This window comes from Pseudomonas sp. BF-RE-22, from assembly GCF_019956155.1.
GTDB classification, from domain to species: Bacteria; Pseudomonadota; Gammaproteobacteria; order Pseudomonadales; family Pseudomonadaceae; genus Aquipseudomonas; species Aquipseudomonas migulae.
In genome coordinates this window covers 170,118-227,788 of the sequence record NZ_JAHBDD010000066.1, presented here as the reverse complement: position 1 = coordinate 227,788, position 57,671 = coordinate 170,118, and the positions used below count along the sequence as shown (strand labels likewise).

Below are 57,671 nucleotides of genomic sequence, written 5' to 3'. Positions count from 1 at the left end.
TTTCTGCTGGCGCTGCGCTACGCCTTGCCGTGGCGCTGGTTCCCGCGCAAGCCGCTGGACCTGAGCCGTGGCGCACGATTGCGCCTGGCGCTGCAGGACCTGGGGCCGATCTTCATCAAGTTCGGGCAGATCCTGTCCACCCGCCGCGACCTGCTGCCGGAAGACATCGCCGATGAGCTGATGAAGCTGCAGGACCGCGTGCCGCCGTTCGATTCGCAAGTGTCGGTCAAGCTGATCGAAGAACAGCTCGGCAAAAAGATCAGTGAAGTGTTCAGCCGCTTCGACGTCGAACCGCTGGCCTCGGCTTCGGTGGCGCAGGTGCACGCCGCGCAGTTGAAAACCGGTGAAGAAGTCGTCGTCAAAGTCATCCGCCCCGGCCTGAAACCGATCATCGCGCAAGACCTGGCGTGGTTGTTCATCCTCGCCCGCGCAGCGGAAAAACTCTCCGCCGACGCGCGTCTGCTGCACCCGGTGGACGTGGTCAGCGACTACGAAAAAACCATCTACGACGAACTCGACCTGTTGCGCGAGGCGGCCAACGCCAGCCAGTTGAAACGTAATTTCGACGGTTCGCCGCTGCTGTACGTGCCACAAGTCTATTGGGACTGGTGCCGGCCGAAAGTGCTGGTGATGGAGCGTATCTACGGCATTCAGGTCACCGACCTCGCGACCCTGGCCGACCAGCGCACCGACATGAAAATGCTCGCCGAGCGCGGCGTCGAGATCTTTTTCACCCAGGTGTTCCGCGACAGTTTCTTCCACGCCGACATGCACCCGGGCAACATCTTCGTCAGCACCGTCAACCCGTGGAGCCCGCAGTACATTGCGATCGACTGCGGCATCGTCGGCAGCCTGACCCCCGAAGACCAGGATTATCTGGCGCGCAACCTGTTCGCGTTCTTCAAACGCGATTACCGGCGTGTGGCGCAACTGCACATCGACTCGGGCTGGGTACCGGCGGAAACCAAACTCAACGAATTCGAAGCGGCGATCCGTACCGTTTGCGAGCCGATCTTCGAAAAACCGTTAAAAGATATTTCCTTCGGTCAGGTGCTGATGCGCCTGTTCCAGACCGCTCGACGCTTCAACATGGAAGTGCAGCCACAACTCGTTTTGCTGCAAAAAACCCTGTTGAACATCGAAGGCCTGGGCCGTCAGCTGTACCCGGACCTCGATCTGTGGAACACCGCCCAGCCGTTCCTCGAACGCTGGATGCGCGAGCGCGTCAGCCCCAAAGCCTTGCTCGGCAACGTGCAGAGCCAGTTCGAACAACTGCCGCACCTGGCCAACATGGCGCGCGATCTGCTCGAACGCATGTCGCAGCCCCACGCTTACGACCCGCCGCCACCATGGCATCGACGCCGGGACGACTGGTTCCTGCGCCTGCTCGGCACCGCGAACCTGGCCGGCGGCGCAATACTGGCCATGGGCGGGCCGTTGAACGAACTGGCCTACTGGCCGGCAGGAATCATGATGGCCGTCGGCTTGTATCTGGTCGTTCGCCGATAGCCAGTTGTGTGATCCACTGGCACACTGTTTGAACGTTGGACTCTGCTCATGTAGTGCGGAGCCCGCTGTCGGAGTCGAAGATGAAAAACTGGCTGGACGAGATCAAGTGGGACGCCGACGGCCTGGTGCCGGCAATCGCCCAGGATCACAAGACCGGGCGCGTCCTGATGATGGCCTGGATGAACCGCGAAGCGCTGGAACTGACCGCTGCCGAAAACCGCGCCATCTACTGGTCACGTTCCCGTGGCAAGTTGTGGCGCAAGGGCGAAGAGTCCGGCCACGTGCAAACCCTGCATGAGATGCGCCTGGACTGTGACGCCGACGTGATCATCCTGATGGTCGAGCAGATCGGCGACATCGCCTGCCATACCGGTCGGCAGAGCTGCTTCTATCGCGTCTTCGAGAACGGCGACTGGAAAACCGTCGACCCGGTTCTCAAAGACCCGCACGCCATCTATTCCGCAGGACACACACATGAGTGACACTCTGACCCGACTGGCCGAGGTACTGGAAGCGCGCAAAGGCGCCGCCGCCGACAGCTCGTACGTCGCCAGCCTGTACCACAAGGGCTTGAACAAGATTCTGGAAAAGGTCGGCGAAGAGTCGGTCGAAACCATCATTGCCGCCAAGGATGCCGCCATCAGCGGCGACTGCAGCGACGTGATCTACGAGACCGCCGATTTGTGGTTCCACAGCATGGTCATGCTCGCCCAACTGGGGCAGCATCCACAGGCTGTACTCGATGAACTGGACCGTCGTTTCGGTCTGTCCGGACACGCAGAGAAAGCCTCGCGCCCGTCCGCCTGAACAACTATTAGAGAGGAGCAGCAACATGGGCATTTTTGACTGGAAACACTGGATCGTCATCCTGGTTGTTGTCGTGCTGGTGTTCGGCACCAAGAAACTGAAAAACCTCGGCACTGACGTCGGCGAATCGATCAAGGGCTTCAAGAAAGCCATGAACGACGACGAAAAACCGGCCGATCCGGCAGCGGCCCAACCGGTTCCGCCTGTTCAGCCACAGACCACCCAGTCCGTGAACCAGCCGCACACCATCGACGTGCAGGCGCAAAAAGTCGAAGAGCCGATCCGCAAAGACGTGTGAGCACTGACTAATGTTTGGTATCAGCTTCTCTGAACTGCTGCTCGTCGGCCTCGTGGCCCTGCTGGTGCTGGGCCCCGAGCGTCTGCCGGGTGCTGCGCGCACCGCCGGCCTGTGGGTCGGTCGCCTGAAGCGCAGCTTCAATGCGATCAAACAGGAAGTTGAGCGTGAAATCGGTGCCGACGAGATTCGTCGGCAACTGCACAACGAGCACATTCTGTCGCTGGAACAGGAGGCGCGGAAGATTTTCACGCCGACCCAGCAGGAAGCCACTCCGGTTCAGCCGGTGGCGGAGCAGACGATCCATGCATCGACGACAGAATCCGCGCCTGCTGCTGCGCCGACGGAAACCGTGAAAGCGGTGGAAGCGGTTGAAGCGGCGCCGGTCGTGGCGCATGCAGAACCCGTTGCTCCTGCCGCCGTGCCGACAACGCCGGCTCCTCACGACACCACTTTGCCGCCGCGAGCCTCATGAGCGATCTCCCAGAAAACGACCAGCACATGCCGCTGGTTTCGCACCTCACCGAGTTGCGTACCCGTCTGCTGCGCTGCGTAGCGGCGATCTTCATCATCTTCGCCGGGCTGTTTGCGTTCACCCAGCAGATCTACACCTTCGTCTCCACGCCGCTGCGCCAGTATCTGCCAGTGGGCGCGACGATGATCGCCACCGACGTGTCGTCGCCGTTCCTGACGCCACTGAAGCTGACCATGATGGTGTCGCTGTTCCTGGCGATCCCGGTGATCCTGCATCAGATCTGGGGCTTCATTGCGCCGGGCCTGTACAAGCATGAAAAACGCATCGCGGTGCCGTTGCTGGTATCGAGCATCATGCTGTTTTATGCCGGCATGGCATTCGCCTATTACCTGGTATTCCCGCTAATCTTCAAATTCTTCGCCGCCGCCACCCCGGCCGGCGTGGAGATGATGACCGACATCAGCAGCTACCTCGACTTCGTCATGACGCTGTTCTTCGCCTTCGGCGTGGCGTTCGAGATTCCGGTGGCCGTGGTGCTGCTGGTGTGGATCGGCGTAGTCGACGTCAAATACCTGAAGAAAATCCGCCCGTACGTGATCATCGGCTGCTTCGTGGTCGGCATGATCCTGACGCCACCGGACATCTTCTCGCAGACGCTGCTGGCCGTACCGATGTGGCTGCTGTTTGAAATCGGCATCCTGTTCGGCGGCTTGATCAGCAAGCGCGGCGACCATCCGGACGACCAACCGGTTGACGATCACAACGACCAGCCGCCAGCGACCCAAGCGTGAACCTGCTGCTCCTCGAAGAGGCCGATTTCATTGCGGCCGACCGGGTGATCCTGCGTGATCGCCGGTTGACGCACATGCAGGAAGTCCACCGCTGTGAAGTGGGTGACAGCATGCGCGTCGGGCGTATCGGCGGCCTGATGGGTTCGGCCGAAGTGCTGCGCCTGGACGCCGATGAAGCCGAACTGCGCGTCACCCTCGACCAACCGCCACCGGCCAAGCTGCCGCTGACCCTGGTGCTGGCCCTGCCACGTCCCAAAATGCTGCGCCGGGTGTTTCAGACCGTGGCGGCCATGGGTGTGCCACGGATCGTGTTGGTGAACAGCTATCGCGTCGAGAAAAGCTTCTGGCAAACCCCGTTCCTGGAACCGGAAGCAATTCGCGAGCAACTGATCCTCGGCCTCGAGCAGGCTCGGGACAGCGTGTTGCCTGAAATTGTCATCGAGAAACGCTTCAAGCCGTTTGTCGAAGATCGACTGCCAGCGATTGCCGAAGGCACCCTTGGCCTGGTCGGCCATCCGGGCAACTACCCGCCCTGCCCCCGAGGCCTCGACGAACCAGTCACGTTGGCCATCGGCCCGGAAGGCGGCTGGATCCCCTACGAAATCGACCTGCTGGCCAAGTCCGGCCTGCAACCGGTACAGCTCGGCGAGCGTATCCTGCGCGTCGAAACCGCCGTCACCGCGCTGCTCGCCCGCCTCTTCTAGCCATTACGCTCCTACAGAATCCTGACCGCCTGCCGATACAGTTCCCATAAAACCAACTTGTGGTCCGTGGGAGTTGCAGCATGTACCGATGGCTAGCCGAGAAACTGGGGAACGTCAGCGTCAATCGCAAACTGGGTGTCGGCTTCGGTCTGGTGCTGCTGCTGACATTGTTGATCACCGTCACGGGCTGGACCGGCCTGAGTGACGTGGTGAATCGCGGCGACAAGCTTGGGTTTATTGCCAGCCTCAATGAACTGACCAAAGACCTGCGCCTGGCCCGCCTGGACTACGAAATGCGCCGTGGCGAACAAGGCCCTGGCGCCGTCAACGACCTGCTCGGCCAACTCGACACCGGGTTGAAAACCGCCCGCACACTGATCGAGCAACCTGCCGACGCAGCCATGGTCGATCAGCAACTGGCCGCCGTCAGCGAGTACAAACAAGCCTTCGCCGCCATGACCCAGGCCGGCGCAAACCGCGAAGATGCTCGCAGCAAACTCGGCGCCACGGCCGATAACGCCGTGGCACGCGTGGGTGAAGTCGAGAAATCCCTGCTGCAAGGCGACAGCGTCGCCGACTTCAACAGCGTTATCGACCTGAGCAAACTGATCCAGCAAGCTCGCTTCCAGGTGCGCGGCTATACCTACAGCGGCAAGACCGAAGCCGAACAACCGGCGCTGGACGCCATCGACAATGCGCTGAAAAACCTCGAAAGCCTGCCGCCCAGATTGCCGGAACAGCACATCGCCAACCTGCAACAGGCCAGCGATTCACTCAAAGCCTACCGCGCCGCCGTCAGCCAGTTCCGTGACTCCCAGGTCGCCAGCGCCGCCGCGCTGAAACGCATGGCCGCTCAGGGCAACATCCTGTTAGACGTCAGCAAAAAGCTCACCGCCTCGCAAACCGTCATCCGTGACACTGACGCCGCGCACGCCAAGAACATGCTGTTGCTGGCCACCGCCCTGGCGCTGGTCTTCGGCCTGTTCGCGGCATGGGCCATTACCCGGCAGATCGTCGTTCCGCTGGGCCAGACACTGAAAGTGGCCGAGCGCATCGCCGCCGGCGACCTGACCCAGAACCTCGTTTCCGAGCGTCAGGACGAACTCGGTCAGCTCCAGCGGGCGATGCAAAGCATGACCCTGGGCCTGCGCGAATTGATCGGCGGCATCAGCGACGGCGTCACGCAAATCGCCAGTGCTGCAGAAGAATTGTCCGCAGTCACCGAGCAGACCAGCGCCGGCGTCAACAGCCAGAAGGTCGAGACCGACCAGGTGGCGACCGCGATGAACGAAATGACCGCCACGGTGCAGGAAGTCGCACGTAACGCCGAAGAAGCCTCCGAAGCCGCGCTCGCCGCCGATCAGCAGGCCCGCGAAGGCGACAAGGTGGTAGGCGAAGCGATCGCTCAAATCGAACGCCTGGCCAAGGAAGTCGGCAACTCCACCGACGCCATGGGGCATCTCAAACGCGAAAGCGACAAGATCGGCAGTGTGCTCGACGTGATCAAATCCGTGGCTCAGCAAACCAACCTGCTGGCGCTCAACGCGGCCATTGAAGCCGCTCGCGCCGGTGAAGCCGGACGTGGTTTTGCGGTGGTCGCCGACGAAGTCCGCAGCCTGGCGCAGCGTACCCAGAAGTCCACCGAAGAAATCGAAGAGCTGATCGTCGGCCTGCAGAGCGGCACCCAGCAAGTCGCGACCATCATGGACAACAGCCGCACCCTGACCGACAGCAGCGTCGAACTGACCCGCCGCGCCGGTGGCTCGCTGGAAAGCATCACCCGCACCGTGTCGGCGATTCAGTCGATGAACCAGCAGATTGCCGCCGCTGCCGAACAGCAAAGCGCGGTGGCGGAAGAGATCAACCGCAGCGTGCTGAACGTGCGCGATGTGTCCGAGCAGACCTCGGCAGCCAGTGAAGAAACCGCGGCGTCCAGCGTTGAGCTGGCACGGCTGGGGACGCATTTGCAGATGCTGGTGGGGCGGTTCAAGGTTTGAGGTGATTCATTTGCCTCGGTTCACTATGGACCGAGGTGATGCAATCGCCAGCAGGCTGGCTCCCACAGGGTTTGGTGTGAACACCACAAATCCACTGTGGGAGCTAGCCTGCTAGCGATTAGCGGCCCCAAGGCCGCTGCTTTTAAAGGACCTGACGAAGGAAGGCCTGCGCCCGCGGATCCTTCGGCGCATCGAAGAACTCGGCTGGCGAGGCGTCTTCCAGCAATTTGCCGTGATCGAAAAACAGCACCCGATCCGCCACTTCCCGCGCAAAGCCCATTTCGTGGGTTACGCAGACCATGGTCATGCCTTCCACGGCCAGGGTTTTCATCACATCCAGCACTTCACCGACCATTTCCGGATCGAGCGCCGAAGTCGGCTCATCAAACAGCATGACCTTGGGCTCCATGGCCAGCGCCCGTGCAATCGCCACGCGCTGCTGCTGACCGCCGGACAGGCGTGACGGAAACTCGTTGGCCTTCTGCGCAATGCCAACCTTTTCCAGCAATGCCAAGGCCTTGGCTTCACGCTCCTTCTTGCCGCGTTTGCGCACGACTTTCTGGGCGAGGCAGAGGTTTTCCAGCACGGTCATGTGCGGGAACAGGTTGAAATGCTGGAACACCATGCCGACTTCGCGGCGGTAGGCATTCACGTCGGTTTTCGGATCGGCCAGTTGCAGGCCGTCGATACTCACCGAGCCCGAATCGAACTCTTCCAGGCCATTGAGGCAGCGCAGGAAGGTCGATTTGCCGGAGCCGGACGGACCGATCACCACCAATACTTCGCCCTTCGCCACTTGGGTGGAGACGTTGTCCACCGCGCGCACCACGTGGCCACGGGTGTCGAAGACTTTTACCAGATCGCGGACTTCAATCACTTTGCGCGAGCCTCCGCTCAAGCCGGCTGGCGATTTTCGACAGCGGCAGGTTGATCAACAAGTACAGGCCAGCCACGCAGAACAGGATTTCGAATGGCGAAAACGAAGTAGTGATAACTTCGCGACCGCTTTTCAACAGCTCGGTAATCGCAATCACCGACACCAGCGAGGTGTCTTTGACCAGGCTGATGAACTGCCCGGCGAGCGGCGGCAGCACGCGCTTGAACGCTTGCGGCAGCACCACGTGGCGCATCGACTGACCCGCGCTCAAGCCCAGGGAACGCGCAGCTTCGTTCTGGCCACGGGCGATGGATTGCACGCCGGAGCGGATGATTTCCGCCACGTAGGCGCCGGTGAACAGCGACAGCGCAGCGATCCCGGCGAACTCCCGGGACAGGTTCATCACGGTGCCGATGAAGAAGTAGAAAATGAAAATCTGCACCAGCAGCGGCGTACCGCGCACCAGTTCGACGTAAATCGTCGAGAGGTCGCGCAGGGTCGGATTATTCGAGAGACGGCACAAGCCCGTGGCGAGGCCGATCAGCAGACCGAGCACGCCAGACACCACGGACAACCACAGGGTGGTCCAGAGCCCCCACATCAGCGGTCCGGCGGCCCAATGGCGAGTCACGCCGATCACGTCGCCTTCGGCCACATCATCGCCTTGGGCGACTTGCAGGCTGTTGTCGTCGACGGTCACGCGTTGCTCGTCACCCGCGTCGTTGCGCAACGTGACTTCAGCCTTGTCGCCTTTGCGCACCAGCTCGCTGACGGTGGAGATGTCGGCGGCGCGCTGGGATTCTTCGGCGTGGTAGGCGAAATACTGCGGGACGCGGTTCCAGCGCCATTCGTAGGACATCAGCGAGGTGGCGTAGTACAACGCGCCGGCCAGGCCGATCAGCACCAGCACGGTCAACACGTGCCAGGGCCATTGGGCTTTTTTCTGTTTCATTGCAGGTTCCGGATTCTGTGTCGCCAGGGAGGCCGCCTTCGCGGGCAAGCCTCGCTCCTACAAAGTCATATCCTGTAGGAGCGAGGCTTGCCCGCGAATGGGAGCGACGCGGTCTATCTGACCGGGCCTTATTCCATATCCTTCAACCAAGCGGTGTCTTTGAACCACTTGTCATGGATGCGATCGTAGGTGCCGTCTTCGTGGATCTGGTGCAGGAAGTTGTTGATGAAGTTGATGCTGTCGTAGTCACCCTTCTTCAGACCAAAGGCCAGCGGCTCGTAGGTGAACGGCTTGTCGAGGAACACCAGTTTGCCGTTGCCGACCTTGTTCACCGCCACGACGTTGTAAGGCGCATCGTAGATGAAGGCGTCGGCCTTGCCGTTGACCACGTCGAGCACTGCTTCCTGCTCGTTGTCGTAGCCGTGGTACTTGGCTTTGGAGATCAGCTTCTTGGCGACCATCTCGCCGGTGGTGCCGAGCTTGGAGGTGATGCGGTAGTCGGCGGTGTTCAGGTCTTTGTAGGACTTGATGGTGCCTTCCAGCTCTTTGCGAATCAGCAGCGTCTGGCCGACCACGATGAACGGTTCGCTGAAGTTCAGGCGCAGGTTGCGTTCCTGGGTCAGGGTCATGCCGCTGCCGATCATGTCGAACTTGTCAGTGAGCAGGGCCGGGATAATGCCGTCGTAGCCGGTGGACACCAGCTCCAGCTTGACGCCCATGGCCTTGGTCATGGCTTTGAGGATGTCGACTTCGAAGCCGATGATCTCGCCGCGCTTGTTGGTCATTTCGAAAGGCATGTAGGTCGGGTCCATGCCGACTTTCAGCGTGCCGCGCTTGACCGCGTCATCGATGGCACCGGCCTGCGCCGCGCTGACTGCAACCAATGCCGTGACGCCGACCAGCAGCATCGAGAGATACTTCTTCATCTTCATGTCCCCAAAACCAGTGCGTTATGAGGCGCGCAAACGGCGGCTCCCCTCAGGAAACGCATCGATACGGACAAAAATTATCCGGGCGCACCAATTCGGGGACGGATGCTAACGTACTCGCTCGTTTGCACAAGTGTTTGGGAACGATGAGGCAAAAAAAACCCCGCTTTCGCGGGGTTCTCTTTGTTATGCCAACTGCGGTTGCGCACTCAGCGGCTTGAGCGGCAGCAACGGCGCATGGGGATCGGATTTCACCGATTTGCGCCAGGCTTCCAGCCACTCGGGATGACCTTCGCTCCAGACCTGCTCATGCAAACGAGCCAGTGCTACCGGGTCGCTCAGTAGTTGTACACGCTCATTGTTGTTCAGACCGTCAGGCCCGACTTTCAATGCATGGCGAACCCGCTCGATCCGCAGCCACTCAATTGGCTCGGCCTGACCGTGGCGCGATGTCGCCAGCGAGCACGCCAAGGCGTTCTGCTGTGGATCAACCACCGACCGGATGAAGCCGTCTTTCAGCGCATGCCAACGGTTTTCATGGGTGTACTGGTCAGTTGCCAGCAACGCCTGTGGCGGATTGTATTCCTCAGGGATCAGGAACAGGCTCTCGTCACGGGACTTCAGGCCCAGGCCGACACGGCTGGAGATCACGGAAACCGGGATCGACAGCATCAACGAACCGACGATCGGCACCAGCCACCAGAGGAAGCTTGGGTTCAGCCAGATCACCAACAGGGCCCAGAAGAAGCCCAGCAGGGTTTGCGGACCGTGGCGCTTGACCGCTTCGCTCCATGGCGTGGAGTCGTCGTCACGTTGCGGCGAGTTCCAGGTCGCGGCCCAGCCGAGGAACGCGGCGAGTACGAAACGGGTGTGGAAAATCATCCGCACCGGCGCCAGCAACATGGAGAACAACATCTCCAGCAGCATCGACAGAGTCACCTTGAACTTGCCACCGAACTCTTTCGCACCCTTGGCCCAGATCAGGATGATGCTCAACAGCTTCGGCAGGAACAGCAGCACGATAGTGGTCGAGAACAGCGCGATGGCCTTGTCCGGGTGCCATTGTGGCCACAGCGGGTAGAGCTGACGCGGTTCAAGGAAGTACTGCGGCTCCATCAGCGTGTTGACCGCCAGCAGCGCCGTCGACAGCACGAGGAAGAAGAACCACAACGGCGCCGACAGGTAAGACATCACGCCGGTGAGGAACACCGCACGGTGAACCGGGTGCATGCCCTTGACCAGGAACAGGCGGAAGTTCATCAGGTTACCGTGGCACCAGCGACGGTCACGCTTGAGTTCGTCCAGCAGGTTCGGCGGCAACTCTTCGTAGCTGCCCGGCAAGTCGTAGGCAATCCACACGCCCCAACCGGCACGGCGCATCAGCGCGGCTTCAACGAAGTCGTGGGACAGAATCGCGCCGGCGAACGCGCCTTTACCGGGCAATGGCGCCAGGGCGCAGTGCTCGATGAACGGCTTCATGCGGATGATCGCGTTGTGGCCCCAATAGTGCGATTCGCCCAACTGCCAGAAGTGCAGACCGGCGGTGAACAGCGGACCGTACACGCGAGTCGCAAACTGCTGCATGCGCGCATAAAGAGTGTCCATGCCCGACGCACGCGGCGCGGTCTGGATGATCCCGGCGTCCGGCGTGGCTTCCATCAGGCGCACAAGACTGGTCAGGCATTCGCCGCTCATCACGGAGTCAGCGTCGAGCACGACCATGTACTTGTAGTCACCGCCCCAGCGACGGCAGAAGTCGTCGAGGTTGCCGCTTTTGCGTTTTACGCGACGGCGACGGCGGCGATAGAAGATCTTGCCGAAACCCTTGGCTTCGCGGCAGACGTCCAGCCAGGCCTGCTGTTCGGCGACGCAGATGTCGGCATCGTTACTGTCGCTGAGGACGAAGAAGTCGAAGCGGTCCAGGTCACCTGTGGCAGCGACCGACTCGAACGTCGCGCGCAGACCGGCAAACACCCGTGGCACGTCTTCGTTGCAGATCGGCATCACCAGTGCGGTGCGCGCGTCTTTGGGGATCGGCTCGTTGCCGGCACTTTTACCGGAGATGCGGTATTTATCGTGACCGGTGAGCAACTCGAGGAAGCCCATCAGTGCGGTCCAGAAACCGGCCGAGACCCAGCAGAACAGAATCCCGAACATGATCAGGATGGTGGTCTGCAGCGCGTACGGCAGTACTTGCGTGACGGTTTGCAGGAGCGGCTGATGCAGGACTTCGTTGAGGTCGACGAACGACCAGCCCTGGTACGGCATGATGCCTTTCATGTACCAGCCGGCAACGATGGTTTGACCGAGCATCAGTACCAGCAAGATGTAACGGCGGATCGAACCCACGGTGCGCCAGCGGGCTGCCGGCAGCACGTTCTCGTCTTTCGGCGGAGCCGGCGGATTGGTGCGACCGGTCAGACGCCGCCAGCCACGCACCAGAATGTTGGTGCGCCACGGCTCCGGCACGACTTTGGTCCGGCGGATCGGCGGGGTTGCCTTGAGGCAAACACGACCGCTGGCGTCGAGCACCAGCATTTCCGCTTCTTCCAGCTCTTCAGCGGTGCTCAGGGTCAAGCGACGGCCGACCGAGGCTTGAGCAGCCTCGACCGGTGCATCGAACGTCGAGGACGACAGACGCTCGTGAAGTTCGCTGAACGACTTGCAGCCCGCGAGTTCCGCGCGCTGCTCGTCGGTCATCGGCAGATGCGCCAGATACTCGGCAAGAGTTTCTGGCTGAACTTGAGAATTACTCATCGGCAGGCAACTGATAGCTCCAGGTCTCGGTCAGGACTTCTTCAGTCGGTGCCGATTCCGGTGTGGCTGGGGCCGCGTCGGCAGCGACAGGCTGCTTGGCGTCTTTGTTGTTCGCCTTGTCCTTGGCATCTGCAACTGGCTTGGCTTCGGCCTGCTTGGCCTCGGCGGCCTTCGCGTCCTTGTCCGCTTTCTCCGCTTGCTTGGCGGCCACTTTGTCGGCCTTGGCAACAGAAGAGGTGGACGATGGGATCGAAGTCTTGGCCAGATCGGCAGGCACGATGTTCTGCACCAGTGCGGCACGCATCTCGGTGGACTTGCCCGGATCCTTGATCTTCATGCGCAGGGTCAGGCGCCAGCCCTTGGTTTCAGGGTTGTAGCGCACGCTGTTCTCGACCAGCTCGGCATTATCACCCACGCTGACCTGGCTGCGAACGTCTGAATCGGCCGGCAACGCTGCCAGGGACGGGCCTTCGAAATCCACCAGATAGGCAACGCTGCCGTCCGGCTGACGAATCAGGTTGGACTGCTTGACGTCGCCGGTGGAGCGCAAGGTCTGTTTGACCCAGGCGCTGTCCGGAGCGTGAATCGCCGCTTCGTCCATGGTCCAGTGCAGGCGGTAGCCGAATTCCAGCGGCTGGCCAGGCTCAGGCAGTTTTTCCGGGCTCCAGAAGGCAACGATATTGTCGTTGGTTTCATCGGCAGTCGGAATTTCGACCAGGTCGACAGAACCCTTGCCCCAATCGCCTTTTGGCTCGATCCAGGCACTTGGGCGCTTGTCGTAGCGGTCGTCGAGGTCTTCGTAGTGGCTGAAGTCACGGCCACGTTGCAGCAAGCCGAAACCGCGCGGGTTCTCGATCGAGAAGTTGCTCACCGCCAGGTGTTTCGGGTTGTTCAGCGGACGCCAGATCCACTCGCCGTTGCCGGCATGGATCGACAGGCCGCTGGAATCGTGCAGTTCGCGGCGGTAGTTCAGCACTTTCGACGGCTGGTTGGCGCCGAACAGGAACATGCTGGTCAGCGGCGCAACGCCAAGCTTGGTGACCTTGTCACGCAGGAACATCTGCGCCTTGACGTCGACAATGGTGTCGCTGCCCGGACGCAGGGTCAGGCGATAGGCACCGGTGGCGCGTGGCGAATCCAGCAGCGCGAAGATCACCAGGTGCTTGTCGCCCGGCTTCGGCTGTTGAATCCAGAACTCACGGAAACGCGGGAATTCTTCGCCGGACGGCAACGCGGTATCGATTGCCAGGCCCCGAGCGGACAAGCCATACGTGTGACCCTTGCCGACAACGCGGAAGTAACTCGCGCCGAGCATGGTCATGATTTCGTCTTGCTTGTCGGCCTTGTTGATCGGGTACAGCACACGGAAACCGGCATAACCCAGTTGTTCGGTGGCTTTAGGATCGAATTTCAGGTCGCCGAAATCGAAACGAGACGGGTCGTATTTGATCTCTTCGACGGTGTTGGCCGTGATTTCGTTGATTTTCACCGGCGTATCGAAATGCATACCCTGGTGATAGAACGAAAGCTTGAACGGGGTTTTCTGATCGGCCCATTCGGCTTTTTCGGTCAGGAAACGAATTTTCTGATAGTCCGCGAATTTCATCTCACGGAATTCGTTCGGCAGGTTACTGCGCGGGGCTTCGAATTTCTGCCCGGCCAGCTCTTTTGCCTTGACCGATACATCATCCAGATTGAATGCCCAAAGCTGGCCGGCGCTGAACAGGCAGAGCAGTGCAGAGCCCGCTACCAGTGCGCTTCGTAGCCGTTTGGCTGACAATCTTGGTGCATTACAGGGACTAACAATCACGAGCAACCCTCGCCGAAAACAGATCAAAAAACCAACGGCCAGTTAAAGGGCCTGTGAGGTAAACGGGATGAAAAACCCGTCCCTACAAACCACTCTTGCCAAGTTGGCGAGCATTGTTCCGACTCCTATGGGGCTAAATGATTCCCCAACAGGCCCAGGACAAGTCTCTACCTAAGTCAAAACGGACCAACGAACGCTGATCCCCGTAGCGCGCGATTATCTAGTAGGCCGCGTTACAACGCATCAGGCGCAACAAAGTATTTCTCGCGAAAAACCCCTGTTTTCAGTGAAAAAGCGCTTAAAAACTTGTTTCAAGCGCTTTCAGGTCTGTAACAGGAAGGTTACCGGGCCATCATTGACCAGGTGCACCTGCATATCCGCGCCGAATCTACCTGATGCCACTGTGCCATGCACCTGTTTCGCTTTCTCTAATAGATAGTCGAAAAGCTCCTCGCCCAGCGCCGGAGGGGCAGCGGTTGAAAAACTCGGGCGCAACCCGTTTTTGGTGTCGGCGGCCAGGGTGAACTGAGAGACCAGCAGCAACCCGCCCCCGACATCCGCCAGGGACAGATTCATCTTGCCCTCGGCGTCACTGAACACACGATAGTTAAGCAGCTTATGCAGAAGTTTGTCGGCACTGGCCCGAGTGTCCTCGGGCTCGACCGCCACCAGTACCAGCAAACCCTGATCGACGGCACCGACCACCTCCCCCGCTACCTCGACGCGCGCGCCACGCACGCGCTGCAACAGGCCCTTCATGCTTCTGCTGGGGACAGGTCGAGCAGGCGCCGGGCCATCTGATCGGCGGCGCGCACCAAGGCATCGGTAATGCCGGGTTCGGAGGCGGCATGCCCGGCATCACGGATGACCTGCAGTTCACTGTTCGGCCAGTTCTGATGCAGTTCCCAGGCGTTATCCAGCGGGCAAATCACGTCGTAGCGACCGTGAACGATCACACCCGGCAGATGGGCGATCTTGCCCATGTCGCGGATCAACTGATTCGGCTCAAGGAACGCATTGTTGGTGAAGTAGTGACATTCGATGCGCGCGATGGACAACGCCCGTTGCGGCTCGGAGAAACGATCGACCACCAGCGGGTTCGGACGCAAGGTCGCGGTCCGCCCTTCCCAGGTGGACCAGGCTTTGGCCGCGTGCATCTGGGCGATCTGATCGTTGCCGGTCAGGCGCTTGTGGAAAGCGCCGAGCAAGTCTTCGCGCTCATCCAGCGGGATCGGCGCAATGTAGTCTTGCCAGTAATCAGGGAACAGACGACTGGCGCCCGCCTGATAGAACCACTCGATTTCCTGCGGACGGCAGAGAAAAATCCCGCGCAGGATCAGACCGTGCACACGCTCCGGATGGGTTTGCGCGTAGGCCAGCGCCAGGGTCGAGCCCCATGAGCCGCCGAACAGCACCCATTTATCGATGCCCAGATGCTGGCGAATCCGCTCAAGGTCGGCGACCAGATCCCAGGTGGTGTTGTTTTCCAGGCTGGCGTGGGGCGTGGATCGACCACAACCGCGCTGGTCGAAGGTGACAATGCGATACAGGTTCGGATCAAAAAAGCAGCGACTCTGTGCATCACACCCGGCACCGGGGCCGCCGTGGATGAACACCACCGGCAAACCTTCCGGTGAACCGCTTTCGTCTACATACAGGGTGTGGGTTTCATCGACAGCCAGATCGTGCCGGGCGTGGGGTTTGATCTGCGGGTACAAAGTCTGCATTGCGCGCTCCGTAAGGGGTCGAGGTCATCCCTGGGGGGACTTCTATTATTCTGCCGTTGGGCATCATAAACCCGATTTACGTCAATGAGCATGTCCATGCAGAGTCAGAGTTTTGCCACCCGTTTTTTTGCCAAATAGCCGAGCAGCGTTTCGTAGAGCGCATCGACCTCCGCGACCTGACCCCGCGCCCGCAGACAGCCATGAACCAGCCCTTCCCCGTAATAAAGCGTCGCGGCCACGCCCGCAGCGTTCAGGCGCTCGGCGTACAGCACGCCATCATCGCGGAGCGGGTCGAACTGCGCCACCGCGATCAATGCCGGCGGCAATCCGCGCAGATCCCCGGCGAGCAACGGCATGGCATAGGTGCCAGGCGTTTGAGTACCGCACAAATACAAGGCGTGATAACAATCCACGTCACTGCTGCTGAGCAGAGGCGCGTCACTGCATTCACTGCGTGAAGGCAAACGGTGATCGCCACCGAGGCCGGGATAGATCAGGACTTGCGCCGCCGGCAGTGGTTCACCCGCATCGCGCAGTGCCAGGCACAGCGCGGCGGCGAGATTGCCACCGGCGCTGTCGCCGGCCACCAGCGTACGTGCGGGGTCCAGCTGAAACGGCCCGGAGCGCAGCGCTCGCCAGACCTTCAGGCAGTCATCGAACGCCGCTGGAAATGGATGTTCCGGCGCCAGACGATAATCGACCGCGATCACCAACACGCCGAGCGTCGACGCCAGCTCGGCGCAGATGAAGTCGTGGGAATCCAGATCCCCCACCACCCAACCGCCGCCGTGCAGATACACAATGCACGGGCTACCGTCGGTCGAAGGCAAAGCTGCGGGCTGATAGGACCGAATCGGTACACCGGCCAATACAAAATCCACTACGTATAGCCCGGCGGGACGCGGCGGGGTGAACGCCCGGCACATCTCGCTGTAGGCCTGGCGCAGTCCGGCGAGGCTGGTGTCGGTGGCGTTGAAGCTGACGGTTTTCTCGACGAATGCCGTCATTTGGTCAGAAAGGGGATAAGTTTCCATGGACCTGCCGCCGAGGATTTGTGACGAGTGGATAACCCTGTGGGAGCGAGCCTGCTCGCGATGGCAGTGGGTCAATCAGCATTAATTTTGACTGACCCACCGCCATCGCGAGCAGGCTCGCTCCCACAGGGGTTTTGCGTTACGGTCAGTTTTTCAGGCTGGCCTGAACGGTGGCAACACCATCCTTGCCATCAAAACTGCTGACACCGGCCAACCAGCGCTGCAGGTCTTGCGGATGATCACGCAGCCACTGCTTGGCCACGTCCTGTGGCGTCTTGCGCTCCATGATCGGCACCATCAGCTGACTTTCCTGAGCAGCGGTGAAGGTCAGGTTCTCCAGCAAGCGGTTCACGTTCGGGCAACGCTCGGCGTAGTCCGGGGACGTCACGGTGGAGACCGTCGCCGCGCCTTCGTTCGGCCCGTAAACATCTTCGCTGCCGGTCAGGTAGGCGATTTTCATATTGATGTTCATCGGGTGCGGAGTCCAGCCGACGAACACCACGAACTCCTTGCGATTCACCGCCCGTTGCACAGCGGCAAGCATGCCAGCCTCACCGGACTCGATCAGTTTGAAATCCTTCAAGCCGAACTGATTGGACTCGATCATGGTTTTGATCGTGGTGTTGGCGCCACTGCCCGGCTCGATGCCGTAGATTTTGCCACCGAGCTTGTCTTTGAATTTGGCGATATCGGAAAAGGTTTTCAGCCCCGCCTCGGCCACGTATTCCGGCACGGCGAGGGTTGCCTGGGCGTCGGCCAGGCTCGGTTTTTCCAGGACCTTCACTTGATTGGCGGCCAGGAACGGCGCGATGTTCTTGTCCATCGCCGGTTTCCAGTAACCGAGGAAGATGTCCAGGCGCTTGTCGCGGATGCCGGCGAAGATGATTTGCTGCACGGCGCTGGTTTGCTTGCTTTCGTAACCAAGGCCGTTGAGCAGCACGTCGGCCATGCCGCTGGTGGCGATGACGTCGGTCCAGTTGACCACGCCCATGCGCACGGCTTTGCAGGAAGCGTCGTCACTGGCCAGGACAGAGGTGCTCAGAAGAGCGGTACCGCAGAGGATTGAGAGACAGCAGGTCAACAGTCTTTTCATTGGGAATGATCTCGTGCGGCAGAATTATTATGGGTCCGGTGTCTTGATGCACCGTGTCCAGAACATTACGCAGCGTCGAGAGGGCAAAAGCGAACTGTGGCGACTGTGTTTTGCACGGTGGCGACAGCCCGAAAAGATCGCAGCCTGCGGCAGCTCCTACAAAATCGGGTTTTCACGCGATCAACGTAGGAGCTGCCGCAGGCTGCGATCTTTTGATATTAGGCTTTATAGCGCTGCTGCCCCCACGTCAGCAGCCCTTGCAGCAACTCCTTGAGCACCACTTGCGTCGGCTCTGCCAGGTCCGGGCGATATCGGAACGGCTCGAACTCTTCCATGTACGTGCACTGGCCCAACTCCAGTTGCACGGCGTGGATGTTTTGCGCCGGATTGCCATAGTGCCGGGTGATGTGGCCGCCCTTGAAGCGCCCGTTCAGCACATGGCTGTAATCGGTGTGCCTGGCGCAGATCGCTTCCAGTTGAGTCGCCAACTGTGGATCGCAACTGGCGCCGTTGAACGTGCCGAGGTTGAAGTCCGGCAGCTTTCCGTCGAACAGGTGCGGGATGATCGAGCGGATCGAGTGCGCATCAAACAGCAATGCATAGCCGAATTCGGCTTTCATACGAGCCAGCTCGTTCTGCAACGTGCTGTGATACGGCGTCCAGACCTGCTCCAGATACGTCGCACGCTCAGCCGCCGACGGTTCCATGCCTTCACGAAACAACGGAATGCCATCGAACAGCGTCGCCGGGTACAGACCGGTGGTGGCGCCGACGTACAACGGTTTGTCGTCAGACGGTCGGTTCAGGTCGATGACGAAGCGCGAGTACTCGGCAGCCAGGGTGCTGGCGCCCAGCTCGGCAGCGAATTCGTAGAGTTTCGGGATGTGCCAGTCAGTGTCCGGCAAGCTTTTCGCGTCGGGGATCAACCCGGCTTCAACCGCCGGGGTCAGGCGCACGCCGGCGTGGGGCATGCTGATCAGCAGCGGCACGCGGCCTTGTTTGAAGTTCAGAACCTTATCCACAACTGCTCTCCTAAACGCTTGTTTCGACGCCGTGACGCACGACGCGTTTTTCCAGGTCACCGCCCAGCCAGTACGACAGGTCGGCGGGACGATCGATTTGCCAGGCAACGAAATCCGCAACCTTGCCGACTTCCAGCGAGCCGTGCGTCTCGGCCATGCCCAGCGCGGTGGCGGCATGGATCGTCGCACCGGCCAGGGCTTCTTCCGGGGTCATGCGGAAACAGGTGCAAGCCATGTTCAGCATCAAGCGCAGCGACAGCGCCGGCGAAGTGCCGGGGTTAAGGTCGCTGGCGATGGCGATTTTCACCCCGTGTTTACGCAACGCATCCATTGGCGGCAGTTGGGTTTCGCGCAGGAAGTAGAACGCGCCGGGCAACAACACGGCGACCGTGCCGGACGCGGCCATGGCGATGGCGTCTTCTTCGGTCATGAATTCCAGGTGATCGGCGGACAGAGCGTGATAACGCGCCGCCAGGCTCGAACCGTGCAACGACGACAGTTGCTCGGCATGCAGCTTCACCGGCAAGCCCAGTTTTTGCGCTGTGACGAACACGCGCTCGACCTGTGCCGGCGAAAACGCCAGGTATTCGCAAAACGCGTCCACCGCATCCACCAGCCCTTCGGCGGCCAGGGCCGGGAGCATCTCGGCGCAGATGTGATCGATGTAGTCGTCGGCGCGATCCTTGTATTCCGGCGGCAAGGCGTGGGCTGCCAGGCAGGTGCTGCGCACGCTGATCGGCAGTTCCGCCCCGAGACGGCGGGCCACGCGCAGCATCTTGCGTTCGTTGGCCAGGTCGAGACCGTAGCCGGATTTGATTTCGATGCTGGTCACGCCATCGCGCATCAAACTCTTCAACCGCTTGGCGGCGCTGGCGAACAACTCGTCTTCACTGGCCGCCCGCGTGGCGCGCACGGTGCTGGCGATGCCGCCGCCGGCCGCGGCGATTTCCGCATAGCTGACGCCTTGCAGACGCTGTTCGAATTCACCGCTGCGGTTACCGCCAAACACCGTGTGGGTGTGGCAGTCGATCAGGCCCGGCGTAACCCAGGCCCCGTTCAAATCGTTGACGGCCGGGTATTCACCCGCCGGCAGTTCAGCACGTGGGCCGATCCACTCAATGTGCGCACCGGACGTCACGATGGCCGCGTCCTCGATGATCGAGTAGACGCCTTGCGCCATGGTTGCGACGTGGCAGTGTTGCCAGAGAGTTTTCATCCCGTAATCTCCACAATGTTCAAAATCGGTTCGCGGGCAAGCCTCGCTCCTACAATGTAGGAGCGAGGCTTGCCCGCGAAGAGGCCATCACAGACTAGGCAACAACTTCGCCGATACCAGTTCATTCAGGCAACGCGTCGCCAACAACTCGCTAGCCGCATTGATGTCCGGCGCAAAGAAACGGTCCTTCTCATAGAACGGCACTTCTTTACGCAGAATCGCCCGAGCCTTTTCCAGTTTCGGCGAGGTCTTCAGACCGTCGCGCAGGTCCAGGCCTTGAGCGGCGGCCAGCCATTCCACCGCAAGGATGCCACGGGTGTTCTCGGCCATTTCCCACAGACGCTTGCCGGCAGCCGGAGCCATCGACACGTGGTCTTCCTGGTTGGCGGAGGTCGGCAGGCTGTCCACCGAATGCGGATGGGACAACGCCTTGTTCTCGCTGGCGAGTGCCGCAGCGGTCACCTGGGCGATCATGAAACCGGAGTTCACGCCGCCATTGGCCACCAGGAACGGCGGCAGTTGCGACATGTGCTTGTCCATCATCAGCGAGATGCGGCGTTCGCTCAGCGAGCCGATTTCAGCGATGGCCAGGGCCATGTTGTCGGCGGCCATCGCGACAGGTTCGGCGTGGAAGTTACCGCCAGAGATCACGTCACCTTCAGCAGCGAACACCAGCGGGTTATCCGAAACGGCGTTGGCTTCGACGGCGAGCACTTCGGCAGCCTGACGGAACTGGGTCAGGCAGGCGCCCATGACTTGCGGCTGGCAGCGCAGGGAGTACGGGTCCTGGACCTTTTCGCAGTTCTCGTGCGAATCGGACACTTCACTGCGCTCGCCCAGCAGGTCGCGGTAAGCGGCAGCGGCGTCGATCTGGCCTTTCTGGCCACGGGCAGCGTGGATACGGGCGTCGAACGGCGAGCGCGAACCCAGCACCGCTTCGACGGTCAGGCCGCCCAGCGCCAGGGCGCCCGCGAACAGATCCTCACCTTCGAACAGACCGCGCAATGCGTAAGCGGTGGACACCTGAGTACCGTTGAGCAGCGCCAGGCCTTCTTTCGCGGCCAGGGTCAGCGGGGTCAGACCGGCGACTTTCAGCGCTTCGGTCGCTTCCATCCACTCGCCTTTGTAACGAGCCTTGCCTTCACCCAGCAGCACCAGCGACATGTGGGCCAATGGCGCCAGGTCGCCGGAGGCACCGACCGAACCTTTCAATGGAATGTGCGGGTAAACCTCGGCGTTGATCAGGGCGATCAGCGCGTCGATGACCACACGACGAATACCCGAGAAACCACGGCTCAGGCTGTTGACCTTGAGCACCATGACCAGACGCACCAACGCGTCGCTGATCGGCTCGCCGACGCCGGCAGCGTGGGACAGCACCAGCGAGCGCTGCAGGTTTTCGAGGTCTTCGCTGGCGATGCGGGTCGAGGCCAGCAGGCCGAAACCGGTGTTGATGCCGTAAGCGGTACGGTTCTCGGCGAGGATCTGTTCCACGCAGGCAACGCTGGCTTCGATCTGGGCAGCAGCGCTGTTATCGAGGGTGATTTTGACCGGTTGCTGATAGACATCACGCAGTTGGGCAAGGCTCAGTTGGCCGGGGATCAGGTTTAGTGCAGTCATTTTGTGCTCCTTTTGAGAGTTTTTATTCTTCATAAACGAAGAAGACTCACCAGACGCTCCGGAGATATCCGTTGTCCGTCGCGACTCGCTTTTTGGGAGCCGCGCCTTGGCACGTTGGTGTTGTGTGGAAATCAGTTCAGATTCGGTAAAGCCTTGTGCAGCAAATTCGAGTCTTTCAATACGCCGGCAGCGGCGGCGATGTCCGGCGCCAGCCAGCGATCCTGGTCGTAGGCCGGAACACGCTCACGCAGCAGACGCCACGCCGCATCGGTGCCGGCGCCGAAGCGTTGCTCTTTGAGGAATTCAAAAGCCTGGGCCGCCAGCAGGTACTCGATGGCGAGGATCTGCGTACAGTTTTCCAGCGCGCGATGCAGCTTCAGCGCGGCGTTGGTGCCCATGCTCAGGTGGTCTTCCTGCAAGCCGGAAGTGACGTAGTTGTCGAGCACCGCCGGTTGCGCCAACTGGCGGTTTTCCGCACACAGCGAAGCGGCGACGTATTGCACGATCATCATCCCGGAGTTCACCCCCGGATTGGCCACCAGGAACGCCGGCAGACCGCTGACGTGCGGGTTGATCAAACGGTCCAGACGTCGTTCGGCGATGGAGCCGATTTCGGCCATGGCGATGGCCAGCAAATCAGCTGCCAACGCGACCGACTGGCCATGCGGGTTTGCTTGGGACATGACGCGGAAGTTGTCCGGTGTGCCCAGCAGCAACGGGTTGTCGGTGCAGCCGTTAAGCTCGGTTTCGATCTGTTGAATCGCGTGGGCCAGTTGATCCCGTGCGGCGCCGTGGACTTGCGGGATCGACCGGATGCTCAGCGCATCCTGCGTACGAATGCCTTTGCTGCTGGCAATCACTTCACTGCCATCGAGCAGCGCCCGCAGGTTGATCCCTACCTGTTGCATGCCCGGATGCGGTTTGAGTGCGATGATCTCGGCGTCGAACGCAGCGATCTGACCACGCTGGGCTTCGAAGCTCATGGCACTGATCACGTCGGCCCACTGCAGCAGGCGCGTCGCATCGGCAATCGCCAGGCAGCTGAGGCCGCTCATGCACGGCGTACCGTTGACCAGGCACAGACCGTCCTTGGCACCGAGTTGAACCGGTTGCAGGCCTTCTTCAGCCAGCGCCTGTTGTGCGGAAACAATCTGCCCGCGATAGCTGACATTGCCGACACCCAGCAGTGCGATGCCGATGTGCGCCATGTGGGTCAGGTAACCGACCGAACCCTGGGACGGCACTTGCGGGGTGATGCCCCGATTGAGCAGCGCCAGCAAGGCTTCGACCACTTGCCGGTGAATGCCGGATTTGCCCTGGGAGTAGTTGCGGATCGCTGCACACATGATCGCGCGGGTCTGCTCGTCGGCCAGTGGTGCGCCGACGCCACAGGCGTGGCTGAGCAAGGTGTTGCGTGACAGTTGGCTGAGCTGTTCGTCTTTGAGCGAAACGTTGCACAGCGCGCCCAGGCCGGTGTTGACGCCATAGGCGCGTTCGCCGCTGGTGACGATGCGCTGGACGATCGCCTGGGCATTGTCGATGCGTGCCCAGGTCTGGGCCGACAGCTCGAGTTGTGCGCCGTGACGGGCTACCGCGACCACATCCTGCCAACGCAGCGGGGCATCGGCGATAACGATTTTTTCAGCCTGGGACATCATTAACCTCAACCGTACATCCTGAATATTGATGCAGCTTCACCGGCGCCTTCGCGGGCAAGCCTCGCTCCTACAGGTGTGGGAGCGAGCCTGCTCGCGATGGGGCCGGCACAAACGCCGCAAACCTTTAAACCACCGCCGCCCGCCGCTGTACGAACCGGTCGACATACTCATCCGCCGGCGAATGCAGGATCTCTCGCGGGGTGCCGACCTGAATCAGGCGGCCATCCTTGAGGATCGCGATGCGGTTGCCGATGCGTACGGCCTCGTCGAGGTCGTGGGTAATGAAGACGATGGTCTTGTGCAGGGTCTTTTGCAGCTCCAGCAACTGGTCCTGCATCTCGGCGCGAATCAGCGGATCGAGCGCACTGAAGGCTTCGTCCATCAGGATGATGTCGGTGTCCGCCGCCAACGCACGCGCCAGGCCCACACGCTGACGCATGCCGCCCGAGAGCTGATGCGGGTATTTGTTTTCGTAGCCCTTGAGGCCCACGGTGTTGATCCAGTGCAGCGCGCGTTCGGTGCACATCTGCTTGCTCTCGCCGCGCACTTTCAGGCCATAGGCGACGTTGTCCACCACGGTCTTGTGCGGCAACAGGCCGAAGCTCTGGAACACCATGCTGATCTTGCGACGACGAAATTCGCGCAGGGCTTCCATGTCGTATTGCAGGATGTCCACGCCATCCACCAGGATCGCGCCGCTGGTCGGGTCGATCAGGCGGTTGAAGTGGCGCACCAGGGTCGATTTGCCGGAACCGGACAGACCCATGATCACGAAGATCTCGCCGCTGCCGATGCTCAACGACAGGTCGTTCACACCGACCACGCAGCCGGTTTCGGCCAGCACCTGATCCTTGGTTTTGCCCTGGCCGATCATGCCCAGCGCTTCCTTGGAACGGTTGCCGAAAATCTTGAAGACGTTTTTGACTTCGATCTTGCTGATGGCTGCGTTGCTCATTTGCTCACCTCATGCCGTGCACGACCGTACGCCTGTGTAATGCGGTCGATCACCACTGCCAGAATCACGATCGCCAGACCGGCTTCAAGGCCGCGTCCGACGTTGAGGGTCTGAATCCCCACCAACACATCTTCACCCAGGCCACGGGCACCGATCATCGAGGCAATCACCACCATCGACAGGGCCATCATGGTGGTCTGGTTGATCCCGGCCATGATGCTCGGCAGGGCCAGCGGCAATTGCACGCCAAACAGTTGCTGCCAGCGGTTGGCACCGAAGGCGTTGATCGCTTCCATCACTTCACCGTCGACCTGGCGGATGCCCAGATCAGTCAGGCGGATCAGCGGCGGCGCGGCGTAGATCACGGTGGCGAAAATCGCCGGGACCTTGCCCAGGCCAAACAGCATCAGCACCGGGATCAGGTACACGAAGCTCGGCATGGTCTGCATGATGTCCAGCAACGGCATCAGCACCGAACGCAGGCGATTGCTGCGTGCCGAGAGAATGCCCAGCGGAATGCCGATCAACACCGAAATGACCGTCGCGACCATCATCAGCGCGAGGGTCTGCATCAGCTTGTCCCAGAGGCCGACCGCGCCCACCAGGAACAGCAAACCGACGATCACGGAGGTGGTCACGACCTTGCGGGTCGCGTGCCAGGCAACGCCCGCCACGATCGCCAGCATCAGCCACCAGGGCGCCGCACGCAGCAGCCCTTCAAGATTGACGATGGCCCACAACAGGGTGTCGGAGATGCTGCGGAACACATCGCCGTAGTTGGTGACCAGCGAATCGACCCAACCGTTGACCCAGTCGGCGATGGAAAAGGTAAAGCTTTCGGGAAACATAAGAGACTCTCAATCAAGGGGTTGCGATCAAGCATCCGACTGCCGCTGACGGCAGTCGGAGAAGCTCAACCTACAAGGCCGCGTCGATCTTTTTGGCTGCGTCTTCGCTCACCCATGCGTGCCAGACTTCAGGATGTTCCTTCAAGAAGATCTTGGCCAGTTTTGGCGACTCGATCCGCTCTTTGGCCATACGCCCGAGGTTCTGGTTCAGCAGGTCGATCGGCAGGTTGACCTTTTCCAGCACGGCCACCAGTTCCGGCGCTTGCTCGTGGAAGGTCTTGGACAGGCCAACCTTGATGGTCACGCGCTTGTCCACGCCCGGCTTCTCTTCGAGTTTCACCAGGTCAACCTGGCCCATCAGCGGCGTTGGCGACCAGTAGTAGAACAGGATCGGCTCGCCACGCTTGTAGCTCGACAGCACTGCGGCATCCAGTGCCGGGCCGGTGCCCGGACGGAAGTTGGTGTAGCTGCTTTCCAGGCCGTAGCTTTTCAGCATTTCGCTGTTGTCCAGCTCACAGGTCCAGCCCGCCGGGCAGTTGTAGAAACGGCCCTTGGCGGGTTCTTCGGCGTCCTTGAACACGGCGGCATACTTACCCAGGTCAGCAATGTTTTTCAGGTCCGGCGCCTTGGCTTCCAGTTTGCGCTTGGCGTCGCCCTCGATCACGTAGCGCGGCACGTACCAGCCTTCGACTGCGCCCACGACTGGCGCACCGACACCGACGACTTTGCCGGCCTTCTCGGCCTTGTTCCAGACTTCGCTGCGGCCGACCCACTCTTCGGCAAACACTTGAATGTCGTTGCTGCTCAGGGCGTTTTCCATGGTGATGGAGTTGCCCGGCAGGCTGTCGGTCTTGCAGTCGTAGCCCTTCTCCAGCACGACTTGCAGCACGTCGGTCAGGAGCATGGCGCTTTCCCAGTTCAGGCCGGCGAATTTCACCGGTTTGCCCGATTCGCACCAACCGGCTGCCTGAGTGGCGCCGGCGCTGGCCAGCAGGCCCATGGAAAGCAATGTGGTCAGCAGGGTCTTGTTCGATTTCATTGTTGTGACGCTCCTAATCATGAATTGGCTTACGGCAGTCAAGAGGCATCCAGCCCTGTCCACGTCCAATCAGGCCTGCGCCGCAGCGCGACCGACATTCAGCTTTTGTTCGGTAATAACGTCCCGCTCGACCGGCAGGATCAGTTGATCGGGCACTGTGCCGTGCCATTTTTTTGCACACACGTAATACAGGGCGGCGGGAACCACCAGGCCGATGATCCAGGAGATATCCACATCACCCAGAGCGGCCACCAGCGGACCTGTATAGAACTTGCTGGAGATGAACGGCAGCTGCACCAGCACACCGAAAACATAGACGCTGATACCCAGAACGTTCCAACGACCGTAACGACCGTTCGGATCGGACAGCGCCGGCACGTCATAGCGCTCGCGGGTGATGCAGTAGTAGTCCACCAGGTTGATCGCGCTCCATGGGGTAAAGAACGCCAGCAAGAACAGGATGAAGGACTTGAACGCACCGAGGAACGAGTGCTGGCCGAGCAACGCCATCAGGGTCGCCGCACCCACGATGACCAGCACAAACAGCAGACGCTGCAAGCGCGTTACTTTCAGGTCACCACGGAAACCGCTGATGATGGTCGCGATGCACATGAAGCTGCCGTAGGAGTTCAGCGTGGAGATGGTGACCTTGCCGAACGCGATGCTGAAGTACAGCAGCGCAGCGGTGGCACCGGTACCACCCAGACCCACGATGTAGGCCACTTCGTGACCGGCGAATTGCCCATTGGCCGAAGCGGCGGCAAACACGCCGAGGATCATCGCCACCTGCGCGCCAATGACCGAACCTGCACCCGCGGCGAAAAAGGTTTTCACCGAGGAAGTCTTGCTCGGCAAGTAGCGTGAATAGTCAGCCACGTAAGGACCAAAGGCGATCTGCCAGGACGCCGCGAGCGACACCGCCAGCAGGAAGCTGCTCCAGCTGAAGTGGCGGATTTGCAGGAGTGCGCCAACGTCAGTCTGGCTCATCAAACGGCTGAACAGGTAAACGAAGGCAATCACACCAATGACGCTGGCAATACGGCCAATCCAGTGGATCACCCGATACCCCAGCACCGTGACCAGCACGATGACACTGGCGAAGATGAGGATACCGACGGTGTCACTGACGCCAAACAACTGGCCCAGCGCCTGGCCGGACAGCACGGTACCCGTTGCGGTGAAGCCCAGGTACATCAGGCACACCAGCACGATCGGGATCGCCGCGCCATAAACGCCGAACTGCACACGGCTGGAGATCATCTGCGGCAGGCCAAGCTTGGGCCCTTGCGCAGCGTGCAGCGCCATCACCCCGCCGCCGAGCAGTTGACCGATCAACAGACCGATCAACGACCAGAACACGTCACCGCCCAGCACCACGGCCAGGGCCCCGGTGACAATCGCGGTGATTTGCAGGTTGGCACCCATCCACAGCGTGAACTGGCTGAACAGACGACCGTGTCTTTCCGCTTCCGGGATGTAGTCGATCGAACGTTTCTCGATCAACGGTTTGCTGCCTGCACGATCGTTGTTAACAGCCATGATTCAACCTCTGTGGATTGTTCTTCCGGGTTGGTGATCTCCTGTAGGAGCGAGCGGTGCGGCGATCCGACTTGCCCGCGAACCGCGGCGTGTCAGAAATGACGCCTTCGCGGGCAAGCCTCGCTCCTACAGGTATTGCGTTAGGCCACGCCTGTTTTACTTACCGGTAATCATCGGCAGGTTCAGCCCTTGTTCCTTGGCGCAGTCGATCGCGATCTGGTAACCCGCATCGGCGTGACGCATAACGCCGGTGGCCGGGTCGTTGTGCAGAACGCGGGCAATACGCTCGGCCGCTTCGTCAGTACCGTCGCAGACAATCACCATGCCGGAATGCTGGGAGAAGCCCATGCCGACGCCGCCGCCGTGGTGCAGGGAAACCCAGGTCGCGCCGCTCGCGGTGTTGAGCAGGGCGTTGAGCAGTGGCCAGTCGGACACGGCATCGGAACCGTCTTGCATCGATTCGGTTTCGCGGTTCGGGCTCGACACCGAACCGGAGTCCAGGTGGTCGCGACCGATCACGATTGGCGCGGACAATTCACCGCTGCGTACCATTTCGTTGAATGCCAGACCAAGCTTGGCGCGCAGACCCAGGCCAACCCAGCAGATACGCGCCGGCAGACCCTGGAAGCTGATGCGCTCGCGCGCCATGTCCAGCCAGTTGTGCAGGTGGGCGTCGTCCGGGATCAGCTCTTTGACCTTGGCGTCGGTTTTGTAGATGTCTTCGGCGTTGCCCGACAGTGCAGCCCAACGGAACGGGCCGATGCCACGGCAGAACAGCGGACGGATGTAAGCCGGTACGAAGCCTGGGAAGTCGAATGCGTTTTCCACGCCTTCTTCCTGGGCCATCTGACGGATGTTGTTGCCGTAGTCGAAAGTCGGGATGCCCATTTTCTGGAAGTCCAACATCGCTTTAACGTGCACGGCCATCGATTGCTTGGCGGCTTTGACCACGGCAGCAGGCTCGGTCTTGGCACGAGCGCGGTACTCTTCCCAGGTCCAGCCGGCCGGCAGGTAACCGTTGAGCGGGTCGTGGGCGCTGGTCTGGTCGGTGACCATGTCCGGACGCACACCGCGGCGGACCAGTTCCGGCAGGATTTCAGCGGCGTTACCCAACAGGGCGATGGAAATCGCTTTGCCTTCCTTGGTGTATTTCTCGATGCGGGCCAGAGCGTCGTCGAGGTCTTTGGCTTGCTCGTCGACGTAGCGGCTGTTCAAACGGAAGTCGATGCTGACCTGTTGGCATTCGATGTTCAGCGAGCAAGCGCCGGCCAAAGTTGCAGCCAGAGGTTGAGCGCCGCCCATGCCACCCAGGCCTGCGGTCAGGACCCAACGACCTTTGAGGTCATCGTTGTAGTGTTGGCGACCGGCTTCGACGAAGGTTTCGTAGGTGCCTTGAACGATGCCCTGGCTACCGATGTAGATCCAGCTGCCGGCGGTCATCTGGCCGTACATGGCCAGGCCTTTGGCGTCGAGTTCGTTGAAGTGTTCCCAGCTCGCCCAGTGTGGCACCAGGTTGGAGTTGGCGATCAGTACGCGCGGGGCGTTGCTGTGGGTCTTGAACACGCCGACCGGCTTGCCGGATTGCACCAGCAGGGTCTCGTCTTCGTTCAGGTTGGTCAGGCTTTCGACAATCTTGTCGTAGCATTCCCAGTTACGCGCCGCACGACCGATACCACCGTAAACCACCAGCTCTTTAGGGTTCTCGGCGACTTCCGGGTCGAGGTTGTTCATCAGCATGCGCAGCGGCGCTTCGGTCAGCCAGCTCTTGGCGGTCAGCTTGTTACCGCGGGCGGCACGGATTTCAACGTCACGAAACTTAGTAGGTTTCTGGGTATTGTCAGTCACGAAAAAGACTCCTCAGCGATCAATTCAAACCAACCCTGGCGGTGGGTAAGCCAGCCTGTGCGCGTCAACGCGACACAAGCGAATCAGTGGACGCTGCGGAGAGTCTCGATCGACTCATACGCATACGTCTTTACTTGTACATACAAGCATATGCAATCAAGCGGCCAACTTGTTGGATGGGTGTTCAAGAAAAGTTTCTGGAAGGCTGGAAGCCCCCTGGATCAAGGGTTTTGGAGAAGATGAAATTTTTCGGGAGGATTTTGCGGAGGGGAGGACTGTTGTTACTTGAGCGTGGTTTTGCGCCACGCTGGGGCGTTCGGTAACAAGTTGGTGCGCGATGGGAAACGCGTTCAAGTAGCGAAAAGCTTCGCGGGCAAGCCTCGCTCCTACAGGGGATCTGCGGTCCACTGTAGGAGCGAGGCTTGCCCGCGAAAGGATTTTGGATCAGCGTGCAGTCAGCTCGACCACACAGCATGGGCCGTTACTGGAGACTTCCAGCAGGCCGTTATTACCGTCGAGTTGCAGGCAGTCATGGCGACCCAATTGCTGGGTGTTGTTACCGACCTGCAATTCCAGCGCCTCGCCGACACTGAACACCAACACCGTGCCCGCCGAACTGAAAAACCGATGTTCGCCATCCAGCCACTGCAACCGTGCGCTGTAACGCTGCGGCGCATAAATCAGGTTGAAGTCGCGAATCGGCCCGCCAAGCAGAGTGCACGACACCTGGCTCTCGCCACTGAACGCAAACGGTTCCAGCGGTAACAACGGATGCGTGTCCTGGCCGTCGACGCGCAAGGTCATGCCGTCGCCTTGCAGCACGGTGATCACTCGCTCATAGCCAGTGAACGTCGAGAAGCCACCCGACTCACCAATATCGGCAATCGACAGGCGCCAGCCGAAACCATCCAGGCCAGTACCCGCATCGCGGGTGATTTCTTCAGTGCTGCCGCCGCCGTTTTTCCACGGCATGCGCGGGTAATCAACGGCACGTAAAACCTTTATCTGACTCATTTATGAAACCGACCTTCCAGACGATGACGGGAACCAGGGTGGATCAAACGGGCGGCGGTCACCGGCTGACGGCCAGACCAGGTGCGGCGACGAATCAGCAGGCACGGCTCGCCTTTCTCAATCTGCAGCAATTTGCACTCGCTGGCCTCGGCCAGAATCGCCTCGACCACATGTTCGCCTTCGGTCAGCGGAGCGACCTGGTTCAGATAGGCGTAAGGCGTTTGCAGGGTGAAGTCCTGCTTGAGGTAGTCCGGGGCGACCAGCGCGTTGACGAAACGGTCTTCGATTTGCACCGGAATATCGTTTTCGAAATGCACGATCAGCGAGTGGAAGACCTTTTGACCTTCACGCATGTCCAGCGCCAGGGCGCGCTCGGAACCGGCGGCCTCTTCTTCAAGGGTAATGACCTTGCAGGTATGGCGATGGCCACGGGAGGCGATTTCGTCGGCGATGTTGTGCACTTCGAACAGCGCGGACTGGCTTTTCGGTTCGGCGACGAACGTGCCGACGCCTTGCATACGCACCAACAGACCGTCGGCAGTCATCTCGCGCAACGCGCGGTTGATGGTCATGCGGCTGAAACCGAGTTGGCTGACCAGCTCGCTTTCCGACGGAACGCGGTAGTGCGGCGGCCAGTTTCCACTGTCGATTTGCTGGGTGATCATCTGTTTGACGCGGGCGTACAAGGGCGCCGGACTGTCGCCCATGTTCGCGGCCAACGGTGACACTGCAGGCGGAGTCGGCACGGTTAATCCTTGGTCGTTTAGTAAAGGTTGCTAGCTTGCCGGAGTTTACCGGGCAGGCAAACGTCTGTATATGTATATACAAATAACACACGATGGGGTGCTGAACCATGTCCGCCTTCTTTGCCGAACGCGCGCTGCTGCCTAGTGGATGGGCCAACAATGTACGTCTTGAGGTCAGCGCCGACGGCGTTTTGACCCATATCCAGGCCGATTCCCATGCAGATGGCGCCGAACGGCTAAGCGGTCCGCTGCTGCCAGGCATGCCGAATCTGCACTCCCACGCGTTCCAGCGAGCGATGGCCGGGCTGGCGGAAGTGGCCGGTAATCCGAACGACAGTTTCTGGACCTGGCGCGATTTGATGTACCGTCTCGTCGGAAAAATCAGCCCCGACCAACTCGGCGTAATCGCCCGGCAGCTGTACATCGAAATGCTCAAGGCCGGTTACACCTCGGTGGCAGAATTTCATTACGTGCACCACGACACAAGTGGCCAACCCTATGCAGATCCGGCCGAACTGGCGCTACGCATCAGCCAGGCGGCCAGCTCCGCCGGCATCGGTTTGACCCTGCTGCCGGTGCTCTACAGCCATTCCGGTTTCGGCGGCCAGACGCCGAACGACGGCCAGCGTCGCTTTATCAACAGCACTGAAAACTACCTCAAGCTCCAGTCGCGCTTGCAGCCGATCCTGGCGCAGCAACCGGCCCAATCGCTGGGTCTGTGTTTCCACTCGTTGCGTGCGGTAACACCGCAGCAGATCAGCGAAGTGCTGGCGGCCAGCGACAAGCAGTGCCCGGTGCACATTCACATCGCCGAGCAGCAGAAGGAAGTCGACGACTGCCTGAGCTGGAGCGGTCGCCGTCCGCTGCAATGGCTGTACGAAAATACCGAAGTCGACCAACGCTGGTGCCTGGTCCACGCGACCCACGCCAACCCGGAAGAAGTCACGCTGATGGCCAAGAGTCGCGCCATTGCCGGTTTGTGCCTGACCACCGAAGCCAACCTCGGCGACGGGATTTTCCCGGCGGTGGACTTCCTCGCTCAAGGTGGGCGCATGGGCATCGGTTCTGACAGCCATGTGTCGCTGAGCGTGGTGGAAGAATTGCGTTGGCTGGAATACGGCCAGCGCCTGCGCGATCAGCGGCGCAACCGGTTGTATGGTGCGGATCAGCCGATGGTCGGCCGTACGCTGTACGACGCGGCACTCGACGGCGGCGCGCAGGCGATGGGGCAGCCGATCGGTGCACTGGAAGTTGGCAAACGGGCAGATTGGCTGGTGCTGGACGGCAACGATCCGTACCTGGCGACCGCCAGTGGCGACGGGATTCTCAATCGTTGGTTGTTTGCCGGCGGCGATCGCCAGGTGCGCGATGTGCTGGTCAATGGCCAGTGGGTTGTGCGCGATGGGCGACATGCCGCAGAAGAAGAAAGTAACCGCGCGTTCACCCAAGTCCTGCGCGATCTTTTGGGTTAACACAAACCCCTGTAGGAGCCGGCTTGCTGGCGATGGTGTGTCAGCTACATTGAAGTCGACTGACACTCCATCGCCAGCAAGCCGGCTCCTACAAAGGGTGCGTAATCAATTCGAGGTCTTGGCCATCTGCGTATCCGTCGCACGCCAGATCAGCCGCGTGGTGTCGTACCCCTGCTGACGCGCCTTGCTCAGCAGTTCTTCGCGCACTACACCGTTGACCGTCGGGGTTCGCGACAGCAGCCACAGATACCGGCGGCTCGGGTCGCCGACAATGGCGGTCTTGTAGTCTTCGCTGACGAACAACACCCAGTATTCGCCCTTCGCCACGCCCGGTATCAACCGCGAAAACCAGGTATCGAACTCGACCCACAACTTGTCGGTCTTGCCCGGCACCTGTGGATAAGCCGTGCCCTTGGCCTCTTCCCATTGCCAATCCGCCGTCAGGCAGCGATTCAGCACCAGGATGTTACCGTCCGGCTTGAGCGTGTAATGCGCTTCGGATTGCGCGCAGTTGCGCTGGAAATACATCGGCAGACGCGCCAGCTCGTACCAGGTCCCTTGGTACTTCTTGAGATTGACGCTGTTGACCGTTTTCGGCGCCAACGGATTTTCACCAGAAGTGGCGCAGCCGGCCAATACCAGGCTGGCAAAAAGGAGGATCAATAACCGCTTCATTGTTTTTCTCCCGTGGGCGTATCGCCCCGGTTTACTTCAGGCCTTGGCCGGAAAACATCAACACTTTGTCACCGGCGTACTGCACGCTGATAAAGCTGTTCTTGTCGCCCCAGGTGCAACTGGACATGCCGAGCGCGCCCGCGCAGTCGGTAGGTTTGCCCAGCAAGGTTTCCACCTCGGCCTTGGCCATGCCTGTCGACAACTTGGAGTAGTTTTCCTGATTGATTTTGCCGCACGCGGCCAGCAAGACGCAGAACGAAAGCAGGGCGATGGAACGCAGCGACATTGTGTAGCTCCTGGGACAAAGGGGAATGGCATGACAGCCAAGCTGAAGCTTAGAAGAGAAAACCCCTGTCTGGTTCCCTGACCGAGCGCCTATTTATCAGGCCGCTCGTCTGCCTTTTGCCGAAAAATCAGCCACTTTCTCGCGTTGTTGAGCATTTCGTCGGTTTTGACAGAATTCGCCTAATCTTTGGCGCCGCTCAGTCGACATAAAAGCAGCGCAAAGCCCGTTCCTGTGGCAAATTGACGCCCCTTGTCGACCAGCACCTCCGCGGTAGTTCATTTAATGACCAGAAACATGAAGTTCAGCCACAAAATCTTGTTGGCTGCTGCCCTCGTGGTGGCCGTTGCATTCGCCTGTTTCATCCTCTTCAACGACTACCGCCAGCGCCAGACCTTGCGCAGCAGTACCGAATCGTCGATGCAGGAACTCGGCAGCCTGACCACCAGCAACATTCAAACCTGGCTGGAAAGCCGCATCCAGCTGCTGCAATCGTTATCCCAACAGATCGCCGTGGACGGCAGCGCCCAGGCTAGCCTCAAGCGCGCCATCGACCTGCCGGCCTACACCAGCAATTTCCAGCTGAGCTACTTCGGTGGCACCGACGGCGTGATGTTCTCGGTTCCGGCCGGCAATCGCGCCGCCGATTACGACCCCCGCGCACGTGGCTGGTACAAGGCGGCCAACGGCGCGCAACAGACCATCGTCACCGAACCGTACATCGCTGCGTCCTCCGGCAAACTGGTGATCACCGTGGCCACACCGGTGAAGCATCAGAACCAGATGATCGGCGTCGCTGGCGCCGACATTGACCTGTCCAGCGTCAGCGCGATCATCAACTCGCTGAACTTCGGCGGTCACGGCCATGCGTTTATCGTCAGCGCCGACGGCAAGATCCTGATTCACCCGGACAGCAAACTGGTGCTCAAGAACCTCGCCGAGGCCTACCCGAACGGCGCACCGCAAGTCAGCCCGGGCATGAAAGAGGTCGAGATCGACGGCAAGCGCCAGTTCATCTCCTTCACTCACGTCAACGGCGTGCCGTCGGCGGATTGGTATGTGGCGCTGGTGCTGGATCAGGACACCGCGTTCTCGATGCTCAGCGAATTCCGCACCTCGGCGATCATCGCCATGGTTATCGCGGTGGTGATCATCATCGCGCTGCTGGGCATGCTGATCAGTTTCCTGATGCAGCCGCTGCTGACCATGGGCCGCGCCATGCATGACATCGCCGAAGGTGAAGGCGACCTGACCAAGCGCCTGACCATTCACGGTCACGACGAGTTCGGCGCGCTGGGCACTTCGTTCAACCGCTTTGTCGAGCGTATTCACACCTCGATCCGCGAAGTGTCCTCGGCCACCGGCCAGGTCAACGAAGTCGCCCTGCGCGTTGTCGCCGCGTCCAACTCGTCGATGTTCAACTCCGACCAGCAAGCCTCGCGCACCAGCAGCGTGGCCGCCGCCATCAATGAGTTAGGTGCCGCCGCCCAGGAAATCGCCCAGAACGCCGCCCTCGCCTCGCAGCATTCCAGCGACGCGCGCGCATTGGCCGAAGACGGTCAGCAAGTGGTGGATAAAACCATCGCGGCGATGCAGCAGCTCTCGGCGAAGATCAGCGATTCGTGCGGCAACATTGAGACGCTCAACAGCAACACGGTGAACATTGGGCAGATTCTGGAAGTGATCACCAGCATCTCGCAGCAGACCAACCTGTTGGCGCTGAACGCCGCCATCGAAGCCGCCCGTGCCGGTGAAGCCGGGCGCGGTTTTGCCGTGGTCGCAGACGAAGTGCGCAACCTGGCGCATCGCACCCAGGACTCGGCGCAGCAAGTGCAGAAGATGATCGAAGAACTGCAAGTCGGCGCCCGTGAAGCGGTGAGCACCATGACCGACAGCCAGCGTCAGAGTGAAAGCAGCGTTGGGATCGCCAATCAGGCGGGCGAGCGTCTGGGTAGCGTGACGCAGCGTATTGGCGAGATCGACGGGATGAACCAGTCCGTGGCCACGGCGACGGAAGAGCAGACTGCGGTGGTGGAGTCGATCAATGTCGACATTACCGAGATCAACACGCTGAACCAGGAAGGGGTGGAGAACCTGCAGGCGACGTTGCGGGCGTGTTCCGATCTGGAGCAGCAGGCGGCGCGTCTTAAGCAATTGGTAGGCAGTTTCAGGATTTAAGCCGCTCTTGCGGGCCTCATCGCGAGCAGGCTCGCTCCCACAGTGGATCCCCAGCGTTACGAAGATCCATGTGGGAGCGAGCCTGCTCGCGATGACGGCTTCAGACGCGATAAAGATTTAGAACCTTGACCCAGGCTGCGAAAGAAACACCAACTCCTCCGCCGTAGACTCCCTTCCCAACACCGCATTGCGATGCGGAAACCGTCCAAACCGCGCAATTACCTGCTGGTGCTTTTCGGCGTAGCTCAGATAGTTGCTAAAGAGTTTCCGGTCGCCCTCTGGCTGTTGCGCCACCAGATCGATATAGCGTGAGACGGCCTCATTCTGCACCGCCAGATTCTCGCAGTGCTCGAACACCAGATAGATGAACACCCGCTGAATCGGCTTCAACTGCCGATCGAAATCCGCAGCAATGCCTTGCGCCACCAGTGCCTGAGCCCTGAGATCGCCGGAAAAGGATTTGGGTGTTTCGCGAAAGATCATTCGCGGCAGTTGATCGAGCAGCAGCACCAAGGCCAGCCAACCTTCCGGGCGTTGCGCCCAGTCAGTCAATCCACCGGCCAGTGCCTGCTCGACCCAGTCCCCGAAACGCGACTGCGCTTCGAGGTCCTGGCTGTCGTGCTTGCCGAACCATAACCTGCCCTTCTCAGCCGCTACTTCGTTCGGCGATTCGGAATTTCCGAACCACCATTCGAGCAACGGCTGCCAGAGCGCGGTCATGTTTATTCCTTGTGGTAAGCCGTGACGCGTGCGACTTCTTCTTTCGAACCGAGGAACACTGCTACGCGCTGGTGCAGGCCTTCCGGTTGAATGTCGAGGATGCGCTGGTGGCCGTCGGTGGACGCGCCGCCCGCCTGTTCAACCAGGAACGACATCGGGTTGGCTTCGTACATCAGGCGCAGTTTGCCCGGCTTCGACGGCTCACGGCTGTCGCGTGGGTACATGAACAGACCGCCACGGGTCAGGATGCGGTGCACGTCGGCAACCATCGCGGCAACCCAGCGCATGTTGTAGTTCTTCTTCAACGGGCCTTCATCGCCAGCCAGCAATTCGCTGACGTAACGCTGTACCGGCGCTTCCCAGTGACGCTGGTTGGAGGCGTTGATCGCGAATTCCTGAGTGGACTCCGGAATCGTGATGTCTTCGTGGGTCAGTACGAAGCTGCCCATTTCACGGTCCAGGGTGAAGCCTTTGACGCCATTGCCCAGAGTCAGCACCAGCATGGTCTGTGGACCGTAGATCGCGTAACCGGCGGCAACCTGCTGAGCGCCTGGCTGCAGGAAGGCCTTTTCGTTCAAAGGCTCGTTCTGGGTCAGGTATTCGTTCGGGCAACGCAGCACCGAGAAGATCGTACCGACCGGTGCGTTGATGTCGATGTTCGACGAACCGTCCAGCGGGTCGAATACCAGCAGGTACGCGCCTTTCGGGTATTTGCCCGGGATCTGGTAGGCATTGTCCATTTCTTCGGACGCCATGCCGGCCAGGTGACCGCCCCATTCGTTGGCTTCGAGCAGGATGTCGTTGGACATCACGTCCAGCTTCTTCTGCACTTCACCTTGGACGTTTTCAGTGCCCATGCTGCCCAGAACACCACCCAGGGCGCCTTTGGAGACGGCGTGGCTGATTTCTTTACAGGCGCGCGCCACCACTTCGATCAGGAAACGCAGATCGGCAGGGGTGTTGTTGCTACGGGTCTGCTCAATCAAATAGCGACTCAGGGTAACGCGGGACATGGAAGGCTCCGGTGGAATGGGGGGCTAAAAACCCGCGCAGTTTAACGCGAGTCGGGGCGTATTTCCTCCTATCAGACGTGATACGTCCAACAGAGTTCATGTGCCGGGTTTAGCGTAGATCGAAACAGGCCGGATGTGGGCCGACGACGGGCGGCAGTTTTGAGATTTTTGGTGCCTGACAGTCAGTCTTCGCGGGCAAGCCTCGCTCCTACAGTGGAACGCGTACACCTGCCCGCGAATGGCGCGCAGCGCCAGCCATTCTCAGGAATTGGCCGGAGGTTTACGCAACAAGCTGAACGCCATCGCCGCCAAAAACAGAACACCCAACAACAACACCGCCCACAACCCGAATTTCTTCCAGTTAGGTTCAGCCTGTGCAACGGATGTGAGTGTGGAGCTCGGCGTCTCTACCACCCCGCCCGACACCGTAGCCTTGCCCAACGCCGCCCACTTCGCCGCGCTGTAATCCGGAATCAACGTTGCCAGCGGCAGGTTCGCCGCTTTCACCGTCGCATTGCCCAGCGCCAGCGTATAAGGCCCGGCGCCGCGCGCCAGGAACACCAATTGCGTCGAACGCACAGCGAAACGCACCGTCGGCGCCTCGACGCCCAAGCCACCGCCGCGCTCGTCCACCGTCAACTTCAACTGCTGCACGGTTTGCCCCGGCAGCTGCAATTCGTTCTGCACCACGTCCTGGCCACTCTGGGTCAGGCGATAGAGCAAACCACTGCTCAACAGCTGCCAAGGCAGGCTGCTTTCCCGACGACCGGACAACGTCACCGGCGCCAGGCTGTTTGGCTGATTCAGCTCGACCTGCACGCGCTCGACGTTCAACCCCATCGGCAATTGCCAGGTGTATTCACCTGCCTTCACGCTGGCGCCCGCCAACGGTTGCGACCAGACCAATGGCAGCGGCAGGCTGCGCGTGCTGGCGCTTTGCAGTTGCGCCGAGGTCAATATCGGCGCCGATTGTGGCGTGTTCCACAACAAACGCAGATAACGCGCCGATTGTCCCGGCAAGCCGACCTCATGCTGCTCGACCCGCTCGTCGGCAAACGTCAGCCGCGCCACCTGCCCGTCACCCCACGACTGCCAATGCTGCAAATCGTCGCTGGCTTCGATGCTGAAACGCTGGAAGCCATCGCGCTCGCTGGTCCAGTCGAGGATCAATTGCTGCAACGGCGCCTTGATGCCGCTGGCGTCGAGCAGCCAACCGCTCAGCACTTCTTCGCCCACCTCCAGCTGACTCGACGGCTGCACTTCGACCAGCGTGCCATTGGCGCTCGATTGCACCCGCACACTCGGCGCGCGCTCGGTGGCGTCCGCCGAGTTGTACAACGGGAACCATTTCACGTCGGTCAGGGTGGGGGTTTCGCCGGTTTTCGCGGTCTCCCGCGCCACGGCGTAGGCCTGAGCCTCGCCGGCCGCGTTGAACACGCGCACATCGCTGAGGTCGGTTTGTCGCGCATTCAGTTGCACGGCCAAGGGCAATTCGAGGCGATACCACGGACCTTCGCCGCTCACAGTCAACGGCACTTGCGTGGCGAAGTCCGCCGGTTTTTCCTGCGCGTTGGCCGACAGCGCCACGCCCAACGCAACAGCGCCCAACCAGACCAGGTTCAGCTTCTGACTCAAGACGACACTCCTTCGGTTTCCGGGGCCGGTTTTTCAGATTCCGGCGCAGCATCGACGCGCTTGGGCGGCAACGGGGCGAAATAGCCCACCACCAACAGCAACACGCCAACACCGATAAACGAGACGATCCGGGCGAGTCCGCCACGGTTACTCAATTCGACAAAGAACAGTTTCGCGACCACCACGCCGATCAGCGCCGCGCCAATCAGCCAGACTTCGCGACGATGCCGCAGATGGCCGCCGATCATCAGACTCAACGCCATCAAGGTCCAGACGATCGACAGACCGGCCTGCACCTGCATCGACGCGAGCAGCAAATCCAGCTCGAACGGTACGCCGCCCCAATGGTGAGCCGTGCGATTCACCAGCGCGGTGAAAAACGCGAACAGCGAAACACCCGCGACCAGCTGCGTGGCGTGATCGAAGATGTCCTTGCGGATCGCCAATTGCGTCACGGCGCTGCGGGCCCACACGTAAACGCCGAACAGCGCAAACAGCAGCCCCAACTCCAGCGGATTGATCAGCGGCACATAGGGCAGCGGCTCGGCGGTGCCGTCGCTGACAATGTTCGCCAGCCAGAACCAGCCGAGCATGAGCAAGGCCAGCGGCGCCGCCGCGTACAGTCGATACTCGCGCGGATAAGCCGACACCGGCCACGGCCAGGCACGCGGTGCGGCCATCAACACCAGATAAACACTCGGCAGAATCGCCCAACCCAGCCAACGCCAGGCGTTGTATTGCTCGGACAACAGCAGCAAGCCGTAACGCAACTCCAGCGCCAGTACACCGATCAATAGCCAGCAACCGAGCACATGAGCCGTACTCAGGGCACGAGCCGGCAACATCGGCGCCAGACGCCGCAGCGAGATGAAATGCACGACGAACACCGCCGCCCAGGCGAGCCAGCCGAAGTCGGCCGCCGGGTGGTAACGCGCGTGCCATGCCCCGAGCAATACCACGCCAGCCGCAGGGATCAGCAAGGTGCAGAGCAAACCCAGCGACGGCCATTTCAGGCGCAACGCCAACACGGCCCACAGCTCGACGCTCAGCGCCGCGACCGTCAGCAGCAACGTCGCCTGAAGATTCATCGGTGCAAAACGCAGCACTTCACTGATCCACGCCAACGCCCACCAACCCGCGCCCCACACCAGCAGCACTTCGGACAAACGCTGCAAACTCAGGACATCGAACGCCGAAGCATGGTTGCCGAGCTGCAAGCGCCAGGCGCCGACCAACGCCGCCAGCCCCAGCACCAACGGCGTCCAGAATCCGCTATGCGCCAATGGTTTGAGCCCTTCGCTGGCCAGCGGCCCCAGCAGTTCCGGCCCGGCGAACAGGAACGCCGCCCCGCCAATCACCTGCAACAGCAGACCGAAGACGAAACTCACGCGCTGCTTCAGATAAAGGCTCAGCCAGATAATGAACAGACCACTGGCCGCCCACACCGCACTTGCGGTTTGCCACGGCAACACGAACAGAACAGCGAGGTTGATCAGCACCAGGCCAGCCAGCAACACCACCGACAAACCGCGCAACAGCCGAACATCGCTGCGCACCATGTCATCGCGGGCGGCCAGCAACATACCGGCGATCAACGCCAGGCCGATCAGCGACGCGCTGAGCAAACCGCTCCAACCAGCGCTGAACACCGCGCCAGACTCACCGCTCGCACCTTGCAGCCGCAGCAGGAACAGCGCGCCGCCCAGCAATTGCACAGCGAACGCAGTGAAGAGGAAGGTGCGCGATTGCAGACGCAGACCGATAAACAACGTCGCCAGACCGGCCAGCGCCCAACTGATCGCCGTGCCATGGGTAAAGAAGAACAGCGGCGCCAGCAGATAGAGGAAGGTCAAACCGAGGCAGGCCAGCACCGGCAAGCCTTTGCGCTCCCACGCCAACGTCTGCTCAGGCAAGGCGTTGCGCAATTGGTAGAAACTGAACAGCAGCGCCACACCGAGCATCAACGCACCCAGCGGCGCACCTTCCAGCAGGCTGCTTTCGCCGAACCGCAGCTCACTGAGGAACGCCAGCGCCGAACCCAGTTGCAGCAGCAATGCAAAGGCGCGCGCCAGCGGTCGTTGCTGACGCAATCCGAGCCAGAAAATCCCGGCGCCTTCCACCGCCCAAGCGGCCGCTGTCCAGCGCGCATCAAGCCCCAACGGGATCGCCAGACTGGCGAAGATCACGCCCAACGCCAGACAGGTTTCCGCCAGCAACAACGCTCGGCCACCCATCAGCAAACGGGCCAGGCCCATGTAAATCATGCCCAGCGCCAATGCACTGAAAGCGGCAGCGAACTCCAGATGCTGGACCAGCGCGAACTGCAAACCGAAACCCACCAGCGGTGGGCCGAACAGCATCGTCCCGTCGACGTAGTCGCCTTTGCGCGCCGACCAGTGCAACAGCGCCTCGCGGCTGTCGTCCTCGGGCGCGTCGCTCATTTCCAGCAACTTGCGCCGTGCAAACAGCAGCCCGATGGCCAGGTACATCAGGAAAAACACAATCAGGAACGGCTCGGTGCTCCACAGCAGCTCCGGTGTGTAGGAGCGCAGGCCCCAGGCGAAACCGATGCCGAAGGTGCCGACAAAGCCGATCAGGTTGAGCAGCCGCCAGGCCTTGAACCAGGCGATGGCGAGAATGCCGGCGTTGAGCAAGGCGAAATAGCTGAACAGCGCGACATGGTTGCCGGCGCCGGTGGACGTCAGGATCGGCGCGGCGAAACCGCCCAACGCAGCGGCGCACGCCAGTGCCAGCGAGTCTTGAGTGATGGCCAGAATGGCCGAGAACACCGTCATCGCCACCAGCAGCCCGAGCGCCGCCGTCGGATCAAGCAGCGGATGCAAACGCATGGCCGCGAACACCGTCAGGTACAACACAGCGATCCCGGTGCCTTGCAGCATCAACGCATAGTTAGTGTTGCGATGACGCAGCCACCAGCCCAGACCGAGCAGGGCCAACGCAGCCGCCGCCACCCCGGCGTAACGCAGTTCGATCGGCACCACCATGCCTTCGGTGGCATAACGCAGCAGAAACGCCAGACCGAGGAACAACAGCACCACACCGACCCGCAGCACGGTGTTGCCACCGAACAGCCAGTTACGGGCACCGCTGATGGCGCGCTCGATGAAGTTAGGGCCACGAGGGACGGCGGGTTCGCGGGCAACCGGTTCGGGCTTCCAGGCATCGTCGGGCAGCGGGCGGCTGGTTTGCGTCGCTGTCGCGGTGATCGGTTCGAGTTCGGGCGGGAGTTCCCAGACCATCTCCGGGGTAGAGACAGGGACTTCTTCGAGAATGAATACCGGGGACGGGGCCGGTTCGCTGGCAAGCGGTTCCTCGGCAAGCGGCTCGCTGGTTTCAGGCGCCTTGACGCCAGACACCTCCAGCGTGGCCAGGCGTTGCTGGACCGCATTCAGTGCGACCTGCGCCTGCTCCAGCAGAGCGCGCTGCTCAACCGCCTGCGAACCCAAACGGCCGATGCGAATGGCCTGGCCGATACCCAACCCGAGTAACGCACCCAACAGCGCGTCGCTGAACGACTCGTCGAGTATCCAGCCCAGCACCAGCCCAATCAGCATGAACATCCATTGCATGGTCGATATCCCTAAGCGGCCCATTGCCTTGCGGTGTCTGCGCTGATGCTTTCGCGGGCAAGCCTCGCTCCTACAGGTTATGCGAAAACTCTGTAGGAGCGAGGCTTGCCCGCGAAGATGCCCGCAAGGACATCACTGAAACATCTGGCAAACTGGTGCTTAGTATATCGGTCAGGTCCAACAACCGTCGGACCTTGCGCACATTTGTGGCTAAAAGTTACTCCAATGCTTTCCAGATATCCGTCGCGTACTCGCGAATGGTCCGGTCCGAGGAGAACCAGCCCATCCGGGACGTGTTCAACACCGCCGAACGCCACCACTCGTTCGAGTCGTGCCAATGGGCTTCAACACGCATCTGCGCGTCCCAGTAGGAATCGAAATCGGCGCAGACCAGGAAGCGGTCGTAGTCGATCAGCGAATCGATCAAGCCGGTGTAACGGGACGGATCATCCGGCGAGAACACCCCGCCACGAATCGCTTGCAGCACATCATTGAGCCGATGGGACGCGGCAATGTCCGGCGTCGCATTGAACTCATGATTCTGTTTACGCGCTTCAACCTGCTGCGCGCTGAGGCCGAAGATAAACATGTGCTCGGCGCCGATGCGCTCGCACATTTCCACGTTGGCGCCGTCCAGCGTGCCAATCGTCAGCGCGCCGTTGAGGCCGAACTTCATGTTACTGGTGCCCGACGCCTCGAAGCCTGCAGTGGAAATCTGCTCGGACAAATCCGCCGCCGGAATGATGCTCTCCGCCAGGCTGACGTTGTAGTTAGGCAGGAACACCACTTTGAGCAAACCGCGCACGGTCGGGTCGTTGTTCACCACCCGGGCGATGTCGTTGGTCAGTTTGATGATCAGCTTGGCCTGGTGATAACTGGCGGCGGCCTTGCCGGCGAAGATCTTCACTCGCGGCACCCAGTCGATTTCCGGCTCGGCGCGAATCGCCTGATACAGCGCGACGGTGTGCAGCAAGTTGAGCAACTGACGTTTGTATTCGTGGATCCGTTTGACCTGCACGTCGAACATCGCCGCCGGGTTGACCGCAACCCCAAGGCGTTCGTGAATGATGTATGCCAGCGCTTTTTTGCTGTGCAGGCGCTGCTCGGCGAAGGCCTTGCGAAACGCGGATTTTTCCGCGAACGGTTCCAGATCGAGCAAGCGCTCTTCCGGGTTATCCAACAGATCAGGGCCGAGGGCATCGACCAGCATCGAGGTCAATTCCGAGTTGGCCTGATACAGCCAGCGGCGGAAGGTAATGCCGTTGGTCTTGTTGTTGATCCGCTCCGGGTAGAGCTTGTGCAGTTCCGAGAACACGGTTTTGCGCATCAGTTGCGTGTGCAGTCCGGACACGCCGTTGACGCTGTGGGAGCCAAGGAACGCCAGGTTGCCCATGCGCACACGGCGACCGTTGTCCTCTTCGATCAGCGATACCGCGCGCAGCACGTCAAAATCATGGATGCCTTTGGCACGTAGCGAATCGATGTGCTGGGCGTTGATCAGGTAAATGATCTGCATGTGCCTTGGCAGCATCCGCTCCATCAAACCGACCGGCCAGGTTTCCAGCGCTTCCGGCAACAGCGTGTGGTTGGTGTACGAAAGCGTGTCGACGGTGACCTGCCACGCGGCGTCCCACGCCACGTCGTAGACATCGACCAATTGGCGCATCAACTCGGCCACGGCAATGGACGGGTGAGTGTCGTTGAGCTGGATTGCCGCGTGGTCGCCCAGGGTCAGCACCGAGGTGTGCATGTTGCGATGACGGCGCAGCAAATCCTGGAGAGATGCAGCGACGAAGAAGTATTCCTGGCGCAGACGCAGTTCCTGTCCGGCTTCGGTGCTGTCCGCCGGGTACAGTACGCGAGAGATACTTTCCGCCCGCGCCACTTCAGCGACCGCGCCGAGGTGGTCGCCGGCGTTGAAGCGTTCAAGGTGCAAATCTTCCATCGCACGGGCACGCCACAGGCGCAGCGTGTTGACGCTCGCCCCGCGCCAGCCGACTACCGGGGTGTCATAAGCAATGGCGCGCACGGTTTCCGCCGGGGACCAGACTTGCTTGGACTTGCCGTTTGAGTCGGTCACGGTTTCGACGCTGCCGCCGAAGCCGATCGGGTAAACCACTTCTGGCCGTTCGAATTCCCACGGGTTGCCGAAATCCAGCCAGTGTTCGGTCTGTTCCTGCTGCCAGCCATCGACAATCGCCTGGCGGAACAAGCCGTGTTCGTAACGAATGCCATAACCGTGGCCGGCGATGCCGAGGGTCGACATGCTTTCCATGAAGCACGCCGCCAGACGACCGAGGCCGCCGTTGCCCAAGGCTGCGTCGGGCTCCAGCAGGCGGATACGTTCGAGGTCGACGCCGAGCTCGGTCAGCGCTTCGCGGGCGACGTCGAGCAGGCCGAGGTTGCTCAAACTGTCGTAGAGCAGCCGGCCGATGAGAAATTCCAGGGAGAGGTAATAAACCCGCTTCTGACCTTTGCGGTAGATCTGCCGGGTGTGGTCCATCCAGTGCTCGACCATGTGATCGCGCGCCGCCAGCGCAATGGCTTCGAACCAGTCGTGGTCGAAGGCGTGATCCGGGTCTTTACCCACCGCGTAGGTGAGTTTGGTCAAGACGGCGTCGCGGAATGCGGCCACCTCTGCTTCGCGAACAAGTGGTTCTTGAGTCATCGATAAGACCTCGAGCGAGCTTTGAGTTGTCTGAGCCTAGACGGTCTGACAGGCGGTAGAGGCTCTGGTTCGGCAGTTTTTCCTGTTAGTGCGAGATAGGTCGGCATTACCTTGTCGTGTACCTGAATCAATGCAGGGGCCGTGCCGGAATTCAAGTGTTGTTGACCACAGTTAAAAAAATCTGGCGAAAGGTTGTTCAAAAATCCACCAGTCCCGGTATGATCGCGCGCCCTGATGCACACGCTGGTAACAACCGATGATGAAGCCCAACCTGATCGCCGCCGCAGAGATCGATCGTCTCGATACCTGGGCCAAATACTCTGCGCCGATGTGCGGTTCCTGCATATCCAGCTGCTGCACCCTGCCGGTCGAGGTCAAGATCAAGGATCTGATCCGCATCGGCATCGTCGACGAGTTCGAGCGCGGCGAACCGGCGAAGAACATCGCCAAGCGTTTGCAGAAGGAAGGGATCGTCGAGCGTTACAGCCAGAAGACCGAGATCTTCACCCTCCAGCGCATGAGCAACAACGATTGCCTGTACCTGGATCGTAAGAGCCGTCTGTGCACTATTTATGAAAAGCGCCCGGATACTTGCCGCAACCACCCGAAGATCGGGCCGCGACCGGGGTATTGCGCTTACAAGCCGAAGGAAGTGGCGCGCGAGACCAGCAGCAGCCGTCGGCCCCTCGAGAAATTCTGATCCGGAATATGGGCGCCTGAACGGGCGCCTTCGCGGGCAAGCCTCGCTCCTACAAGGGCAGCGCATAACCTGTAGGAGCGAGCGATGCGGCGATCCGACTTGCCCGCGAAGGGGCCGGTGAAAGCACCACACAAACCCCAGACAAACAAAAACGCCCCCGGCCTTTCGACCGGGGGCGTTTTCATTCAGCCTGAACTAAAACTCAGTTCTTGGCTTTCTTGGCAGCGCGGGTACGCTCGCCTTCGTCCAGGATCTTCTTGCGAAGACGGATGGACTTAGGAGTAACTTCGCACAGCTCGTCGTCCTGGATGAATTCCAGGGCCTGTTCCAGGGTGAAGCGAACAGGTGGAACCAGAGCGATGGTTTCGTCTTTACCCGAAGCACGCATGTTGTCGAGCTTCTTACCTTTGGTTGGGTTGACGCCCATGTCGTTATCACGGCTGTTCAGACCAACGATCTGACCGTTGTAGATTTCCTGACCGTGTTCAACGAACAGCTTGCCACGTGCCTGCAGGGTTTCCAGGGAGTAGGTCAGAGCCTTGCCGGTTTCTACCGATACCAGAACACCGTTCTGACGACCGGACATGTCGCCGGACTTCATGGTGTCGTAGCGATCGAAGATCGAGGTCAGGATGCCAGCACCGTTGGTCAGGGTCAGGAACTGGTTACGGAAACCGATCAGACCACGAGCAGGGATGTTGTATTCCAGACGCACACGGCCTTTGCCATCCGGCACCATGTTGGTCAGGTCGCCCTTACGCAGACCCATCTCTTCCATGACCTTGCCCTGGGATTCTTCAGGGGTGTCGATGGTGACGTTTTCAAACGGTTCCTGCTTCACGCCGTCAACCTGACGGATGATCACTTCAGGACGACCAACGCCCATTTCGAAGCCTTCGCGACGCATGGTTTCGATCAGTACCGAGAGGTGCAACTCACCACGGCCGGAAACCTTGAACTTGTCAGCCGAGTCGCCTTCTTCAACGCGCAGAGCAACGTTGTACAGCAGCTCTTTGTCCAGACGTTCCTTGATGTTACGGGAAGTCACGAACTTGCCTTCTTTACCGCAGAAAGGCGAGTCGTTCACCTGGAAGGTCATGGAAACGGTTGGCTCGTCAACGGTCAGAGGCTTCATCGCCTCGACGTTGTCCGGCTGGCACAGGGTGTCGGAGATGAACAGCGAGTCCATACCGCTCACGCACACGATGTCACCGGCAAACGCTTCTTCAACGTCGATACGGTGCAGACCGTGGTGACCCATCAGCTTCAGGATACGGCCGTTGCGTTTCTTGCCGTCGGCGCCGATGGCGACAACCGGAGTGTTCGGCTTGACGCTACCACGAGCGATACGGCCAACACCGATAACACCCAGGAAGCTGTTGTAGTCCAGTGCCGAGATTTGCATCTGGAACGGGCCTTCACGGTCAACTTTCGGCGCAGGTACGTTGTCGACGATCGACTGGTACAGCGGGGTCATGTCTTCAGCCATGTCGGTGTGGTCCAGACCGGCAATACCGTTCAGGGCCGAGGCGTAGACGACTTTGAAGTCCAGCTGTTCTTCGGTGGCACCCAGGTTGTCGAACAGGTCGAAGATCTGGTCCAGAACCCAGTCCGGACGCGCGCCTGGACGGTCAACCTTGTTGATGCACACGATCGGACGCAGGCCGGCTTCGAAAGCCTTCTTGGTCACGAAACGGGTTTGCGGCATAGGGCCGTCTTGAGCGTCAACCAGCAGCAGAACGGAGTCAACCATCGACATTACGCGTTCAACTTCGCCGCCGAAGTCGGCGTGGCCCGGGGTGTCCACGATGTTGATGTGGTAGCCGTTCCAGTTGATGGCGGTGTTTTTCGCCAGAATGGTAATACCGCGCTCTTTTTCCTGGTCGTTGGAGTCCATCACGCGCTCGTCGTTGAGCTCGTTGCGCTCCAGAGTGCCGGATTGACGCAGGAGTTTGTCTACCAGGGTGGTTTTACCATGGTCAACGTGAGCAATGATGGCGATGTTGCGTAGATTTTCGATCACTTGTGTATCTCGATCAGAGGATTCGGTGTGCTGACAAGTCTTGGCAGCGATTAACAGTAGAGTCAGGCCTTGCCGTTACAGCTTGACGGCAGAGTCGGGGGGCCGATGACGCAGGCCACAGGCAAACAGCCCCGGGCTCTTAGCTCGGTCGATAAACGCGCACATTGGCATGCCCCTCACTGAGCAAATGGTGGGCATGCAGGCGACTCATCACGCCTTTGTCGCAATACAGCAGGTACTGGCGAGTAGGGTCCAGTTCCTTGAAACGAGCGTTCAATGCATAAAACGGCATCGTCTGTACCTCAATGCCATCGAGTTCCAGCGGCTCGTCTTCAGCGGCATCCGGGTGACGGATGTCGATGATGATCTGGCCCGCCAGTGCTTCGCTGACTTCTTCGATTTGCAAATCCTGGCCCAATTCGTCGATCACGCGATCGATCGGCACCAGTTTGGCGTTCTCGAGCGCACGCTCAAGGACTGCCATGTCGAATTCTTTCTCTTCATGCTCCACCCGGTGGCGCTTGGCAGCCGTCTTCGGGTTGACTGAAATGACCCCGCAATACTCCGGCATGTGCCGGGCGAAATCGGCGGTACCGATTTCGTTGGCCAGATCGATGATGTCCTGCTTGTGACTGGCGATCAGCGGGCGCAGCACCAGCTTCTCGGTCACGCAGTCGATCACGTTCAGATTCGGCAATGTCTGGCTCGACACCTGGGAGATCGCCTCCCCGGTCACCAGCGCTTCGATTTGCAGTCGATCGGCAATTTGGGTCGCAGCGCGCAACATCATACGCTTCAATACTACGCCCATATGACTGTTATCGACTTTACCGAGAATTTCTCCCAGTACTTCCTCGAACGGCACACTGACAAATAACACGCGTTGGGAGCTGCCGTACTTCTTCCAGATGAAGTGCGCGACTTCCATCACGCCCAGTTCGTGGGCCCTTCCGCCCAGATTGAAGAAGCAGAAGTGGGCCATCAGGCCGCGACGCATGATCTGGTAGGCCGCCACAGTGGAATCGAAGCCGCCGGACATCAGCACAAGCGTCTGTTCCAGGGCACCCAGCGGATAACCGCCGATGCCGTTGTGCTGACTGTGGATCACGAACAACCGTTGGTCGCGAACTTCGATTCGGACTTCGATTTCAGGCTTTTTCAGGTCGATCCCGGCGGCACCGCACTGGCGGCGCAACTGGCTGCCGACGTATTTCTCAATATCTATCGAGCTGAATGGGTGCTTGCCAGCGCGTTTGCAACGCACCGAGAAAATCTTGCCGGCCAGTGCATCACCGTAGTGCTGCTTGCATTTTTCAACGATGTCGTCGAAATCACCCAGCGGGTACTCATCGATTTGCAGGAAGTGCGCGACGCCCGGCATGCAGCTCAGACGCTCGCCCATCTCCTTCAGAGCCTTGGGATCGCTGACGCGGGTTTCCAGCTCGAGGTTGTCCCACACGCCGTTCACCACCACGGCCGGATCCAGATCGCGGAGCACGGCACGGATGTTCTTGGCCAACTGGCGGATGAAACGCATCCGTACCGGGCGGCTCTTGATGGTGATCTCTGGGAAGACTTTTACGATTAATTTCATGGAAACAGCGCGCGCGAGGCCTGCCGAAAAAGGGGGGCGCGGATTATAGCGGAAATTGCTCAAGGTTTAACCAGTTAATGTGCAGAAGGTTTTGCACGCACCAAAACAGGTCATTTATTGATTTTAGCGCCACATTGTAGGGCGGGATTTTCTCCATTAATGCGCATTACACCTTTATAAGCGTGATATTGGGGCAAAAAACCCATGGTGGGGCACTGGCATGCAATTTGCTCCCTTGTGAGGCAGGTTGCCTTGGCAGAGTATTCGCGCCGGCATCACCCACATTCTAAGGGCATCCACTACTAAGCCCGAAGCCACCCGGAGGACACTATGTCGAAGTCGGTTCAACTCATCAAAGATCATGACGTCAAGTGGATTGATCTGCGCTTCACGGACACCAAAGGCACCCAGCACCACGTGACCATGCCGGCTCGCGACGCGCTGGATGAAGACTTCTTCGAAGTCGGCAAGATGTTCGACGGTTCCTCCATCGCTGGCTGGAAAGGCATCGAAGCCTCCGACATGATCCTGCTGCCGGACGACAGCACTGCCGTACTGGACCCGTTCACCGAAGAGCCGACCCTGATCCTGGTCTGCGACATCATCGAACCTTCGAGCATGCAAGGCTACGATCGCGACCCACGTGCGATCGCCAAGCGCGCAGAGGAATACCTCAAATCCACCGCCATCGGCGACACTGTGTATGCCGGTCCGGAGCCAGAGTTCTTCATCTTCGACCAAGTGAAGTTCAAGTCCGACATCTCCGGCTCCATGTTCAAGATCTACTCTGAACAAGGCTCGTGGATGTCCGACCAAGACGTGGAAGGCGGCAACAAAGGCCACCGTCCAGGCGTCAAAGGTGGTTACTTCCCTGTTCCACCGTTCGACCACGACCACGAAATCCGTACCTCCATGTGCAACGCGCTGGAAGAAATGGGCCTGACCGTCGAAGTTCACCACCACGAAGTGGCAACTGCCGGCCAGAACGAAATCGGCGTCAAGTTCAACACCCTGGTGAAGAAAGCCGACGAAACCCAAACCCTGAAGTACGTCGTGCACAACGTGGCCGATGCCTACGGCCGCACCGCTACCTTCATGCCTAAGCCACTGTACGGCGACAACGGCTCGGGCATGCACGTGCACATGTCCATCTGGAAAGACGGCAAGAACACCTTCGCAGGTGAAGGCTATGCCGGTCTGTCCGATACCGCTCTGTACTTCATCGGCGGCATCATCAAACACGGTAAGGCCCTGAACGGCTTCACCAACCCGGCGACCAACTCCTACAAGCGTCTGGTTCCAGGCTTCGAAGCTCCAGTGATGCTGGCCTACTCGGCCCGTAACCGCTCCGCTTCGATCCGTATTCCTTACGTGTCGAGCCCGAAAGGCCGCCGTATCGAAGCACGCTTCCCGGATCCAGCTGCCAACCCGTACCTGTGCTTCGCAGCACTGATGATGGCTGGCCTGGACGGTATCCAGAACAAGATCCACCCTGGCGATGCAGCTGACAAAAACCTGTACGACCTGCCGCCTGAAGAGGCGAAAGAGATCCCACAAGTTTGCGGCAGCCTGAAAGAAGCCCTGGAAGAGCTGGACAAAGGTCGTGCGTTCCTGACCAAAGGCGGCGTGTTCTCCGATGACTTCATCGACGCTTACATCGCTCTGAAAAGCGAAGAAGAAATCAAGGTACGTACCTTCGTACACCCACTGGAATACGAGCTGTACTACAGCTGCTGATCCGGTAGCGCCTGCGCAAGCGGCGTGACAAAAAAGAGGCCTCCTTCGGGAGGCCTTTTTTGTGGGTGCTCGTTTCCCCTGAACACACATCCATGGATAATCCGCCGCTCTCGCGCCCGCCCGGCGCCTTGACGAAGGGATTCGTATGAAGTGGCTGTGTTACCTCTGCCTGCTTGCCAGCCTGTGTTTGAGTTCCGCGCAAGCGGCGTCTTTTTATGAGGGAAAGCCGCTGGCGCACCCAGTGATCGACAGCCTCCAGGAAAGTCAGGCAACGCTGGCCTTCATCAAGGAAACCGTCGGCGTCACCGGGTATTACTGCCTTTGTCAGAGCCCAGACAGCCAGCCGCAAGCGCTCGACACATATGGCGACGCCTCCATCGAGGCCGTATTCAATACCGCGCTGGACAACGAACACACCACGATGTTCGTGCTGTTCAAGACTAAAAACCGCTATGGCATTCGCGCCTACCGCTTCTACGAAAGCCCGCAGATCTACGTCAGACTTGACCGCCTGCAACCCGCTCTCGACCGCATTGCCAAAGATCAGAAAAACCTTAATGTGCTAATGGTCCGCAAGGCGCTGGCAAAGCTGAGCCCGTTTGACTACCGCATTAACTATGAAGAATCCGGGGTCACCGAATTTGACCAAATCGATCACACTGCAGGCACGCTCGTAAGCTATTTCGATGAGCAGAAAAAGCCCGTCCCCGATGATCCCGCCAGTGACAGCATCAGTACCTACAAAAAAACCTTTCAGAAGAAAGACGGGCGCTTCCTGACAGTGACCTACTGGCGCGGCACGGATAAACCAGTTCGCGACTATGGCGACCGGACGGCTTACAACTATCAGATCTACAGCATCGCCTGGGAAACCGATCCGACTCAGTATGACGCCACGCGTGATGGCTATGCCGTGACCTTTAACTCTGGACTTTTGCGCTCCATCGGCCAGTACAAAAACAATCTGCGGACCGGTGAGTGGACCTTTCAGAAAGGCTGGGAGAATCGCTCGAGCGGCCCCTACGTCGACGGAAAACGTCACGGCCGATGGAGTATCTGGACGCCAGAGGAACTGCAAGTCGGCAATTACGAAAATGACTTGCGCGAAGGTCGCTGGCGGACCGCGCCGCCCGAAGACGATGAGCCCGAGTCCAGCGGCTTCGTCACCTATCTGCATGACCAACTCCAGGGGGCCAGCGAACAGCGCCGCAATGGCGTGGTCACTGAGCGTGGCGACTATCAGAACGACAAACGCCAAGGCCCCTGGCTGACCGGTGCGGGTGAAGGCACCTATGAAAATGGCCTGCAAAGTGGTCCCTGGATACTCAGAACCAAAGAGGGGCATACGCAACGTGTGAACTTCATCGATGGCAAGAAGGAAGGCGAGCTGCGTGATACCGACGCCAATGGCACGCTGACGCTGGTGGAGCACTACAAGGCCAACATGCTTGCAGGAGTTCGAGAAGGCTACGCCGCGAATGGCAAGCCCACCTTCCGTGAGCAGTATGAAAATGGAAAACCGCACGGACCGGCACAGCATTTCAGCGCTGATGGCAGCCGCCTCATTAAAGAGATGACCTGGCGCGACGGCGTACTCGACGGCCCTTATCGCGACTACCTCGACGACGGCACACTCGCGAGCGAGGGCGCGTATAGGAATGGTCAATTCCTCGGGACCTGGATAGATCGTGATGCCAAAGGCGCCGTCGCTTTGGAAACGAACTCGTGCAGCTTCGACGAGAATGGGCCGAAGGTCGCTCTCTGTGGGAAGTTTCGTGTTTTCAAGCAAGGGAGACTGCAAAGCGAAAGCGAGTACCTGTACGGGCGCAGACAAAACTACGTCGAATACAACGTTGAAACGGGGAAAAAAACGCAGGAAATGATTATCGGCGAGGACGATCAGGTCACGGTTAACAACTATGGCTCTGACGGCGGCTTATGCAGGCTGGCCAAAAAAGGCTTCACGCTGATGACCATCAACCAGCAGTCGGTTAAAAACTATGACGGCGCCGAACTGTACGGCGAACAGTTGTGTTTCTACCCTAACGGTGTCGTCAGTAGCCGCTACTTTTTCGATCGGGGCTTTCTAGGCTGCACGATTCGTTATGACGAAACAGGCCAGGAAATACCGGAACGCTGCGCGCCGCCGACGCCTGAAATGGAAAGACGCATGCAAAAATTCATTCGCTGATTTCGCAACCAGCGATAAACCAATGTAGGAGCGAGACCGGCTTGCCGGCGATAGCATTCGTTCCTTCAACACTGATGCTGGATGATCCGCCGCCATCGCCGGCAAGCCGGTCTCGCTCCCACAGGGGATTCGTTGCGCTTGGGAGATGACGGCAAATCATGCCCAAATGTTTACAACTTGGGTCAATCACCAACCCTGACCTATGCTGCAACCCAACGCGTTCGTTTCTGGTCGATTTTATGGGTCGTGGTTTTCTGTTCATCCTGCTGTTGATCGCCCTGCCCGCCGCCGCGCAGATTTATAAGTACACCGACGCCGCCGGCAACACCGCCTACAGCAATCAACCACCCGACGGTGTGAAGGCTCAGCCGGTCGAACTGCCGCCGCTCAACAGCGTCGAGCGCCAGGCGCCTCCTGCCCCACCCGCACAAGCCACCAGCCGCGAACAACCTCGCAGCGCCTACGAGGTGCTGGAGCTGACCAACCTGCCCACCACCGAAGCGCTGCGAGCCAACAACGGCACCTTCACCGTCAACGTGTTGATCAAACCGCGCTTGCAAGGCCCGCATCTGTTCAGGCTGCTGCTGGACGACCAGCCTTACGGCCAGCCGAGCAACGTGCCGATCCTGCAACTGGTCAACATTGATCGCGGCACTCACAGCCTCGCGGTGCAAGTGATCGACGGGGAAGACATCGTGCAGCAGAGTCCGACCGTAACCTTCACGGTACAGCGGGTGCACAAGCCGTGAGGTTATGGCTGCTGGCCGCCTGCCTGATCGCGCTGTCCGCATCGGCCGAAGTCTTCACTTACATCGACGCACAGGGCAATCGGGTCTTCACCGACCAGCCTGGCTCCGGCAACGCCAAACGTGTGCCGCTGGCGACGAGCAACCGCATGTCCGCCAACCCGACCGGCGCAGCGCCGGTGATTGCCGAGAAGCGGACCGAAACCAAACCCCTGTTCCGCTACGACATGCTGCGAGTGCTGGTGCCCGAGCCCGACGCCACAATCCGCAGCAGCGCCGGCGAACTGATCGTCAGCATCACCAGCGAGCCCGGCCTGCAACGAGGCCATCGCTACCGCTTGTTGCTGGACGGGCAGCCCACCGCTGAACCTGGCCCGAGCCCGGTGTTCGCCTTGAGCAACATCGATCGCGGCAGCCACAACCTGTCCGTGGAAATCCTCGACGAACACGGCCGCATCGCCGAGCGCACCGCCAATCAACCCTTCCATATGCTGCGCATTTCCCTGGCACAAAAACGCCAGGTCAAACCCTGCATACTGACCGACTACGGCCAACGACCGGAGTGTCCGCTTAAGGACAAACCCATCGAGCCCAAAAATCCCTTCCTGCGTTTCTTCTAACCTCGTTCAGCTTTGCGCACTATATTGGTGCGATAGGTTGCACCGTACCCAAATATCAACCCATTTTGGTTCGAAAGTACCCGCAAAAGCTGGCAGAACGCCACGCAAACGAGCGTCAAACGCCCGTTTCAGGCCTTTAACGCTTCTTTTCGGAGCCTTGGTTTGGTTTTTGCATTTTCCTCATATCGGCGCGTTATTCACGCGCATGCCCTGCTCCAAAAGAGGTCCTGATGACCATTAGCGACGCACTGCATCGATTGCTGCTCGACAACCTGACCACCGCCACCATCCTGCTCGACGCCGAACTGCGCCTCGAGTACATGAACCCGGCGGCGGAGATGCTGCTGGCCATCAGTGGCCAGCGCAGCCATGGGCAGTTCATCAGTGAGTTGTTCACCGAATCCACCGAAGCCCTGAATTCCCTGCGCCAGGCAGTCGAGCAGGCGCATCCGTTCACTAAACGCGAAGCGATGCTCACCGCCCTGACCGGCCAGACGCTGACCGTCGATTACGCGGTCACACCGATCCTGGCCAACGGCGCCACCATGCTGCTGCTGGAAGTCCACCCGCGTGACCGCTTGCTGCGGATCACCAAGGAAGAGGCGCAGCTGTCGAAGCAGGAAACCAGCAAGATGCTGGTGCGCGGCCTCGCTCACGAGATCAAGAATCCGCTCGGCGGGATTCGCGGTGCGGCCCAGTTGCTCGCCCGCGAGCTGCCGGAAGAAAGCCTGCGCGACTACACCAACGTCATCATTGAAGAAGCCGACCGCCTGCGAAACCTGGTCGATCGCATGCTCGGCTCCAACAAACTGCCATCGCTGGCCATGTGCAACGTCCACGAAGTGCTGGAGCGCGTCTGCCACTTGGTCGAGGCCGAAAGCCAGGGCTGCATCACATTGGTGCGCGATTACGACCCAAGCATTCCCGACGTGTTGATCGACCGCGAACAGATGATTCAGGCCGTCCTGAACATCGTGCGCAACGCGATGCAGGCCATCAGCAGCCAGAACGAGCTGCGCCTGGGCCGCATCAGCCTGCGCACCCGCGCCATGCGCCAGTTCACCATCGGCCACGTGCGCCATCGCCTGGTGACCAAGATCGAAATCATCGACAACGGCCCCGGCATTCCTGCGGAACTTCAGGAAACCATCTTCTTTCCCATGGTCAGCGGGCGCCCGGACGGTACCGGGCTCGGCCTGGCCATTACCCAGAACATCATCAGCCAGCACCAGGGCCTGATCGAATGTGACAGCCATCCAGGCCACACCACCTTCTCGATCTTTCTGCCACTGGAACAAGGAGCCACATCGACATGAGCCGTAGTGAAACCGTGTGGATCGTCGATGACGACCGTTCTATCCGTTGGGTCCTGGAAAAAGCCTTGCAGCAGGAAGGCATGACCACGCAAAGCTTCGACAGCGCCGATGGCGTGATGAGCCGCCTGGCGCGCCAGCAGCCGGACGTGATCATCTCCGACATTCGCATGCCGGGTGCCAGCGGTCTGGACCTTCTGGCGCGGATTCGCGAGCAACACCCACGGCTGCCAGTGATCATCATGACTGCGCACTCCGATCTGGACAGCGCTGTCGCGTCCTATCAGGGCGGCGCGTTCGAATACCTGCCCAAGCCGTTCGATGTCGACGAAGCGGTGTCCCTGGTCAAGCGCGCCAACCAGCACGCCCAGGAACAGCAAGGCCTGGAAGTCCCGGTCGCCCTGACCCGCACCCCGGAAATCATCGGCGAAGCGCCGGCGATGCAGGAAGTGTTTCGCGCCATCGGGCGCTTGAGCCACTCCAACATTACCGTGCTGATCAACGGTGAATCGGGTACGGGTAAAGAGCTGGTCGCCCATGCCCTGCACCGTCACAGTCCACGGGCGGCTTCGCCATTCATTGCGCTGAACATGGCGGCCATCCCGAAAGACCTGATGGAATCCGAGCTGTTCGGCCATGAAAAAGGCGCGTTCACCGGTGCGGCCAACCTGCGTCGCGGACGATTCGAACAGGCGGATGGCGGCACGCTGTTCCTTGATGAAATCGGCGACATGCCGGCGGACACGCAGACCCGTTTGCTGCGCGTGCTGGCAGACGGCGAGTTCTACCGCGTCGGCGGCCACGTGCCGGTCAAAGTCGACGTGCGGATCATCGCCGCGACTCACCAGAATCTGGAAACCCTGGTGCACGCCGGGAAATTCCGTGAAGACTTGTTCCACCGCCTTAACGTGATCCGCATTCATATTCCACGCCTGTCGGACCGTCGCGAAGACATCCCGACCCTCGCCAAGCACTTCCTCAGCCGCGCCGCGCAAGAACTGGCGGTCGAGCCGAAGCTGTTGAAAAGCGAAACCGAGGAATACCTGAAGAACCTGCCGTGGGGCGGCAACGTTCGTCAGCTGGAGAACACCTGCCGCTGGATCACGGTGATGGCTTCGGGTCGCGAAGTGCACATCAGTGACCTGCCACCAGAGCTGCTGAGCCTGCCGCAGGATTCGGCGCCGGTGACCAACTGGGAGCAAGCGTTGCGCCAGTGGGCCGATCAGGCGTTGGCTCGCGGTCAGTCGAGCCTGC

46 protein-coding genes and 2 pseudogenes (2 of these 48 cut by a window edge) are annotated in these 57,671 nt (G+C 60.2%); 19 read left to right on the top strand and 29 right to left on the bottom strand.

Annotated elements, in window-relative coordinates:
- The 9 genes and pseudogenes from ubiB to KGA82_RS29575 form a co-directional block, all read left to right on the top strand.
- Positions 1-1,509 carry the 3' portion of a ubiquinone biosynthesis regulatory protein kinase UbiB gene (gene ubiB, locus KGA82_RS25530; RefSeq protein ID WP_223453002.1) on the top strand. Its footprint begins 96 nt before the window's first position, so 1,509 of the gene's 1,605 nt are visible here — the last part of the coding sequence; its start codon lies beyond the left edge, outside the window; its stop codon occupies positions 1,507-1,509.
- A gap of 80 nt (positions 1,510-1,589) precedes the next feature.
- Entirely contained in the window at positions 1,590-1,991 is a 402-nt protein-coding gene (gene hisI / locus KGA82_RS25525; RefSeq protein WP_007899278.1) for a phosphoribosyl-AMP cyclohydrolase, read from the top strand.
- A complete protein-coding gene (locus KGA82_RS25520) occupies positions 1,984-2,316 on the top strand; it encodes a phosphoribosyl-ATP diphosphatase (protein WP_008025232.1) in 333 nt (110 codons plus the stop codon). The genes hisI and KGA82_RS25520 overlap by 8 nt, the downstream gene beginning before the upstream one ends.
- A 25-nt stretch (positions 2,317-2,341) precedes the next feature.
- Complete coding sequence (locus KGA82_RS25515) at positions 2,342-2,614, top strand: twin-arginine translocase TatA/TatE family subunit (protein WP_008025233.1); 273 nt, start codon at positions 2,342-2,344, stop codon at positions 2,612-2,614.
- A 10-nt stretch (positions 2,615-2,624) separates the two neighbouring features.
- The gene (gene tatB / locus KGA82_RS25510; RefSeq protein ID WP_008041893.1) at positions 2,625-3,086 is read left to right on the top strand and encodes a Sec-independent protein translocase protein TatB; all 462 of its coding nucleotides are present in this window, start codon (positions 2,625-2,627) and stop codon (positions 3,084-3,086) included.
- On the top strand, positions 3,083-3,877 hold the full coding sequence (gene tatC, locus KGA82_RS25505; RefSeq protein WP_008025235.1) for a twin-arginine translocase subunit TatC: 795 nt from the start codon (positions 3,083-3,085) through the stop codon (positions 3,875-3,877). The genes tatB and tatC overlap by 4 nt, the downstream gene beginning before the upstream one ends.
- A complete protein-coding gene (locus KGA82_RS25500; RefSeq protein ID WP_223452997.1) occupies positions 3,874-4,581 on the top strand; it encodes a 16S rRNA (uracil(1498)-N(3))-methyltransferase in 708 nt (235 codons plus the stop codon). The genes tatC and KGA82_RS25500 overlap by 4 nt, the downstream gene beginning before the upstream one ends.
- An 80-nt stretch (positions 4,582-4,661) precedes the next feature.
- Positions 4,662-5,720: pseudogene (locus tag KGA82_RS29580) on the top strand (methyl-accepting chemotaxis protein); the annotation flags it as partial.
- Complete coding sequence (locus tag KGA82_RS29575; protein WP_404943240.1) at positions 5,706-6,578, top strand: methyl-accepting chemotaxis protein; 873 nt, start codon at positions 5,706-5,708, stop codon at positions 6,576-6,578. The pseudogene KGA82_RS29580 and the gene KGA82_RS29575, both read left to right, overlap by 15 nt.
- 142 nt (positions 6,579-6,720) lie before the next feature.
- On the opposite strand, the gene KGA82_RS25490 is transcribed toward KGA82_RS29575, so the two are convergent.
- From KGA82_RS25490 to hutC, 20 genes are all read right to left on the bottom strand, one after another.
- Positions 6,721-7,455 (bottom strand): amino acid ABC transporter ATP-binding protein, encoded by a 735-nt coding sequence (locus KGA82_RS25490; protein ID WP_008025241.1) that lies wholly within the window; start codon positions 7,453-7,455, stop codon positions 6,721-6,723.
- Positions 7,448-8,407, bottom strand: a complete 960-nt coding sequence (locus KGA82_RS25485; protein WP_008025242.1) for an amino acid ABC transporter permease — start codon at positions 8,405-8,407, stop codon at positions 7,448-7,450. The genes KGA82_RS25490 and KGA82_RS25485 overlap by 8 nt, the downstream gene beginning before the upstream one ends.
- A 128-nt stretch (positions 8,408-8,535) precedes the next feature.
- Complete coding sequence (locus KGA82_RS25480; protein WP_008025244.1) at positions 8,536-9,333, bottom strand: transporter substrate-binding domain-containing protein; 798 nt, start codon at positions 9,331-9,333, stop codon at positions 8,536-8,538.
- 189 nt (positions 9,334-9,522) lie between these two features.
- On the bottom strand, positions 9,523-12,093 hold the full coding sequence (mdoH, locus tag KGA82_RS25475; protein WP_032832668.1) for a glucans biosynthesis glucosyltransferase MdoH: 2,571 nt from the start codon (positions 12,091-12,093) through the stop codon (positions 9,523-9,525).
- On the bottom strand, positions 12,086-13,903 hold the full coding sequence (locus KGA82_RS25470; protein ID WP_008025247.1) for a glucan biosynthesis protein G: 1,818 nt from the start codon (positions 13,901-13,903) through the stop codon (positions 12,086-12,088). Before KGA82_RS25470 ends, mdoH begins: the two co-directional genes overlap by 8 nt.
- 321 nt (positions 13,904-14,224) lie before the next feature.
- Complete coding sequence (dtd, locus tag KGA82_RS25465; RefSeq protein WP_008025248.1) at positions 14,225-14,662, bottom strand: D-aminoacyl-tRNA deacylase; 438 nt, start codon at positions 14,660-14,662, stop codon at positions 14,225-14,227.
- Entirely contained in the window at positions 14,659-15,630 is a 972-nt protein-coding gene (pip, locus tag KGA82_RS25460; protein WP_008025251.1) for a prolyl aminopeptidase, read from the bottom strand. The genes dtd and pip overlap by 4 nt, the downstream gene beginning before the upstream one ends.
- A 104-nt stretch (positions 15,631-15,734) precedes the next feature.
- Positions 15,735-16,664 carry an alpha/beta hydrolase gene (locus tag KGA82_RS25455; RefSeq protein WP_223452992.1) on the bottom strand — a complete coding sequence of 310 codons (930 nt, stop codon included), beginning with the start codon at positions 16,662-16,664 and terminating at the stop codon, positions 15,735-15,737.
- Positions 16,665-16,809: 145 nt separating this feature from the next.
- A complete protein-coding gene (locus KGA82_RS25450; protein WP_223452990.1) occupies positions 16,810-17,757 on the bottom strand; it encodes a choline ABC transporter substrate-binding protein in 948 nt (315 codons plus the stop codon).
- A 218-nt stretch (positions 17,758-17,975) separates the two neighbouring features.
- Positions 17,976-18,779 (bottom strand): N-formylglutamate deformylase, encoded by an 804-nt coding sequence (hutG, locus tag KGA82_RS25445; protein ID WP_223452988.1) that lies wholly within the window; start codon positions 18,777-18,779, stop codon positions 17,976-17,978.
- A gap of 10 nt (positions 18,780-18,789) precedes the next feature.
- Positions 18,790-19,995 carry an imidazolonepropionase gene (gene hutI, locus KGA82_RS25440; RefSeq protein WP_223452985.1) on the bottom strand — a complete coding sequence of 402 codons (1,206 nt, stop codon included), beginning with the start codon at positions 19,993-19,995 and terminating at the stop codon, positions 18,790-18,792.
- Positions 19,996-20,082: 87 nt separating this feature from the next.
- On the bottom strand, positions 20,083-21,615 hold the full coding sequence (hutH, locus tag KGA82_RS25435) for a histidine ammonia-lyase (protein ID WP_223415491.1): 1,533 nt from the start codon (positions 21,613-21,615) through the stop codon (positions 20,083-20,085).
- Positions 21,616-21,746: 131 nt separating this feature from the next.
- Positions 21,747-23,270 (bottom strand): histidine ammonia-lyase, encoded by a 1,524-nt coding sequence (hutH, locus tag KGA82_RS25430; protein ID WP_223452982.1) that lies wholly within the window; start codon positions 23,268-23,270, stop codon positions 21,747-21,749.
- A 127-nt stretch (positions 23,271-23,397) separates the two neighbouring features.
- Positions 23,398-24,228, bottom strand: a complete 831-nt coding sequence (locus KGA82_RS25425; RefSeq protein ID WP_008036590.1) for a glycine betaine/L-proline ABC transporter ATP-binding protein — start codon at positions 24,226-24,228, stop codon at positions 23,398-23,400.
- A complete protein-coding gene (locus KGA82_RS25420) occupies positions 24,225-25,076 on the bottom strand; it encodes an ABC transporter permease (protein WP_008025264.1) in 852 nt (283 codons plus the stop codon). Before KGA82_RS25420 ends, KGA82_RS25425 begins: the two co-directional genes overlap by 4 nt.
- A gap of 70 nt (positions 25,077-25,146) precedes the next feature.
- The gene (locus KGA82_RS25415; RefSeq protein WP_008025265.1) at positions 25,147-26,115 is read right to left on the bottom strand and encodes an ABC transporter substrate-binding protein; all 969 of its coding nucleotides are present in this window, start codon (positions 26,113-26,115) and stop codon (positions 25,147-25,149) included.
- Positions 26,116-26,184: 69 nt separating this feature from the next.
- A complete protein-coding gene (locus KGA82_RS25410; RefSeq protein ID WP_223452978.1) occupies positions 26,185-27,654 on the bottom strand; it encodes a purine-cytosine permease family protein in 1,470 nt (489 codons plus the stop codon).
- Between the two features lie 156 nt (positions 27,655-27,810).
- Complete coding sequence (gene hutU, locus KGA82_RS25405; protein WP_192226835.1) at positions 27,811-29,499, bottom strand: urocanate hydratase; 1,689 nt, start codon at positions 29,497-29,499, stop codon at positions 27,811-27,813.
- Between the two features lie 444 nt (positions 29,500-29,943).
- Positions 29,944-30,513 carry a HutD family protein gene (locus tag KGA82_RS25400; protein ID WP_223452975.1) on the bottom strand — a complete coding sequence of 190 codons (570 nt, stop codon included), beginning with the start codon at positions 30,511-30,513 and terminating at the stop codon, positions 29,944-29,946.
- The gene (gene hutC / locus KGA82_RS25395) at positions 30,510-31,220 is read right to left on the bottom strand and encodes a histidine utilization repressor (RefSeq protein WP_172435301.1); all 711 of its coding nucleotides are present in this window, start codon (positions 31,218-31,220) and stop codon (positions 30,510-30,512) included. The genes KGA82_RS25400 and hutC overlap by 4 nt, the downstream gene beginning before the upstream one ends.
- 146 nt (positions 31,221-31,366) lie before the next feature.
- Between hutC and KGA82_RS25390 the strand changes: the two genes are divergently transcribed.
- Positions 31,367-32,731, top strand: a complete 1,365-nt coding sequence (locus KGA82_RS25390; protein ID WP_008036578.1) for a formimidoylglutamate deiminase — start codon at positions 31,367-31,369, stop codon at positions 32,729-32,731.
- A 105-nt stretch (positions 32,732-32,836) separates the two neighbouring features.
- Here KGA82_RS25390 and KGA82_RS25385 read toward each other — a convergent pair whose 3' ends face one another.
- Both KGA82_RS25385 and KGA82_RS25380 read right to left on the bottom strand, forming a co-directional pair.
- The gene (locus KGA82_RS25385) at positions 32,837-33,406 is read right to left on the bottom strand and encodes a lipocalin family protein (protein WP_192226834.1); all 570 of its coding nucleotides are present in this window, start codon (positions 33,404-33,406) and stop codon (positions 32,837-32,839) included.
- A 31-nt stretch (positions 33,407-33,437) separates the two neighbouring features.
- Positions 33,438-33,692 carry a hypothetical protein gene (locus tag KGA82_RS25380; protein ID WP_008028040.1) on the bottom strand — a complete coding sequence of 85 codons (255 nt, stop codon included), beginning with the start codon at positions 33,690-33,692 and terminating at the stop codon, positions 33,438-33,440.
- 282 nt (positions 33,693-33,974) lie between these two features.
- On the opposite strand from KGA82_RS25380, the pseudogene KGA82_RS29570 reads away from it, so the two are divergent.
- Positions 33,975-35,009: pseudogene (locus KGA82_RS29570) on the top strand (cache domain-containing protein); the annotation flags it as partial.
- Positions 35,010-35,102: 93 nt separating this feature from the next.
- The gene (locus KGA82_RS29565) at positions 35,103-35,867 is read left to right on the top strand and encodes a methyl-accepting chemotaxis protein (protein WP_371927683.1); all 765 of its coding nucleotides are present in this window, start codon (positions 35,103-35,105) and stop codon (positions 35,865-35,867) included.
- Positions 35,868-35,984: 117 nt separating this feature from the next.
- On the opposite strand, the gene KGA82_RS25370 is transcribed toward KGA82_RS29565, so the two are convergent.
- The 5 genes from KGA82_RS25370 to KGA82_RS25350 all read right to left on the bottom strand — a co-directional run bounded on the left by KGA82_RS25370 (position 35,985) and on the right by KGA82_RS25350 (position 45,493).
- Positions 35,985-36,587: a DUF924 family protein gene (locus KGA82_RS25370; protein ID WP_223452973.1), complete on the bottom strand. Its 603-nt coding sequence runs from the start codon at positions 36,585-36,587 to the stop codon at positions 35,985-35,987.
- Positions 36,588-36,589: 2 nt separating this feature from the next.
- Positions 36,590-37,600: a class 1 fructose-bisphosphatase gene (locus KGA82_RS25365; protein ID WP_008040991.1), complete on the bottom strand. Its 1,011-nt coding sequence runs from the start codon at positions 37,598-37,600 to the stop codon at positions 36,590-36,592.
- 261 nt (positions 37,601-37,861) lie between these two features.
- A complete protein-coding gene (locus KGA82_RS25360) occupies positions 37,862-39,235 on the bottom strand; it encodes a DUF3999 domain-containing protein (protein ID WP_223452972.1) in 1,374 nt (457 codons plus the stop codon).
- On the bottom strand, positions 39,232-42,825 hold the full coding sequence (locus KGA82_RS25355; RefSeq protein ID WP_223452971.1) for a DUF2339 domain-containing protein: 3,594 nt from the start codon (positions 42,823-42,825) through the stop codon (positions 39,232-39,234). Before KGA82_RS25355 ends, KGA82_RS25360 begins: the two co-directional genes overlap by 4 nt.
- Before the next feature lie 217 nt (positions 42,826-43,042).
- Positions 43,043-45,493, bottom strand: a complete 2,451-nt coding sequence (locus KGA82_RS25350) for a glycogen/starch/alpha-glucan phosphorylase (protein ID WP_223452968.1) — start codon at positions 45,491-45,493, stop codon at positions 43,043-43,045.
- A 259-nt stretch (positions 45,494-45,752) separates the two neighbouring features.
- Between KGA82_RS25350 and KGA82_RS25345 the strand changes: the two genes are divergently transcribed.
- Positions 45,753-46,193 carry a YkgJ family cysteine cluster protein gene (locus tag KGA82_RS25345; RefSeq protein ID WP_085988407.1) on the top strand — a complete coding sequence of 147 codons (441 nt, stop codon included), beginning with the start codon at positions 45,753-45,755 and terminating at the stop codon, positions 46,191-46,193.
- A 202-nt stretch (positions 46,194-46,395) separates the two neighbouring features.
- Here KGA82_RS25345 and typA read toward each other — a convergent pair whose 3' ends face one another.
- Positions 46,396-48,216: a translational GTPase TypA gene (typA, locus tag KGA82_RS25340; RefSeq protein WP_008028025.1), complete on the bottom strand. Its 1,821-nt coding sequence runs from the start codon at positions 48,214-48,216 to the stop codon at positions 46,396-46,398.
- Between the two features lie 139 nt (positions 48,217-48,355).
- Positions 48,356-49,810, bottom strand: coding sequence for a tRNA uracil 4-sulfurtransferase ThiI (thiI, locus tag KGA82_RS25335; RefSeq protein ID WP_008028023.1), 1,455 nt, complete (start codon positions 49,808-49,810; stop codon positions 48,356-48,358).
- Positions 49,811-50,140: 330 nt separating this feature from the next.
- Here thiI and glnA point away from each other — a divergent pair, with 330 nt between their 5' ends.
- The 6 genes from glnA to ntrC form a co-directional block, all read left to right on the top strand.
- Positions 50,141-51,547, top strand: a complete 1,407-nt coding sequence (glnA, locus tag KGA82_RS25330) for a type I glutamate--ammonia ligase (RefSeq protein WP_008028021.1) — start codon at positions 50,141-50,143, stop codon at positions 51,545-51,547.
- A gap of 145 nt (positions 51,548-51,692) precedes the next feature.
- Complete coding sequence (locus tag KGA82_RS25325; RefSeq protein WP_223452966.1) at positions 51,693-53,738, top strand: toxin-antitoxin system YwqK family antitoxin; 2,046 nt, start codon at positions 51,693-51,695, stop codon at positions 53,736-53,738.
- A 239-nt stretch (positions 53,739-53,977) separates the two neighbouring features.
- Positions 53,978-54,487 carry a DUF4124 domain-containing protein gene (locus KGA82_RS25320; RefSeq protein WP_223452965.1) on the top strand — a complete coding sequence of 170 codons (510 nt, stop codon included), beginning with the start codon at positions 53,978-53,980 and terminating at the stop codon, positions 54,485-54,487.
- A complete protein-coding gene (locus KGA82_RS25315) occupies positions 54,484-55,104 on the top strand; it encodes a DUF4124 domain-containing protein (RefSeq protein WP_223452964.1) in 621 nt (206 codons plus the stop codon). Before KGA82_RS25320 ends, KGA82_RS25315 begins: the two co-directional genes overlap by 4 nt.
- 230 nt (positions 55,105-55,334) lie before the next feature.
- The gene (glnL, locus tag KGA82_RS25310; RefSeq protein ID WP_008024908.1) at positions 55,335-56,420 is read left to right on the top strand and encodes a nitrogen regulation protein NR(II); all 1,086 of its coding nucleotides are present in this window, start codon (positions 55,335-55,337) and stop codon (positions 56,418-56,420) included.
- Positions 56,417-57,671, top strand: the 5' portion of a protein-coding gene (gene ntrC, locus KGA82_RS25305; RefSeq protein ID WP_064675450.1) for a nitrogen regulation protein NR(I). Its footprint extends 182 nt past the window's final position; 1,255 of the gene's 1,437 nt are visible here — the first part of the coding sequence; it begins with the start codon at positions 56,417-56,419; the stop codon falls past the right edge of the window. Before glnL ends, ntrC begins: the two co-directional genes overlap by 4 nt.

Bases quoted from the DNA above. Each gene is read 5' to 3' on its own strand.
- hisI (WP_007899278.1), top strand. From the start codon at position 1,590: ATGAAAAACTGGCTGGACGAGATCAAGTGGGACGCCGACGGCCTGGTG.
- KGA82_RS25520 (WP_008025232.1), top strand. From the start codon at position 1,984: ATGAGTGACACTCTGACCCGACTGGCCGAGGTACTGGAAGCGCGCAAA.
- KGA82_RS25515 (WP_008025233.1), top strand. From the start codon at position 2,342: ATGGGCATTTTTGACTGGAAACACTGGATCGTCATCCTGGTTGTTGTC.
- tatB (WP_008041893.1), top strand. From the start codon at position 2,625: ATGTTTGGTATCAGCTTCTCTGAACTGCTGCTCGTCGGCCTCGTGGCC.
- tatC (WP_008025235.1), top strand. From the start codon at position 3,083: ATGAGCGATCTCCCAGAAAACGACCAGCACATGCCGCTGGTTTCGCAC.
- KGA82_RS29575 (WP_404943240.1), top strand. From the start codon at position 5,706: ATGCAAAGCATGACCCTGGGCCTGCGCGAATTGATCGGCGGCATCAGC.
- KGA82_RS25485 (WP_008025242.1), bottom strand. From the start codon at position 8,407: ATGAAACAGAAAAAAGCCCAATGGCCCTGGCACGTGTTGACCGTGCTG.
- KGA82_RS25480 (WP_008025244.1), bottom strand. From the start codon at position 9,333: ATGAAGAAGTATCTCTCGATGCTGCTGGTCGGCGTCACGGCATTGGTT.
- mdoH (WP_032832668.1), bottom strand. From the start codon at position 12,093: ATGAGTAATTCTCAAGTTCAGCCAGAAACTCTTGCCGAGTATCTGGCG.
- dtd (WP_008025248.1), bottom strand. From the start codon at position 14,662: ATGAAGGGCCTGTTGCAGCGCGTGCGTGGCGCGCGCGTCGAGGTAGCG.
- pip (WP_008025251.1), bottom strand. From the start codon at position 15,630: ATGCAGACTTTGTACCCGCAGATCAAACCCCACGCCCGGCACGATCTG.
- KGA82_RS25455 (WP_223452992.1), bottom strand. From the start codon at position 16,664: ATGGAAACTTATCCCCTTTCTGACCAAATGACGGCATTCGTCGAGAAA.
- KGA82_RS25450 (WP_223452990.1), bottom strand. From the start codon at position 17,757: ATGAAAAGACTGTTGACCTGCTGTCTCTCAATCCTCTGCGGTACCGCT.
- hutI (WP_223452985.1), bottom strand. From the start codon at position 19,995: ATGAAAACTCTCTGGCAACACTGCCACGTCGCAACCATGGCGCAAGGC.
- hutH (WP_223415491.1), bottom strand. From the start codon at position 21,615: ATGACTGCACTAAACCTGATCCCCGGCCAACTGAGCCTTGCCCAACTG.
- hutH (WP_223452982.1), bottom strand. From the start codon at position 23,270: ATGTCCCAGGCTGAAAAAATCGTTATCGCCGATGCCCCGCTGCGTTGG.
- KGA82_RS25425 (WP_008036590.1), bottom strand. From the start codon at position 24,228: ATGAGCAACGCAGCCATCAGCAAGATCGAAGTCAAAAACGTCTTCAAG.
- KGA82_RS25420 (WP_008025264.1), bottom strand. From the start codon at position 25,076: ATGTTTCCCGAAAGCTTTACCTTTTCCATCGCCGACTGGGTCAACGGT.
- KGA82_RS25415 (WP_008025265.1), bottom strand. From the start codon at position 26,115: ATGAAATCGAACAAGACCCTGCTGACCACATTGCTTTCCATGGGCCTG.
- KGA82_RS25410 (WP_223452978.1), bottom strand. From the start codon at position 27,654: ATGGCTGTTAACAACGATCGTGCAGGCAGCAAACCGTTGATCGAGAAA.
- KGA82_RS25400 (WP_223452975.1), bottom strand. From the start codon at position 30,513: ATGAGTCAGATAAAGGTTTTACGTGCCGTTGATTACCCGCGCATGCCG.
- hutC (WP_172435301.1), bottom strand. From the start codon at position 31,220: ATGGGCGACAGTCCGGCGCCCTTGTACGCCCGCGTCAAACAGATGATC.
- KGA82_RS25390 (WP_008036578.1), top strand. From the start codon at position 31,367: ATGTCCGCCTTCTTTGCCGAACGCGCGCTGCTGCCTAGTGGATGGGCC.
- KGA82_RS25385 (WP_192226834.1), bottom strand. From the start codon at position 33,406: ATGAAGCGGTTATTGATCCTCCTTTTTGCCAGCCTGGTATTGGCCGGC.
- KGA82_RS25380 (WP_008028040.1), bottom strand. From the start codon at position 33,692: ATGTCGCTGCGTTCCATCGCCCTGCTTTCGTTCTGCGTCTTGCTGGCC.
- KGA82_RS29565 (WP_371927683.1), top strand. From the start codon at position 35,103: ATGTTCAACTCCGACCAGCAAGCCTCGCGCACCAGCAGCGTGGCCGCC.
- KGA82_RS25370 (WP_223452973.1), bottom strand. From the start codon at position 36,587: ATGACCGCGCTCTGGCAGCCGTTGCTCGAATGGTGGTTCGGAAATTCC.
- KGA82_RS25365 (WP_008040991.1), bottom strand. From the start codon at position 37,600: ATGTCCCGCGTTACCCTGAGTCGCTATTTGATTGAGCAGACCCGTAGC.
- KGA82_RS25355 (WP_223452971.1), bottom strand. From the start codon at position 42,825: ATGCAATGGATGTTCATGCTGATTGGGCTGGTGCTGGGCTGGATACTC.
- KGA82_RS25350 (WP_223452968.1), bottom strand. From the start codon at position 45,493: ATGACTCAAGAACCACTTGTTCGCGAAGCAGAGGTGGCCGCATTCCGC.
- KGA82_RS25345 (WP_085988407.1), top strand. From the start codon at position 45,753: ATGAAGCCCAACCTGATCGCCGCCGCAGAGATCGATCGTCTCGATACC.
- thiI (WP_008028023.1), bottom strand. From the start codon at position 49,810: ATGAAATTAATCGTAAAAGTCTTCCCAGAGATCACCATCAAGAGCCGC.
- glnA (WP_008028021.1), top strand. From the start codon at position 50,141: ATGTCGAAGTCGGTTCAACTCATCAAAGATCATGACGTCAAGTGGATT.
- KGA82_RS25325 (WP_223452966.1), top strand. From the start codon at position 51,693: ATGAAGTGGCTGTGTTACCTCTGCCTGCTTGCCAGCCTGTGTTTGAGT.
- KGA82_RS25320 (WP_223452965.1), top strand. From the start codon at position 53,978: ATGGGTCGTGGTTTTCTGTTCATCCTGCTGTTGATCGCCCTGCCCGCC.
- glnL (WP_008024908.1), top strand. From the start codon at position 55,335: ATGACCATTAGCGACGCACTGCATCGATTGCTGCTCGACAACCTGACC.